This is a genomic window from Methylophilus sp. YYY-1 (assembly GCF_029132825.1).
GTDB classification, from domain to species: Bacteria; Pseudomonadota; Gammaproteobacteria; order Burkholderiales; family Methylophilaceae; genus Methylophilus; species Methylophilus glucosoxydans.
Genome location: NZ_WOVG01000004.1, coordinates 115,343 through 173,013, shown reverse-complemented (window position 1 = coordinate 173,013; position 57,671 = coordinate 115,343). Strand labels below are relative to the sequence as shown.

Annotated in this window: 52 protein-coding genes (2 of these 52 running past the window's edge); 29 read left to right on the top strand and 23 right to left on the bottom strand. The window is 51.8% G+C overall.

Going from position 1 to position 57,671, the window contains the following annotated elements:
• The 3 genes from GOC95_RS12355 to GOC95_RS12345 form a co-directional block, all read right to left on the bottom strand.
• Window positions 1-803 carry the 5' end (the start) of an ATP-binding protein gene (locus GOC95_RS12355; RefSeq protein WP_275357449.1) on the bottom strand. It extends 2,503 nt beyond the left edge of the window, so the window shows 803 of its 3,306 coding nt (coding positions 1-803); its start codon is at window positions 801-803; its stop codon lies beyond the left edge, outside the window.
• Window positions 793-1,719 carry a DUF4007 family protein gene (locus GOC95_RS12350; protein WP_275357447.1) on the bottom strand — a complete coding sequence of 309 codons (927 nt, stop codon included), beginning with the start codon at window positions 1,717-1,719 and terminating at the stop codon, window positions 793-795. The genes GOC95_RS12355 and GOC95_RS12350 overlap by 11 nt, the downstream gene beginning before the upstream one ends.
• A gap of 468 nt (window positions 1,720-2,187) precedes the next feature.
• Window positions 2,188-3,960, bottom strand: a complete 1,773-nt coding sequence (locus GOC95_RS12345; RefSeq protein WP_275357445.1) for a monovalent cation:proton antiporter-2 (CPA2) family protein — start codon at window positions 3,958-3,960, stop codon at window positions 2,188-2,190.
• Between the two features lie 162 nt (window positions 3,961-4,122).
• On the opposite strand from GOC95_RS12345, the gene GOC95_RS12340 reads away from it, so the two are divergent.
• Complete coding sequence (locus tag GOC95_RS12340; protein ID WP_194749653.1) at window positions 4,123-4,494, top strand: hypothetical protein; 372 nt, start codon at window positions 4,123-4,125, stop codon at window positions 4,492-4,494.
• Window positions 4,495-4,519: 25 nt separating this feature from the next.
• Here GOC95_RS12340 and GOC95_RS12335 read toward each other — a convergent pair whose 3' ends face one another.
• Window positions 4,520-5,251 carry an alpha/beta hydrolase fold domain-containing protein gene (locus GOC95_RS12335; protein ID WP_275357443.1) on the bottom strand — a complete coding sequence of 244 codons (732 nt, stop codon included), beginning with the start codon at window positions 5,249-5,251 and terminating at the stop codon, window positions 4,520-4,522.
• Window positions 5,252-5,314: 63 nt separating this feature from the next.
• Window positions 5,315-6,064, bottom strand: a complete 750-nt coding sequence (locus GOC95_RS12330; RefSeq protein WP_275357441.1) for a glucose 1-dehydrogenase — start codon at window positions 6,062-6,064, stop codon at window positions 5,315-5,317.
• A gap of 133 nt (window positions 6,065-6,197) precedes the next feature.
• Between GOC95_RS12330 and GOC95_RS12325 the strand changes: the two genes are divergently transcribed.
• From GOC95_RS12325 to GOC95_RS12310, 4 genes are all read left to right on the top strand, one after another.
• Window positions 6,198-7,118, top strand: a complete 921-nt coding sequence (locus GOC95_RS12325; protein ID WP_275357439.1) for a LysR family transcriptional regulator — start codon at window positions 6,198-6,200, stop codon at window positions 7,116-7,118.
• A gap of 302 nt (window positions 7,119-7,420) precedes the next feature.
• Window positions 7,421-8,524, top strand: coding sequence for a DNA cytosine methyltransferase (locus GOC95_RS12320; RefSeq protein ID WP_275357437.1), 1,104 nt, complete (start codon window positions 7,421-7,423; stop codon window positions 8,522-8,524).
• Between the two features lie 18 nt (window positions 8,525-8,542).
• Window positions 8,543-11,668, top strand: coding sequence for an N-6 DNA methylase (locus GOC95_RS12315; protein ID WP_275357436.1), 3,126 nt, complete (start codon window positions 8,543-8,545; stop codon window positions 11,666-11,668).
• Between the two features lie 237 nt (window positions 11,669-11,905).
• On the top strand, window positions 11,906-12,217 hold the full coding sequence (locus GOC95_RS12310; protein ID WP_275357433.1) for a thioredoxin family protein: 312 nt from the start codon (window positions 11,906-11,908) through the stop codon (window positions 12,215-12,217).
• 7 nt (window positions 12,218-12,224) lie between these two features.
• Here GOC95_RS12310 and GOC95_RS12305 read toward each other — a convergent pair whose 3' ends face one another.
• The 4 genes from GOC95_RS12305 to GOC95_RS12290 all read right to left on the bottom strand — a co-directional run bounded on the left by GOC95_RS12305 (window position 12,225) and on the right by GOC95_RS12290 (window position 15,430).
• Window positions 12,225-13,334 (bottom strand): catalase family protein, encoded by a 1,110-nt coding sequence (locus tag GOC95_RS12305; RefSeq protein ID WP_275357432.1) that lies wholly within the window; start codon window positions 13,332-13,334, stop codon window positions 12,225-12,227.
• A gap of 84 nt (window positions 13,335-13,418) precedes the next feature.
• Entirely contained in the window at window positions 13,419-13,571 is a 153-nt protein-coding gene (locus GOC95_RS12300) for a hypothetical protein (protein WP_275357430.1), read from the bottom strand.
• 265 nt (window positions 13,572-13,836) lie between these two features.
• Complete coding sequence (ycaC, locus tag GOC95_RS12295; RefSeq protein ID WP_275357428.1) at window positions 13,837-14,469, bottom strand: isochorismate family cysteine hydrolase YcaC; 633 nt, start codon at window positions 14,467-14,469, stop codon at window positions 13,837-13,839.
• Window positions 14,470-14,569: 100 nt separating this feature from the next.
• Complete coding sequence (locus tag GOC95_RS12290; protein ID WP_275357426.1) at window positions 14,570-15,430, bottom strand: pirin family protein; 861 nt, start codon at window positions 15,428-15,430, stop codon at window positions 14,570-14,572.
• Window positions 15,431-15,544: 114 nt separating this feature from the next.
• Between GOC95_RS12290 and GOC95_RS12285 the strand changes: the two genes are divergently transcribed.
• Window positions 15,545-16,435, top strand: coding sequence for a LysR family transcriptional regulator (locus tag GOC95_RS12285; protein ID WP_275357424.1), 891 nt, complete (start codon window positions 15,545-15,547; stop codon window positions 16,433-16,435).
• Window positions 16,436-16,706: 271 nt separating this feature from the next.
• Entirely contained in the window at window positions 16,707-18,683 is a 1,977-nt protein-coding gene (locus GOC95_RS12280) for a GGDEF domain-containing phosphodiesterase (protein WP_275357423.1), read from the top strand.
• On the opposite strand, the gene recG is transcribed toward GOC95_RS12280, so the two are convergent.
• From recG to GOC95_RS12235, 9 genes are all read right to left on the bottom strand, one after another.
• The gene (gene recG, locus GOC95_RS12275; protein ID WP_275357421.1) at window positions 18,680-20,743 is read right to left on the bottom strand and encodes an ATP-dependent DNA helicase RecG; all 2,064 of its coding nucleotides are present in this window, start codon (window positions 20,741-20,743) and stop codon (window positions 18,680-18,682) included. The two genes, GOC95_RS12280 and recG, sit on opposite strands and share 4 nt — an antisense overlap.
• A 15-nt stretch (window positions 20,744-20,758) precedes the next feature.
• On the bottom strand, window positions 20,759-22,975 hold the full coding sequence (locus tag GOC95_RS12270) for a bifunctional (p)ppGpp synthetase/guanosine-3',5'-bis(diphosphate) 3'-pyrophosphohydrolase (RefSeq protein ID WP_194749636.1): 2,217 nt from the start codon (window positions 22,973-22,975) through the stop codon (window positions 20,759-20,761).
• A gap of 6 nt (window positions 22,976-22,981) precedes the next feature.
• Window positions 22,982-23,197 carry a DNA-directed RNA polymerase subunit omega gene (rpoZ, locus tag GOC95_RS12265; RefSeq protein ID WP_194749635.1) on the bottom strand — a complete coding sequence of 72 codons (216 nt, stop codon included), beginning with the start codon at window positions 23,195-23,197 and terminating at the stop codon, window positions 22,982-22,984.
• Window positions 23,198-23,241: 44 nt separating this feature from the next.
• Window positions 23,242-23,853, bottom strand: coding sequence for a guanylate kinase (gmk, locus tag GOC95_RS12260; protein WP_275357620.1), 612 nt, complete (start codon window positions 23,851-23,853; stop codon window positions 23,242-23,244).
• Window positions 23,853-24,587 carry a proteasome-type protease gene (locus GOC95_RS12255; protein ID WP_194749634.1) on the bottom strand — a complete coding sequence of 245 codons (735 nt, stop codon included), beginning with the start codon at window positions 24,585-24,587 and terminating at the stop codon, window positions 23,853-23,855. Before GOC95_RS12255 ends, gmk begins: the two co-directional genes overlap by 1 nt.
• Window positions 24,588-24,639: 52 nt before the next feature.
• Window positions 24,640-25,476, bottom strand: a complete 837-nt coding sequence (locus tag GOC95_RS12250; protein WP_275357418.1) for a transglutaminase family protein — start codon at window positions 25,474-25,476, stop codon at window positions 24,640-24,642.
• Window positions 25,477-25,557: 81 nt separating this feature from the next.
• Window positions 25,558-26,502: an alpha-E domain-containing protein gene (locus tag GOC95_RS12245; RefSeq protein ID WP_275357416.1), complete on the bottom strand. Its 945-nt coding sequence runs from the start codon at window positions 26,500-26,502 to the stop codon at window positions 25,558-25,560.
• Entirely contained in the window at window positions 26,496-27,989 is a 1,494-nt protein-coding gene (locus GOC95_RS12240) for a circularly permuted type 2 ATP-grasp protein (protein WP_194749631.1), read from the bottom strand. Before GOC95_RS12240 ends, GOC95_RS12245 begins: the two co-directional genes overlap by 7 nt.
• A gap of 182 nt (window positions 27,990-28,171) precedes the next feature.
• Complete coding sequence (locus tag GOC95_RS12235) at window positions 28,172-29,065, bottom strand: YicC/YloC family endoribonuclease (protein ID WP_228518950.1); 894 nt, start codon at window positions 29,063-29,065, stop codon at window positions 28,172-28,174.
• A 145-nt stretch (window positions 29,066-29,210) separates the two neighbouring features.
• On the opposite strand from GOC95_RS12235, the gene GOC95_RS12230 reads away from it, so the two are divergent.
• The 9 genes from GOC95_RS12230 to GOC95_RS12190 all read left to right on the top strand — a co-directional run bounded on the left by GOC95_RS12230 (window position 29,211) and on the right by GOC95_RS12190 (window position 36,408).
• Window positions 29,211-30,146, top strand: a complete 936-nt coding sequence (locus tag GOC95_RS12230) for a serine/threonine-protein kinase (protein WP_275357412.1) — start codon at window positions 29,211-29,213, stop codon at window positions 30,144-30,146.
• Window positions 30,147-30,156: 10 nt separating this feature from the next.
• On the top strand, window positions 30,157-31,074 hold the full coding sequence (locus GOC95_RS12225; RefSeq protein WP_275357410.1) for a protein phosphatase 2C domain-containing protein: 918 nt from the start codon (window positions 30,157-30,159) through the stop codon (window positions 31,072-31,074).
• A 12-nt stretch (window positions 31,075-31,086) separates the two neighbouring features.
• A complete protein-coding gene (gene rph / locus GOC95_RS12220; protein ID WP_275357409.1) occupies window positions 31,087-31,806 on the top strand; it encodes a ribonuclease PH in 720 nt (239 codons plus the stop codon).
• 1 nt (window position 31,807) lies between these two features.
• The gene (gene rdgB / locus GOC95_RS12215) at window positions 31,808-32,431 is read left to right on the top strand and encodes an RdgB/HAM1 family non-canonical purine NTP pyrophosphatase (RefSeq protein ID WP_275357408.1); all 624 of its coding nucleotides are present in this window, start codon (window positions 31,808-31,810) and stop codon (window positions 32,429-32,431) included.
• 8 nt (window positions 32,432-32,439) lie between these two features.
• Window positions 32,440-32,655, top strand: coding sequence for a hypothetical protein (locus GOC95_RS12210; RefSeq protein ID WP_275357407.1), 216 nt, complete (start codon window positions 32,440-32,442; stop codon window positions 32,653-32,655).
• A 9-nt stretch (window positions 32,656-32,664) separates the two neighbouring features.
• Window positions 32,665-34,491: a DNA helicase RecQ gene (gene recQ / locus GOC95_RS12205; RefSeq protein WP_275357406.1), complete on the top strand. Its 1,827-nt coding sequence runs from the start codon at window positions 32,665-32,667 to the stop codon at window positions 34,489-34,491.
• A 155-nt stretch (window positions 34,492-34,646) separates the two neighbouring features.
• Complete coding sequence (locus GOC95_RS12200) at window positions 34,647-35,021, top strand: type II toxin-antitoxin system RelE/ParE family toxin (protein WP_275357404.1); 375 nt, start codon at window positions 34,647-34,649, stop codon at window positions 35,019-35,021.
• Entirely contained in the window at window positions 35,005-35,313 is a 309-nt protein-coding gene (locus GOC95_RS12195) for an XRE family transcriptional regulator (RefSeq protein WP_275357403.1), read from the top strand. The genes GOC95_RS12200 and GOC95_RS12195 overlap by 17 nt, the downstream gene beginning before the upstream one ends.
• A gap of 195 nt (window positions 35,314-35,508) precedes the next feature.
• Window positions 35,509-36,408, top strand: a complete 900-nt coding sequence (locus GOC95_RS12190; protein WP_275357401.1) for a hypothetical protein — start codon at window positions 35,509-35,511, stop codon at window positions 36,406-36,408.
• A gap of 39 nt (window positions 36,409-36,447) precedes the next feature.
• On the opposite strand, the gene GOC95_RS12185 is transcribed toward GOC95_RS12190, so the two are convergent.
• The gene (locus tag GOC95_RS12185) at window positions 36,448-37,023 is read right to left on the bottom strand and encodes an arylesterase (protein ID WP_275357399.1); all 576 of its coding nucleotides are present in this window, start codon (window positions 37,021-37,023) and stop codon (window positions 36,448-36,450) included.
• 65 nt (window positions 37,024-37,088) lie between these two features.
• Between GOC95_RS12185 and GOC95_RS12180 the strand changes: the two genes are divergently transcribed.
• From GOC95_RS12180 to hemW, 3 genes are read left to right on the top strand one after another with little or no spacing between them, the layout of a single operon-like run.
• Complete coding sequence (locus GOC95_RS12180; protein WP_275357397.1) at window positions 37,089-37,796, top strand: ABC transporter ATP-binding protein; 708 nt, start codon at window positions 37,089-37,091, stop codon at window positions 37,794-37,796.
• Window positions 37,796-40,312 (top strand): FtsX-like permease family protein, encoded by a 2,517-nt coding sequence (locus tag GOC95_RS12175; RefSeq protein ID WP_275357395.1) that lies wholly within the window; start codon window positions 37,796-37,798, stop codon window positions 40,310-40,312. Before GOC95_RS12180 ends, GOC95_RS12175 begins: the two co-directional genes overlap by 1 nt.
• A 38-nt stretch (window positions 40,313-40,350) precedes the next feature.
• Window positions 40,351-41,559, top strand: coding sequence for a radical SAM family heme chaperone HemW (gene hemW / locus GOC95_RS12170; protein ID WP_275357393.1), 1,209 nt, complete (start codon window positions 40,351-40,353; stop codon window positions 41,557-41,559).
• A gap of 707 nt (window positions 41,560-42,266) precedes the next feature.
• Here the strand turns inward: hemW and GOC95_RS12165 are convergent.
• Window positions 42,267-42,938 (bottom strand): hypothetical protein, encoded by a 672-nt coding sequence (locus GOC95_RS12165; RefSeq protein WP_275357391.1) that lies wholly within the window; start codon window positions 42,936-42,938, stop codon window positions 42,267-42,269.
• A gap of 62 nt (window positions 42,939-43,000) precedes the next feature.
• Window positions 43,001-44,419: an argininosuccinate lyase gene (argH, locus tag GOC95_RS12160; protein ID WP_275357389.1), complete on the bottom strand. Its 1,419-nt coding sequence runs from the start codon at window positions 44,417-44,419 to the stop codon at window positions 43,001-43,003.
• A 90-nt stretch (window positions 44,420-44,509) separates the two neighbouring features.
• Between argH and GOC95_RS12155 the strand changes: the two genes are divergently transcribed.
• On the top strand, window positions 44,510-45,529 hold the full coding sequence (locus tag GOC95_RS12155) for a histidine kinase (protein WP_275357387.1): 1,020 nt from the start codon (window positions 44,510-44,512) through the stop codon (window positions 45,527-45,529).
• Entirely contained in the window at window positions 45,522-46,268 is a 747-nt protein-coding gene (locus tag GOC95_RS12150; RefSeq protein WP_275357385.1) for a LytTR family DNA-binding domain-containing protein, read from the top strand. Before GOC95_RS12155 ends, GOC95_RS12150 begins: the two co-directional genes overlap by 8 nt.
• A 17-nt stretch (window positions 46,269-46,285) precedes the next feature.
• Here the strand turns inward: GOC95_RS12150 and GOC95_RS12145 are convergent, their stop codons facing one another.
• Window positions 46,286-46,957, bottom strand: coding sequence for a hypothetical protein (locus GOC95_RS12145; RefSeq protein ID WP_194749073.1), 672 nt, complete (start codon window positions 46,955-46,957; stop codon window positions 46,286-46,288).
• A gap of 201 nt (window positions 46,958-47,158) precedes the next feature.
• Between GOC95_RS12145 and hemC the strand changes: the two genes are divergently transcribed.
• Both hemC and GOC95_RS12135 read left to right on the top strand, forming a co-directional pair.
• Window positions 47,159-48,094, top strand: a complete 936-nt coding sequence (gene hemC / locus GOC95_RS12140; RefSeq protein WP_275357619.1) for a hydroxymethylbilane synthase — start codon at window positions 47,159-47,161, stop codon at window positions 48,092-48,094.
• On the top strand, window positions 48,091-48,846 hold the full coding sequence (locus GOC95_RS12135) for a uroporphyrinogen-III synthase (protein ID WP_275357383.1): 756 nt from the start codon (window positions 48,091-48,093) through the stop codon (window positions 48,844-48,846). Before hemC ends, GOC95_RS12135 begins: the two co-directional genes overlap by 4 nt.
• A gap of 3 nt (window positions 48,847-48,849) precedes the next feature.
• Here GOC95_RS12135 and GOC95_RS12130 read toward each other — a convergent pair whose 3' ends face one another.
• On the bottom strand, window positions 48,850-49,515 hold the full coding sequence (locus tag GOC95_RS12130) for a hypothetical protein (RefSeq protein ID WP_275357381.1): 666 nt from the start codon (window positions 49,513-49,515) through the stop codon (window positions 48,850-48,852).
• Between the two features lie 161 nt (window positions 49,516-49,676).
• Between GOC95_RS12130 and GOC95_RS12125 the strand changes: the two genes are divergently transcribed.
• From GOC95_RS12125 to GOC95_RS12100, 6 genes are all read left to right on the top strand, one after another.
• The gene (locus tag GOC95_RS12125) at window positions 49,677-49,982 is read left to right on the top strand and encodes a winged helix-turn-helix domain-containing protein (RefSeq protein WP_194749070.1); all 306 of its coding nucleotides are present in this window, start codon (window positions 49,677-49,679) and stop codon (window positions 49,980-49,982) included.
• A gap of 17 nt (window positions 49,983-49,999) precedes the next feature.
• Window positions 50,000-52,135, top strand: coding sequence for a bifunctional acyl-ACP--phospholipid O-acyltransferase/long-chain-fatty-acid--ACP ligase (gene aas / locus GOC95_RS12120; protein WP_275357379.1), 2,136 nt, complete (start codon window positions 50,000-50,002; stop codon window positions 52,133-52,135).
• On the top strand, window positions 52,132-53,454 hold the full coding sequence (locus GOC95_RS12115) for an MFS transporter (protein ID WP_275357377.1): 1,323 nt from the start codon (window positions 52,132-52,134) through the stop codon (window positions 53,452-53,454). Before aas ends, GOC95_RS12115 begins: the two co-directional genes overlap by 4 nt.
• A gap of 1 nt (window position 53,455) precedes the next feature.
• Window positions 53,456-55,063 carry a hypothetical protein gene (locus tag GOC95_RS12110; protein ID WP_275357376.1) on the top strand — a complete coding sequence of 536 codons (1,608 nt, stop codon included), beginning with the start codon at window positions 53,456-53,458 and terminating at the stop codon, window positions 55,061-55,063.
• Window positions 55,064-55,256: 193 nt separating this feature from the next.
• Window positions 55,257-55,625: a hypothetical protein gene (locus tag GOC95_RS12105; RefSeq protein WP_194749066.1), complete on the top strand. Its 369-nt coding sequence runs from the start codon at window positions 55,257-55,259 to the stop codon at window positions 55,623-55,625.
• 91 nt (window positions 55,626-55,716) lie between these two features.
• A protein-coding gene (locus GOC95_RS12100) for an LTA synthase family protein (RefSeq protein ID WP_275357375.1) crosses the window boundary here: on the top strand, window positions 55,717-57,671 show its 5' portion. It continues 34 nt past the right edge of the window; the window shows 1,955 of its 1,989 coding nt (coding positions 1-1,955); it begins with the start codon at window positions 55,717-55,719; its stop codon lies beyond the right edge, outside the window.

The window sequence follows — 57,671 nt, the reverse complement described above, 5'->3', positions numbered from 1 at the left end:
TTAGTCCATGAGTGATCAATCTCAGAGTTGATCGCATTTGCCAACAGATCAACCACTTCATCAGTAGTAGTTATTAGTGCTATGTCTGAGAATCGGCCTTGAATTTTCGCCCAATCATCGCGAACACCACTGTTTAATTTATGAGCGTATTGCCTAAAAGCCTGATGAAGTATGCCAATAACTATTAGTTTGGAGTCGACCCGATTTGCACACTCTGCTAAATCCTGGAAGAAATGAATATCATCTCCACCCATGGCTGAGAATTCTAGGAACTTGCCCATTTCATCAATAATGAGCAAAAGGCCGTCGGGAGCATTCGACTTAGACTCAGTAATCAGTGCATTTATTAACTCGCTTGAAGTTACATGTTCTTCATCAACTATTATGCGACCGCATGACGCATTCAACGCTTTCGCAATTTCTACTATTACACTAGTGCGACGCCCAGAAATTGGCAAAATTTTCCATCCATTATGGACTGGAAATGCATTGTCAAAATGCTGAATGCTATCCACCTTAAGACGTGTTCGTGCATAGTTTCGGATTAGATCATCTGACACTAACGTCGATGCAAAGCAGATTGCTAACGAAGACTTCCCACCACCAAATGGGCCCGTTAGCGTGAATGCTTGCTGCTTTGACTCAGCTACCTGTCTAGATATATTATCTAGCACCATCCTCGCAGTGTTATGGCAAATATATCCATTTAGCGAATCCATGCGACCTAAATCAGTCTCGATGCGTATAGAACGTTGGTATTGGCGAGCAATCTCGACTTTAGATTTTAAGGTTTCAGTCATCATATGAGTCCAAGAATGCTTTTTGGGCTAACTCAACCGTATAGTGGTTTACATTAGTCACTTGTTTGATACCTGCCAAATCTGTCCAACCAAGTTGACCATTTGTAATTTCTTCGAGTGAATATAATCGTTCAGCGATGGAATCCTCATCCATTTTGAACACCCTGCCGGGTGAATTGATACCATGGGCTATAGCTTCAAATGATAACGTAGCTACTTCATCAAAGTTAGATGTCCAAAACTCCATTAACGCCAACAGGAACATTCCATCTGAAAGAGTAGGCTTCAAAGTACGCCTGATGGAAAATGATCCATTGCCCTCATTTATTACCAAGCCTAACTCAGCTAGCATTGGTTCTGCCAATTCCTCAATATTTCCGTCAACTTTGGGACAATATCCTCTCAAGCATGTATCAACATCTCGCTTAAGCGTGACTTCAGATACTTTGCTTTTATATTTCTCCGAGAAAGTAACCAAATGTTTGACCAAATCATTGGAGTTAAACATTGGGGCGTTCAGATTGTTAAAAATCCACCAAATCGTCGTGGACCGATGTTTACCGGGATGATGGCCGGCTAAACGCCAATGAGCGAGCCAAAGTGTATTAGGGTGTTCACAATAAGGATCTTTTCCACTAGAACTAAGAATCGATGACCACAAAAGAGAAACAGTAAATGAGTCGACCTCTTTTCCCTCTAACAGCAACCCACAAGCCATGGCCCAATGCTTGATCGAGCTGACCATATTTTTACCCACACCAAAAACACCTATAGCTTCTTCGCGAGTAAACTCAGATTTCAAAACTTTATTTTCGGCACTTCGATCAAATACTTTTTTCAACCACATTTGCCTTAGTGGAAAAGTCTCGTGACCGGAAAAATGGGGGTCATACCCTGCTTTTGCATCAAAAGAATTCATTTCAGAATCATACTGGATAAACAAGCCAGTTTGTATCTTTTGAGAACTGGTTGATATATCCAGTAACCAAAACAAGCTCTAAAATTTAATATTAATTATATAAATTTGACTTGTTATAATTAATGTTGATGCTATTTAAATTTATCCTTAAAGGGTTATTTAAAACAATGCCCTAGGTATAAAAACAGTGGGTAGTCCAAAAATCGGCTGAACAGTGTTTAAAAAATTAGTAGTGATTCAGTGCTCTTGTGCGATGCGAGAAAATGTAGGATTAAAAAAGTTAATTTGAGAATTAGCAAAGAATTTTCTCAATACACTTTATTAAACTACTGATTATGCGTCCATCAAATGAAAGCTTCAAAAAGAACCTACAAGCGCATCAGTGTTTCACTAAAAAGGCTCCTGAGGGAGCCTTTTTTATTTGTCATAAATTTATGAAGCGCTGCAGTAAAGCCGCCAGTTTTAAGCTTAGGTTTTATCTATCAGACTGCTTTCTGATTCAAGCAGGGCTTTAAGATCCTCACGCCCTTGCGCCATGACGGTCGACAAGGCTTTTCTGTCATGGCGGATTTTGAGCGTGGTTTCCAGTTGTTCTACATCATGTTTTTCAAATTGCTGGATGATTCGATTTGCTGCTTTGGCTGTTTCACCAATGACCAATAAGGCTTGTCTGGCGGCTTCGAGTGAGGAGTAAAACGTTTCGCGGATGGGTTGCAAATCCAGCTCGCGCAAATCAAACGCATCGGTTCGGCTTCTGGCTCTGACCACAATATTGACTTGTGGCCAGCGCTCCTTGACCAGGCGGGCCATTTCTAGTGTGGCATGGGTGTCATTCAAAGCAATGACCAGCAATTTGGCAGAGCCTATGCCAGCTTCTTCAAGCACATCCAGTCGTGACGCATCACCGTAGTAGCATCGCCAGCCAAACTGGCGGGTTAAATCAACCTGGTTGGGGTCGTTATCAATCAGGGTGGCGCTGATGCCTTTGGCTAACAGTACACGGCCGACAATCTGGCCAAAGCGGCCAAACCCGGCAATGATGACGTTATTATTTTCAGGGATGGCATCGCGTGGACGTTCTCCGAATTGCAGGGTTAAAAAGCGGTCATACAATAACAGCAGCAGCGGGGTGATGAGCATAGATACGGCGACGATGGCATTGAGGGTGTTATAGCTGTCACGAGACAAGGATTCCTGGCTTAAGGCCAAGCCAAAAATCACAAACGCAAACTCGCCAATTTGTGAAATAGACAGGCCCAATAACAGTTTGTCGCGTAACGAGTACTTGAAGACCTGACCAAGTCCCATCAATACGACCATTTTTATCGCCACAATGAGCAGGGCAAAGCCAAAAATCAATCCAGGCTGTTGCGTGACCAGTGAGATATCTACGGTCATACCGACCGAAATGAAAAACAGCCCCAACAGCAGACCTTTGACTGGTTCAATATCCAGCCTGAGTTCATAGCGGTACTCAGAGCCTGCCAGCAACACGCCTGCCAGAAAGGTACCGAGGGCCATCGACAAGCCGACCGATTGCATGGCCAGGGAGACCCCGATCACCAGTAACAATGAAAAAGCGACGAACATTTCGCGCAAGCCGGTTTGGGCAATCACGCGCATGACCGGGGGCAACAGCGTGCGGCTGGCAAAAATAATGGCAACAATCACGGCAATGGCCTTGCCTACCGCCATCACATCAAACCCGGTGCTGGCGTGATGCGGGGCAATCAAGGCCAGGATCATAAACAGCGGGATCACTGATAAATCCTGAAACAGCAGGGTGGCAAAGGCCGCTTGTCCGCCCGGCGTGTGTAACTGCTTTTTCTCAATCAGTGCTGTCAATCCAATGGCGGTCGATGACATCGCCACGCCCATGCCGATAATCAGCGCCTCCTGCCATGAAAAGTGCATTAAGTAGGCGATGCTGCCAACCACGGCGATGGTCAGTGTTACCTGCAAGCCACCCAGGCCAAACAACAGCTTGCGCAACTCCCATACTTTTTGCGATTCCAGCTCCAGACCAATTAAAAACAACATCAATACCACGCCAAACTCGGCAAAATGCAGCACTTGCTCCGGGTCGGCAATCAACTTCAAGGCATAAGGGCCCAGCAAAATCCCGGCAATCAGATAACCCAGCACCGAACCCAGGCCGAGCCGCTTGAACAATGGCACCAGAATAATGGCGAAAGACAGGTAAATGGCCGCTTGCACCAGAAAGTCAGAAGTGGAATGCATGATGCCCTTAAGAGAAATAAAGATTGAAATAACGGCTGCTAAAAATACTTTGCCAGATAAATCTGACATAACTATCAGATTGCTACCAATATATTACTGACAAACGCTTGTTTAAAGTGTCTATCAGCCATTCATAAACGCCATTTTAAAGAATTAACCGCTATGCAGACGCCTAAAGAATTTGCTGATCAGATTTTTGATGTATTAAGTTTTTCGATTGACTTAGCCTGCCATGAAAAAGAGTGGTTTAACGTCAGCCGCGATGCCCTCGCGTTTGGCTTTAACCAAACAGATGTCTCCAGTGATTTTGCCTACGCCCAGCGCTTTGACCTGGAAGTCTCCCCCGACATTTTCATCAGCCTGCATTACCGCTCGTTTGACCCCTCCGGCCCTTTCCGCCGCCTGCCTGGTGTCAGCAAGTTTGAGCTCACCCTGTCTGTTCAAGACAAAATGCAGCGCTTTCATCAAAACAGCTTTGATGAACCGCTCACGGCTAACGACCCCTCGGCTTGGGATGAGCTCTCCTACGCATAACGCCGTTTAAGACGGCCTTTGCCTTTTAGAGAGTCATCCACTGCCGGATCAGCGGCGCATGTTGCGCCCAACCTTTCTCGCTTACACACCAGTGTTGTACTTGCCCGCCCGCCAATAATAATTTTTTCGCATAGGCGGCTGCTTCATCCACAAGCGGATGGCCTTGTTCGCTAATGATGAGCGCATTAACCAGCCCCGCCAGTCGGCATGACTGGACAGGCGAAACATAAGGATGCCAGGCCAAACTGGGGCAGGGCGCATAGTCAGCCCATGCCGCCCGGCAGGGACTCTCGGTCAGGCTAGCGAGCGACGGCGAGGTTTGCAAGGCATCCAGCATGGGGTTAATCAAGACTTGCCCTTGCAGTTGCGCAGGTGCACGCAGCCCGCGGTCTCTGTAAAGCAGGGCGGTGACGGCAGCCAGATTGCCGCCCGCGCGCTCGCCACCTACAAATAGCAGCTTCGCATTTGCCCCTAATACTTTTGCATGTTCACTGAGCCACTGCAAGGCCTGGTAGGCGACTTCTATACACTGTGGAAACTGCACACCCGGCGCCAGCGGATAATCTACACATACCACGACACAGCTGTCTGAGAGGGCTTCAGCCAGTGCATGCGCGCTCTCAATCTGGCCCTGATTAAACAGGCCATCATGAAAATACAGCAGTGCTGGCCCTCGCTTTTGGCGGTGGTGGCGGCCAAACACCTGCAGTTTGATACTGTGGCCGGTGGCTGCATATTCAAAGGCGGTGGTCCACATGGTGTAGGGTTGATGCAATCGCTAAGGCAGGCACTGCGCTGCGTGCCTGCATTTGGGCATCCACTAGCGCAAACCGCCCCCCACCAGCAATTGCTCACCCGTCAGCCAATAAGCATCTTCAGAGGCCAGAAACACTGCGACAGAGGCAATATCATTCGGTTGCCCACTGCGCCCCAGTGGCGTCTGTGCCACATAGGCGGACTCCATTTCTGAACCGATCACCCCGGCGGTATGCGTGCCTTCTGTTTCCACCAGGCCAGGGTTCAAGGCGTTTACGCGAATCTTGCGTGGTCCCAACTCTCTGGCCAGCACGCCGGTGATGGCATCCACTGCGCCTTTGGTACCGGTATACACGGCACTCACAGGGGGTGTTAAACGGCTCACTACCGAACCAATATTGATAATGCTGCCACCCTCAGGCAAGTGTTTGACCGCGGCTTGCGAGGTCAGTAACAGGCCCAGCACATTAATGTTGAATTGCTTGTGAAAATGGTCAGGCGTGATTTCTTCAAGGGGGGCAAATTCATACACCCCGGAGTTGTTGACCAAAATATCCAGCTTACCAAAGTGAGTGATCGCTGCGTCTACCAGCGCGTGTGCATCAGCCACCTCACTCACATTGCCGCCCACCGCCACCGCCTTGCCACCCGCTTGTGTAATCTCGGCCACTACTTTGTCAGCCCCAGCCTTGCTCGATAAATAATTCACCACCACCGCTGCACCCTCGCGGGCAAAGCGTTTGGCAATTTCTGCCCCTATGCCTTTAGAGGCCCCAGTGACTACAGCGACTTTTCCTTCCAGTTTCTTGCTCATCTTGATGCTCCTCAATTAATAAAGTGGTTTAAAACTGGTGACCACTATAAATAAATAAAAACCCCAGATAAATCACCTAAAAATGCAATCACTGTGCTAATTTATTGGACAATCAAGTCAAACAAGGACGGATATGGACCGTTTTGACACCATGTTGGCCTTTACTAGGGTGGTCGAGCTAGAGAGCTTCACCAAAGCCGCCATGTCGCTCAACCTGCCCAAAACCACGGTCTCGGCCCAGGTGCTGGCGCTGGAAAAACGCTTGCGCGTCAAACTACTGCACCGGACTACCAGACGCATCAGCGTGACTACGGATGGCGCTGCCTATTATGAGCGCGCTATCCGGTTATTAAACGAGCTCGAAGAAACCGAAGCCGCACTCACGCAGTCCACCGCCAGCGCAAAAGGGCGCTTGCGCGTAGACGTGCCCACGCCTTTAGGCCGGTTAGTAATTATTCCGGCCCTGGCCGAGTTTTTTAAACGCTATCCCGAGATCCAGCTGGAAATCGGCTGTGACGACAGGCCAATTGATTTACTGGAGGAGGGCGTCGATTGCGTGATCCGTGTCGGCAATCCGCAAGACGCCAGCCTGGTTGCCAGGCGCGTAGGCACCATGCAGTTTTTACTGGTCGCCGCCCCGCAATACCTCAACACTTATGGCAGGCCTATGTACCCTGAGGCGTTGCAACACCACCAGGGCGTACACTTTTTTTCCTCCAAAACCGGAAAAATCCGCCCCTTTATGCTCACGCATGCAGGCACCGAGCAAGAAATCCCCGCCATGCGTAAACTCGCCATCAACAATGGTGATGCTATCGTCGCCGCTGCGCTGGCAGGGTTAGGTATCAGCCAGCTGCCCGCATTCATGGTGCAAGGGTATTTAACTGAGGGTAAATTAGAAAAGGTCTTGGCCGATTTTCCGGCCGGGAGTTTGCCGATTAACGCACTCTATCCACAAAATCGTCACCTCTCATCCAAAGTGCGGGCATTTATCGAGTGGGTGGCAGAGTTGTTTGAAGGGTGTCGTTTACTGCAAAAACACAATTACGGCTAATTAAGTGCAGTCGAAAATTAGTCATGTCGACTTAAATGTTACCTAGTGATCAAAAATCGAAAGATGGATTAAGGGGATGCTTGTATTCAATTATTTAGCGAATATTTGCATTCTAGAGTTGTTTATCATAGTAATGTAAAATGCTTAGCTAATTCATAAGCTCATATGGTATCCATGGAGCTAAGAAAAACGCCATGGCTGGGGTGGATACAAATGCATGGTTCTCACCTCGATCAACTTCTCCCGCAAGACACCGATGTTAGAACCGATGTTAGTTATGTGCAAAAAAGAAGCGAGAGACTGTGAGCAATATATTTGAAAAAAACGCTGAAGAGATCAGAGTATTATCTTTGTTCTCGGGTTGCGGTGGGATGGATTTTGGCGTTGAGGCGGCAGGTGGTCACGTTATTTTTTCTAATGACATACTTGCTGACGCCTGCAAAACCTTAAGTAAGTATTTTCCAGATACTGATATTCGTAATGCGGACATTTCTGGTATCCAAACATTTCCTACAGCTGATATTGTAGTTGGGGGCTATCCTTGCCAGTCCTTTTCAATGGCAGGTAATCGTGATCCTAAAAAGGATGAGCGTACAAACCTATACAAGCAGTTTTTGCGAGTGGTGAGCATAGTTCGTCCAAATTATTTCGTTGCTGAGAATGTTTCTGGCTTGCAACAACTAAGCAGTGGTACTTTCTTGAAGGAACAACTAGAGGCATACAACAATGCTGGTTACAATGTTACTTATCAGGTTTTAAATGCAAAAGATTATGGTGTGCCTCAATCACGAAAGCGGCTTTTTATCGTAGGAATTAAAAAGGAGTTGAATCAGGTATTTCAATTTCCTAAACCAACACACGGCAAAAGTACTAAGTCCACAGGCGAACTTAAACCTTACGCTTCGCATGGTGAAGCAATTAAGGATTTACCTCTTTGGCCGGAAGGAGAGTTTTACGAACGCCCGCACGATCCTGAGGGTCATTTTTCTTGGTATTACATGTCCAGAAACCGGAAAGCTAAATGGGCTGATCCTGCATTTACTGTAGTTGCTAATTGGCGGCACATTACTTTACATCCCGCCAGTCCAATGATGACGCTTACTTGGTCGAATCTCACCGATGGGTGGAAGCAGCGTTGGGATTTCTCCGATCAATACGAACACCTTGAGGCTAACCCAGAACGGAAGAAACTTGATAAACCACGCAGATTGTCTTGGCGTGAATGTGCTTTGATTCAAACATTTGACTCTCAATTTACGCCAGTCGGTGAAACAGAATCCAAGTTCACTCAAATAGGAAATGCCGTTCCGCCAAAGCTTGCGGAAGTATTGTTTTCTCATTTATTTTCCGGTGCTGGTCTTGTGGTAGTGGATAAACAGATACCACTTCATCTAACTCGAAAGTAATTGGCTGATAGGTTTCACATGGATAGGATTTCTGTGAGCGAAGTTACTACATCGACTTTAACGAGCTTAGCCTTACATGCTGCTGAAATTTCCAACAATGAAGCGCAACTGCGGCATGCTTTGGAAAACGCGTTAGAACAGGCATGTTTGGAGCTATCTATTCCATGGACACCATTTCAGCTTGAGAGAGCTTTAAAAAAGCAAGGCCAGCCTACGAAGTTTGCCGATGTGGCACACGGTGCAGTTGTAATAGAATATGAACCTCCAAAGTCTTTCAGTGGGCGGTCAGGTCGTGTAGCTAATCATGCTCGTGTTCAAGCAGAAGAATATGCTGAGTTGATTTCAGCGGAAGAGGGGCGTGCTCTTCAAGAATATGTGTTAGTTGCTTGGGACGGCTCTCACATAACGTTTGGTCAATTCAATAATGCTAAGGCTATCTGGGAGGATGTTGTCGATTTCGACAAAATTTCTGCAAATCGCTTACTTGCCGCACTAGCAAACAATGGTCGTCCACTCGTTCATCCGCAATTGTTACAGGCGCTTGTAGGGCCTGACTCTGAATCTGGAATTCAACTGATTCCAGAGTTATACGCAAGTATTTGCAAAGCAGAGGCATCCTTAGCCACCACTAAAACCAAAATGCTTTTTTCTGAGTGGCGCAGGTTATTTAGTCAAGTCGTGGGGTTTCAGCCCGAGCATATGAAAAAGCTGCTTGAACGGCAGGAAATTTCGCACGATCAACCTTATACAAACAATCCTGCGGCCTACTTATTTGCGTTAAATACATACATTGCAATTATTGCTAAGGTTGTGGCTGCGTGTGCGTTACCAAAAGTCAGCCAAAATGTTTTGGAGTTGAGTGTCCCTGTAGTAGATCGACTTCGTGCTGTTGAAACAGGCGAGCTTTTCGAACATGCGGGTATCCTGAACATGCTTAGCGGGGATTTCTTCTCTTGGTATTTGGATGACTGTGACTGGTCACGTTATGAGCCGCATTTAAGTGCTATGTTGGGTAAACTGAGTGGGGTAGATTTTACAGTTTCCAAAAAGCATGCTGATACCACAAGGGATTTGTTTAAAGGGATCTACGAACGGTTTATACCTAGAGAGATTAGACATGCTCTAGGCGAATTTTATACGCCAGATTGGCTAGCAGAACACGGAATGAATTTGCTGGAGTGGCAACCGACTGATCCATTGACTGATCCGACTTGTGGATCCGGCACTTTTTTGCTTGAAGCCATTCGACGCAGGCGTATGCTAAATGGTAACGCTACAGCGCAATCTTTGCTTGCGGGTATCAATGGTATCGATCTAAATCCTCTTGCTGTACTAGCTGCTAAGGGTTCTATAGCAGTTTTCTTATCCCCTCATTTGGATCCAGCAAATCCCATACGGTTGCCGGTTTATTTAGCGGATGCAGTTTATCCTTCGACTGTCGACCTGTTCTCGAACTACAGTCATATTTTGCATACGGAAATGGGACCCAAAGAGTTTTCTATACCGGAGCAGATGATTGAACATCCAGATTTCTTTCGAATTTTCTCGAAGATTCGAATGCTCATTGATGCTGATTATCCTACATCTAAAATCTGTGATTCGATCATTCTTGATTTACAAGCGATGGGCCTTGACTCAGCAGATATTTCAGTTGTTAATGCGACAGTTGCAAACTTAGTTCAACTCCACGAGCAAGGATGGAACGGTATCTGGTGCTCAATCCTGGCTGACCGATTTGCAGCTGGAGCAATTCCAAAATCATCGCATATCTGTGGGAATCCTCCATGGGTTAAGTGGAGCAATCTTCCAAAGGATTATGCACAGTCGATACGGCAGCATTGTCGAGATCTAGGTGTTTTTAGTAGTGACAATTGGGTTGGTGGTATTGAGTCTGATATTTCAACCGTAATCACCTATCAGGCCGTTAGACATTATTTAGCTCATGAAGGACGTTTGGGCTTCTTTCTTCCTGGATCGGTTTTTACCACTGAGTCAAGTGCTGGTTTCAGGCGCTTTTCGATTGAAAACGGTAATTTGCTTTGTCGGGTTTTGCTGGTAGAGGACTATCAGGATATTAAACCTTTTGATGGCGTGAGTAACCATCCAACTTTCTTGCTACTGCAAAGAAACGCGCCCACCTTATTTCCAGTTCCATACCATTTATGGACTAAAGATGAAGGTAATACCAACCAACGTTCCTATTCATCTGCAAATCAGTTTTGTCATATCGCTAAACGTGTCGATGGAATTGCAATACCTGTGCCAGGTGGAGATGGTACGCGACCATGGCTAGTAGGCTCTAAAGAGGAACAGGCAGTGTTCTCTAAGGTTTTCTCAACAGGTACATTGCCTGAATATAAAGCACGCAAAGGAGTTACTACAGATCGGAATGGCATTTTCTGGGTACATTCGAAAGAGGCGGTTGGAGTTGACTTGGTAACAATACAGAATGCCGCAGATATCGGCAGAACGAAAGGCATTCCACAAATCACCGCATTAGTTGAATCTGAACATTTATTTCCGTTATTGCGCGGTCGTGGTGTTGCACCATTTAATGCGGTCCCTGAGGAGGATTTACGTATACTTATTCCACAGAGAGGCATGCATGGCGACCCACAGCTAGCAATTAAAAGTCCTTATACTTTCAAGTTCCTCAACCGCTTCAAGGGTGAACTCGAGAAGCGTTCAAGTCTGAAAAGATTTCAAAAGGGACAGGAATTTTATTCACTTTGGAGTACAGGCTCTTACACATTTTCTCCATTTAAGGTGCTTTGGCGAGAAATGGGCAACACTTTCGCTGCGGCTTATATTGGAAGTGTTACCCTACAGCACGTAGGTGAAAAGGTAGTCATACCTGATCACAAGCTTTATTTTATTCCAGTGGAAACTGAGTCTGAAGCTGCTTATTTGACAGGGTTTCTCAATGCACCAATTATTTCTCAGGCTGTATCCGCTTATGCTGCTCAGCTGAGTCTGGGAGCTAGCGTTGCTGAGTACCTCAATATTCCTAAATTCAATGCCGCTAATAAATTGATGTCAGCAATCGCTGATATTGCGCGTTTGCTGACAAGCTCCAGGGGCGTAGTCATGCCTATTGATTTAGAGCAACTAGACTTGAAAGTGCGAGAGTTACTAGTAATTTAAGCTAAAAATTTATTTTCTAGACTTTAGGTTGAATCCGATATTGCAAGGTCAATAATCGTGACTGAACGTAAATTAGGTGGTTGTAAGGCTGTTTAAACCACAACTCCTCTTAACTGGCGAACTCCCTCAACAAAAGTCACATTAAAACTTAAGATCGAAAAGGCCGCTATTTGGCTAATAAAATATACAATTGGACGAATTTGTAATATACAAATAGACGAGACGTTTTATAACCAAATGAAAAATCCCGAACTCAGCCGCGAAGAAGTGAATGCCTTGGCTGGCGCTACGCTGCTAGAGTTTGGTGCCAGCTGGTGCGGCTATTGCCAGGCCGCACAATCCACTATCCACACTGAACTTACGCAGTTTCATCATATCCGCCACATTAAAATTGAAGATGGCAAAGGCCGCCGGTTAGGTCGATCGTTTCACGTGAAACTGTGGCCGACGCTGATTTTTATAAAAGAGGGCATGGAAGTGACGCGCTTAGTCAGGGACATACAACCGGCTGAATTAAAGTCTGCACTTTTAAGGCTCAGTGATCGCTGACGTGCCATTAACACACATCATCAAGATGTGTCGGCTCGCACGTGTGGCCGTGGTCATTGGATGCACGCATGTTTTTTGCCATTTCGTAGCTCATTTTTCTGAGGCGGGTGACTGAGCCTAGTGGGCGGTGGGCGGCCAGGCCATGCCAGGGTGAGAACAGCATGCCTTCATCCACCACATGCGAACGGTATGGACTCCAGGCAATTTGGGGTTTGGCGGTGATGCGGGCGACTGGGATATAAGGGGAGCGCTCTTCTGGCCAGATGATGGTGGCGTCTTCGATGGGCATGGTTTGGAGATCGGTGCAGAGTTGTACGCGTAGCTCCCAAACGGCGGTGCGCTTGATAAAAAAATCGACGATGGATTTTCTGAGGCCGTCGGAGGCGAACAGGTCTATGGGTTTGTTGCTGAGGGCGATGAGGTCGGGGGCGATGGGAACAACCGCGATTTTAGCCATGTAGTCACCGTACATGATCGGGTCCTGGCTGATGTAGGTTTCACCGAGCAAGTTGGTTTCTTGCGACTGGTAGAGGTGGTTAAGCTGCGATTGCTGGCCATATTTGAGCGACTCGACCAAATGTGCGGTAGAACGGAACAATTGCGCGAGGAAATGCCGGAATTCTGTACTGGTGTTGGGCGAACACGCTAAATGTTTGAGGTTGTTTAAAAACACCTGCACGCTGGAGGATAAAAAACTGGCGCCGTTTACAAATAAAAAATTTTGCGTGATGGCGTCTTCACTGCCTGGCAGGCGCTCGCCTTCTACACCTACCACCTTCAGCGCGAGGCTGCGGGGCGTACCGGGTTTGTCGTGCAGGATGTCACCAGGGACAGTGGAAAAGCGCATAATCAGCGGCAGGGTTTGCGGGCGTGAAAACAGGCCTTGTGCATAGGCAGGCGGCAGTTGGTTATAAATTTGCATTTCGGCTGTGAGCAGGCCGTGGCTTTTCAGGTGCACACTGCGTGCAGAATGGGTGGCGGCCTGGCTGCTGATTTCTGAAAGCTTGTGCAGAGTTTGCTGCAGGTGCTGCTGGCGGGTGCGTTCGGTGGTGGCTACCACCTCGTAATCGGGCTGGTAACTTAGGGGCGAGACTACAAATTGATCTGTTTGCTGCATCACAACCCCCTTTTGCAATTGGGTTTATCGGATCAGTGCCAAGCACATTGATTTCTAGAGGGCGGGGTACGTCCCACTCTGGTATTACTCTTTGGTCTCACCGGCTTCTTTGCGTTGTTTATTCACAATACGTGCAGCGACTTCTTCTTCGAGGCCAGGATAGCGGTGATCCTTTTTAAATTCCTCTTTGAGTTTTTCATATTCACGTTCCCGTTTCGGGCTGGAACCTCTGGGCATGTCACACCTCCTTTTGCGTGAGTGCAAACGGCAGCCGTTATGGCTGCCGTATTGTCTTGTTATCAAACTGAAGTCGAAAATTCATTCAACCTTCATTTTCAAACGCGACAATTGCAGATTACGCGGGTAACTGGCGGTAGGGCATCCGGTTCAGGCTTAAGCGACTGTAGGAAGTGCTTTATGCCACGGGTTGCCAGTCATAAACTTTTGAACGCATTTAGGCTAAAAAAATCCTTAAACCGGGATTCTTTACGCTTGCAAAGCCTTAAGAGTTGGCGGCAGACAAAGCATGGTAAGACGTCATCAAGTTGCGGTAATCTGGAATATGGTTGGCACAAAGGGCACCCAGGCCTTCAATATCGTGGCGCCAGTCGCGCTGCAGTTCACAGGCCACGCCAAACCAGGTCATCATGTGTACCCCGGCGGCTTGCATGCGTAGCCAGGCGGCATCGCGGGTAAGGGCGTTAAAGGTGCCTGAGGCATCGGCGACCACAAATACTTCAAAACCGGCTTCAATGGCTGAGAGTGCGACAAAAGCGACACAAACCTCGGTGACGACGCCAGCAATAATGAGCTGCTTTTTACCTGTCGCCTTGATGGCCTGTACAAAGTCCGGGTTATCCCAGGCATTAATCTGGCCGGGGCGAGCGATGTAGGGCGCATCGGGGAACAGTGTCTTGAGCTCTGGCATAAGCGGGCCGTTGGGGCCGGTTTCAAAGCTGGTGGTTAAGATGGTGGGCAGGTTAAAAAATTTGGCGGCATCGGCCAATGCAAGCACATTGTTTTTAAAGCGGTCTGGCTCGATATCGCGTACCAGTGATAATAAGCCAGCTTGGTGGTCTACCAACAATACGGCAGCGTTGTCACGGTCCAGACGGGTGTAGGGTGTATTTTTCATAATGTAATCCTCTCGAGATGTGGTTGGCTGGGTCACCGCCGTCAGTACTGCTGGTTGACGGCGGTGCCTGCTGTTTTAATGTGATCAAGATGCCTGGCCCTTAAGCGGTGGCAAAACGGCCCTGGTTGTAGTCATTAATGGCCTGGTCGATTTCCTCCCAGCTATTCATGACAAAAGGACCATGCCCGATCACCGGCTCATTGAGCGGCTCACCATTGAGCAATAGCAACGTGGTGTCTTGCTGGGCCTGCAATACCAGTTCAGTCCCTTCACGCTGCATCACGGCCAGTTCACTAGGGCGGATGGTATGCACTTCACCGGTTTTCACTGCGCCATGCAATACAAAAATGGCGGTGGTGTGGCCTTCTGGCAAGGTGAAGGTGGTGCGCGTGCCTGCATTGAGGCGTACATCCCACACATTCATTGCCGTGAAGGTCTTGGCCGGGCCTGGGTTGCCGTCATATGCACCGGCAATGACACGTACCTTGCCTGCCTCTTGCGGCAGAGTGACCTCAGGAATCTTGGCATGGGTAATGCCTTGATAGCCTGGCGCGGTCATTTTGTCCTTGGCAGGCAGGTTGACCCATAACTGGATCATTTCAAACGGACCGCCTGTGCGTGCATAGTCATCGCCGTGATACTCCTCGTGAATAATGCCTGAGCCCGCGGTCATCCACTGGACTTCACCTGGGCCAATGGTGCCGCCCGCGTTGGTGGAGTCATGGTGCGAGACTTGGCCATCGTAGACGATGGTGACCGTCTCAAAGCCACGGTGCGGGTGTTGGCCGACGCCGCGTCTATGTGCTGTTGGCTCAAAGCTAGTGGGGCCTGCATAGTCCATCAGCAAAAAGGGTGAAATATCACTGGCGATATCGCGGTAAGAAAAAATGCTTTGTACCGGAAAGCCGTCACCGACCCAGTGGTTGCCGTTACTGCGTTTGATAAATGCCAGTTTTTTCATGGTTTGCTCCTTGCTTAGGGGTGTGCGTGATTGCATGGATCACACTATAGACAGATGACAATCGGGTGACTAGATGGTTAAATGTGAAATTACTTTTCATTTAATTGAATAATCATGGACTTTAACGAAGCGGCGGTGTTTGTCAGGGTGGTGCAGGCCGGCAGCTTTAGCGCGGCCGCCCGTCAACTGGGATTACCGACGTCGACAGTGAGCACGCGGGTGGCAAGACTGGAGCGGCGGCTGGGTGTGACCTTGCTGCAACGCACCACGCGCCGTTTGCACCTGACCGAGGCGGGCAGCCTGTATTTTGAACATGCTTCGACCGGGCTGGGGTATTTAATGGAGGCAGAGGCCGCACTTGATGAGGCCAGGCAACAGCCGCAAGGGACATTGAAAATGACGGCTCCGGCGGATTTGGGCGATGCGCTGTTGGGACATTTGCTAGCCGAAACGCAGGCGCGGTATCCGGCATTGTCACTGGAGCTGTGGTTGACCGAGCGGTATGTCGATTTGGTCGCAGAAGGCGTGGACGTAGCGATCCGCATGGGGGAGTTACGCGACTCCAGCCTGATTGCCAAATCGCTGGGAACCATACAATGGGCATTATTTGCCAGCCCGGCTTATTTGCAGCAGGCCGCGCCTATCAACTCTCCGGTCGAGCTGGCACAGCATCCCTGTGTGCAGTTTACGCCCATGGGGCGGCATCATTGGGAGTTGCAGCGGGGCACCAATGAGATCCGGGTGCCCTTGCCGGGTCAGGTGTTGGTCAATAATATCGGTGTTGTCAAAACCATGGCCGAGAGCGGGCAGGGGGTGGCTTTATTGCCAACCTTTATTTGTCAGGCGGCGGTGCGGCAGGGTGGCTTGCAACGTCTGTTGCCAGAGTGGCGTGGCCAAGCTGATGCGGTGCACCTTGTGTATCCTAAGCAGCGCTTTATGCCACCCAAGCTACGCGGGTTTATTGACCTGGCAGTGACTGCCCTGAAGCCATTGTTTGTGGCCTAGCCGGACACGAATTCTAAAGACTGCCTCCCGCAATCCCTTGAGGGGACTCACTTTATTTCTATAGGCGCTGTAGATGCCCCCGTGACCCGGGGCGACTGAAGTTACGCTTGCATCACTGACATTTCTTAGTATTTTTTTGCCATTCTTCAGCTAAAAATCGTGGCTTGGCTGCTGTCATTTTGCGTTTTTTGGCGCATGATACCAAGATAAGCAATTAAAGTATCAGCCGCTTTTAACCGTTGTTAAGACATTAACAATTATAGGCAGGGGGATGCGTGCGTTGAACAACACCACGGCAGAATCATCAGCGCTACACATTGAAATTGTGGATATGCTGTATGGCAATAACCGCAGGTCATTACTGGCTGCGTTTATTGTCATGGCTGCGTTGCTGCTCGTGCAACGGCATTTGATCGCCTCACCGATTCTGCTGATTTGGAGCGTACTTTTTCTGCTGGCCTATGGCGCACGTGCCTTTTTAACCTACCAATATGCCAAAGACCCGGTGCGTGAGGCACACACCCGGCAATGGTTGCAGTGGTTTCGCGCCACCTCTCTGTTTTGCGGCATCGCCTGGGGTCTTGCGGGGATCCTGCTGTTTCCCGAGAGCGATACCGAACATCAGGCCTTTTTAATCTTTGCGCTGGTGGGGGTCTGCGGGGCAGGCATCGTCATCTATTCGGTGGATACCACGACGAGTAATCTGTTCACGGGTGGGATTTTGTTGTTCATGATTCCACGCTTTGTGCTACATGGCACACAGTTGTCGCTGGCGCTGGCGGTGCTATTTATAGTCTATGTGATTTATGTGACGGTGGCCGGCCGCAGCCTGGCCAGCAGTTTGCGTGACAATATCATGCTACGCATTGCCTCTAACCTGGACAATAAAAAAGTCCACCAATTGGCCTATTATGATTTTTTAACCGGGCTGCCTAACCGCCGTCTGTTAACGGATAGGCTCAACCAGTCATTTGCCCGCTGTGCACGGCACAAAAGTTATGGCGCGGTCATCTGCCTGGACCTGAATAATTTCAAGGGCTTGAACGACAGCAAAGGCCATCAGGCTGGCGATGAATTGCTACAGCAGGTGGCGGCGCGCTTATCCTTGAGCTTGCGCAAACGCGATACGATTGCACGCATGGGCGGCGACGAATTTATTGCCGTGCTGGATGATCTCTCTAAGGATAAGGCAGAGGCGGTGGTTGCCGCGCATCGGGCGGCCGAGAATATGATGGCGGTATTTTCTGCGCCGTTTGAGCTGCAAGACAGTTTGTACCGCACCTCGCCCAGTATTGGTATTTGCCTGTTTATGGGGGATCACTTCGACGAAGCCGAGGTGTTGCGTCGTTCAGATATTGCCATGTATCAGGCCAAAAAATCGGATAAGCTCAACAGTATCCAGATGTATGACGAGACGCTCCATCCCGCAATCGAGCAACGTGCGTCGCTTGAGAATGAGCTGGCATTTGCCTTGCAGGCGAATCAACTGTTGTTGTATTACCAGGTGCAGGTGAATGCGGATCAGCAACCCATTGGTGCCGAAGTCTTGTTACGCTGGCAACATCCGACACTGGGCATGATTCCGCCCGACCAGTTTATCCCGATTGCAGAGGAGACGGGCGACATTGTGCCCATCGGGCATTGGGTGCTGGCCCAGGCCTGCCAGCAACTCAAGCATTGGGCAGATTCTGCACACACGGCTGGACTTAAACTATCCGTCAATGTCAGTGCCAAGCAGTTTAGTCAGCCCGACTTTGTGTGGCAGGTGACAGAGATTGTGCTGGCCAGTGGCTGTGATGCGCGCCACCTGTGCCTGGAGTTGACCGAGAGTCTGATCGTAAAAAACATTGATGAGGTAATTGGCAAGATCAAGGCACTTAAGGCGCTGGGCATCACCTTCTCGCTGGATGATTTTGGCATAGGCCAGTCTTCACTGTCGGTATTGAGACGCTTGCCGCTGGATGAACTCAAGATCGACCGCAGTTTTATTAAAGATATTGCGCATAACAACTACGATTCATTCATTGTGCAAACCATCATCAATATGGGCAAAAATCTGAGTCACTCTGTGATTGCCGAAGGCGTGGAGTTACAGCAGCAGATGACCATGTTGCAGCATATGGGCTGCCAGCGTTTTCAGGGCTATTTGTTTAGCAAACCGGTGCCACTGGCTGAGTTTGAAGCCTGCTTGCAGGCGATTCTGACGCAGCCTGAGGCTTTGGCCAGATTGCAGACTGGCCTCTATTAAACCTTGATCCACTCTTCCGCCTGACTTAGCCAGCGTTGCAAATGTGCGCTCACCGCTGCAGGGTCTGTCTGCAGCAGTTTTTCGGCCACGGGCTTCGCCGCGTCAAGCAGGTGCTCGTCCCGTTCCAGGTCGGCAATTTTGAGCATGGGCACGCCGCTCTGACGCGTGCCTAGCAGCTCGCCAGGGCCGCGAATATGCAAGTCGGCTTGCGCAATGGCAAAGCCATCATTGCTCTCATAAATCACTTTCAGCCGTTGGCGGCCAATTTGTGAGCATTGCTGTTTGCTATATAGCAGGATGCAGGTACTTTTTGCAGCGCCGCGGCCGACGCGTCCACGTAACTGGTGCAACTGACTCAGGCCCATGCGTTCGGCGTGTTCAATCACCATTAAACTCGCATTCGGTACATCCACGCCGACCTCAATCACGGTGGTGGCCACCAGCAACTGAATCTCATTGCCCGCAAACGCCTGCATGACGGCCTGCTTCTCTACCGGTTTCATGCGGCCATGCACCAGCCCGACCTTAAGCGTTGGAAACACCTTCTGCATATAGGCAAACGTGTCATTAGCGGTTTGCAATTGCAAGGCCTCAGACTCTTCAATTAGCGGACACACCCAGTAGGCTTGATGTCCTTGCGTGCAGGCCTCATAGACGCGCTGCAAAATCTCTTCACGTCTGTCATCCGCCACCAGTTTGGTGACGATAGGGGTCCGGCCCGGCGGTAGTTCGTCTATCACCGACACATCGAGGTCGGCGTAGTAGCTCATGGACAAGGTGCGCGGAATCGGCGTGGCTGACATCATGAGCTGGTGCGGTTCCAGCGCCGTGGCTTGTCCGCTGGTCGCGCCTTTTTTTCTAAGGGCCAGCCGCTGGCCGACACCAAAGCGGTGCTGCTCATCCACAATCGCCAACCCCAGTTGCTTGAACTGCACTTCGTCCTGAAACAGCGCATGTGTACCTACGGCTAACATGGCTTCACCATTGGCAATCATTGACAGTGACTGCTCACGTTCCCTTTTCGGCTGGCTACCTGTCAGCCAGGCCAGTGTGATGCCCAAGGGCTGTAACCAGCTACTGAGTTTCTTGTAATGTTGTTCGGCCAGGATTTCCGTGGGCGCCATCATCGCCACTTGCCAGCCGTGTTCGATCAGTTGTAGCGCGGCCAGGCAAGCGACGATAGTTTTGCCACTGCCAACATCGCCTTGCAGCAAGCGCTGCATGGGGTAGGGCTGGCTCAGGTCCTGGCGGATTTCTTGCACCACTTTTTGCTGCGCTGCGGTGAGCTCAAACGGCAGCATGGCGAGCAGGCGGTCAGCCAGCGCATGGGTGTCTGCAATCGCGGGGGCCGTGGCGCGTTTGCGCCGGGCATAATGCTGGCGCATGGATAACTGTTGCGCCAGCAACTCGTCATAAGCCAGGCGTTGCCAGGCCGGATGGCTGCGGTCTTCCAGGCTGGAAAGCGGGCTGTCTGGCGAGGGTTGGTGCAGCAAGTGCACGCTGCTGGCAAAGTCTGGCAGGGCCAGGGAGGCATATACCCAGGCGGGCAGAGTTTCGGTTAACAATGCAGGCTGCAATACCAGATTGACCGCTTTGCGCAGGCTATTCTGGCTCAAGCCTGCGGTGGTGGGGTAGACGGGCGTCAGTGCCTGATTGACGGGGGTTTCTTCACTGACTTTGCGTTGGGTGGGGTGCACCATTTCATAGCCAAAAAAGCCGCCACGCACTTCACCAAACACCCGCAAGCGCTGGCCTGGTTGCATGAGGGCGATCTGGCTGGGATAAAAATGTAAAAAGCGCAAATGCAGGATGCCGGTGTCATCTTGCAGGCTGACATTGAGGGCTTTGCGCGGTTTGTAGCTGACCTCCTGATGCACCACCACACCTTCAACCTGCGTTTGTTCACCAAGACGCAAATCGCGGATGGCGGTAATGCGTGTTTCATCCAGATAACGCAAGGGCAAGTGCAGCAGTAAGGCTTCGGCCGAGGTAATCCCCAGTTTACCCAACTGGCTGCGCAGGGCAGGCGACAGACCTTTGATTTCGCTCAAGGGACGCATGCGGTCGAGTCAGGCTTACTGGATGCGCTGCTCCACCTGGTTGCCTTTGACGCGGTTGATACGCACGATCTGCTGGATCTTGCGCAGGTTGCGGATCAAGGTGGCCAGATGCACGCGGTTGTGGACCTGCAAGGTAAAGTTGACGTTGGAGTACTGGCTGCCGTCGCTGGTCTCCACGCTCACATTGTCAATGTTGGCTTCTGCATTGGAAATGGTGGCTGCAATCTTGGCCAGCATGCCGCGCTCATCCACCACCGTGATGCGCAAGTTGACGCTGAACAGTTTTTTCGGATCCGCATCCCATTCCACATCCAGCCATTTTTCCGGATCCAGCCGGAATTTACGGATGGCGGGGCAATCATGCGTATGAATGACCAGGCCTTTATCTTTATTGATAAAGCCCAGAATCGGGTCGCCAGGAATCGGGCGGCAGCAGGGCGCAAACTGAACCGCCATCCCCTCGGAGCCGCGGATGGTAATCGTATCGAGTACTTTCCCGGTTTTATCTTCGGTTTCGGCTGGATGGGCCAGCAACTGGTGCGCTACCATCAGGCTGTTACGTTTGCCGAGGCCGATATCGGTCAGAATGGCCTGGCGCGTTTTGCTGCCATAGTCATTCATGACTTTTTGCCATTGTTTGTCGCTAATGTCGCCAGGCTCGATATGCATTGCGCGTAACGCCACATTAAGCATACGCTCGCCCAGTTGTGCCGACTCTTCCACCTTGACCGTTTTCAGGTAATGGCGGATATGCGAGCGCGCCTTGCCCGTCACCACATAATTGAGCCAGGCCGGATTGGGTTTGGCCAGCGGGGCAGTAATGATTTCCACATGGTCGCCATTGCGCATTTCACTGCGTAGCGGTGCCAGCTCGTTATTGATCTTGACCGCGACACAGCTATTGCCCACATCAGAGTGGACGGCATAGGCAAAATCCACCGCCGTCGAGCCACGTGGCAAGGCCATGATGTTGCCTTTGGGCGTAAACACATAGACCTCGTCCGGGAACAGGTCGACCTTGAAGTTCTCCAGAAACTCGTGGCTATCGTCGCTTTCGGTCTGGATTTCTACCAAGCGTTGCAGCCACTGGTGGGTTTGTTGTTGCAGCTTGGTCAGGTGGGCATCGGTGGTTTTATACAGCCAGTGCGCGGCCACCCCGGCATCGGCAATGTTGTGCATCTCCTGGCTGCGGATTTGCACCTCAATCGGCGTGCCAAACGGACCAAACAGGGTGGTATGCAACGATTGATAACCGTTGGCCTTGGGGATCGCAATATAGTCCTTGAAGCGGCCGGGAATAGGTTTGTAAAGCGCATGCAGCGCCCCTAACGCCAGATAGCAGGCGGCGTTGTCCTTGACGATGACGCGAAAACCGTAAATGTCGTTAATTTGCGACAATTTCATCGACTTTTCGCTCATCTTTTTGTAAATACTGAACAGATGCTTTTCGCGGCCCTGTACATCGTACTCAATGCCGTATTGCAATAGCTGGTTCTGGATGGCCTCCAGGATTTTGCTGATCACTTCTTTACGGTTACCGCGTGCCAGCCGGATGGCTTTGTCGATCACGTGGTAGCGGTTGGGGTATAAATACTTGAGGCTCAGGTCTTCCAGCTCATGGTAAATCGGGTTCAGGCCCAGCCGGTTGGCAATGGGCGCATAAATATCCAGCGTTTCACGGGCGATGCGCTTTTGCTTTTCTGGCCGCATGGCGTCCAGTGTTTGCATGTTATGCAGCCGGTCAGCCAGCTTGACCAGGATCACGCGTACATCCTGGCTCATGGCCAGCAGCATTTTTCGGAAGTTTTCCGCTTGTGCCTGCATGGCAGTTTGCAACTCGACCTTATCCAGCTTGGTCAGGCCGTCTACCAGGTCAGCCACTTGTTTGCCAAAGCGCTCGGCAATAGCGGCACTGTCGACTTCGGTATCCTCGACCACATCATGCAGCAATGCGGCCAGCAGGGTAGGCAGATCCAGGTGCAGTTTAGCCAGAATACAGGTCACCGCCACCGGGTGCGAGATATACGGTTCACCGGTTTTGCGGGTTTGTCCCGCATGCGCCTGGTCGGCATAGCGATACGCTTGCCAGACCAGTTGCACTTCTTCTTCGTTGAGATATTTGCGGATCAGCTGGGTAAGGGGGGAATCCTCACGGTCAGCGGGGAGCAAGTCCGCTTCGCTCAGCGGCGGTTTGGACTTGCGATGGGCATGGTCGCCTTGGGTGTGGGGCATGGCTGCTTAAGCGTGGCCCTTTTTCTCTAAGATCTCTACACCGATTTTACCGGCAGCAATTTCACGCAAGGCAATCACGGTCGGTTTGTCTTTTTGTGAATAACCACTGACGAGTGGATCGGAACCGTTGGCCAATTGTCTGGCGCGATAAGCCGCGACCAGCGTCAGTTGAAAACGGTTAGGGATGTTGTCCAAACAATCATCGACAGTAATACGTGCCATAAAAACCTCTATCTGTGTGAACCTGAAGTGCGGCGTGCGCCGGCTTAGGTAAGGGATTGAATCAATGACGCGTTGCAGGCTACCTGGCGGTTTAACTGCAAGCGCTGGGCGCGAACAATCGCCATCAGATCCTGCAAGGCCACGTCAAAATTATCATTAATTGTAACATAATCAAACTCATGCACGTGACGCATCTCCTCACGCGCGGCGGACAGCCGTTGTGCAATCACGGCTTCACTGTCCTGGCCGCGGCTGTTGAGGCGGTGCGCCAGTGCTTCGATGGAAGGCGGCAGAATAAAAATAGAGGTCGCGTTGGGGAATAAGGTTCTAATCTGTTGTGCGCCTTGCCAGTCGATTTCGAGGATCACATCGCGGCCGGCAGCCAGGGCGCCTTCGACTTCGCTTTGCGCGGTGCCATAGCGGGCGCTGTGCACATGTGCGCTTTCCAGAAAACCGCCGGCGTCTAGAATCTCCAGAAATGCGGGCTCTGAAACAAAATGATAGTGGATGCCGTCTTCTTCACCCGGACGCGGTGCACGCGTGGTGTGCGAAACAGACAGTTTCAGGATCGGGTCTTGCGCCAGCATGGCGCGCACCAGGCTGGTTTTACCGGCGCCAGAGGCGGCAGAGATAATAAATAAATGGCCGTGACTCATCATGCACACCATTCAGGGTCAGGCAAGGAAGAGAACACGGCTTTCAGGCCCTCGCTCCAGCCTTTACGGATGCTGGCATAACAAGGGTCATCTTCTGTCAGGCGTTGCCGTTTGCCGGCGCTTAAAGTATCAGTTCGGTATATCATCAAATCAATCGGTAAGGCCACAGAAATATTGCTGCGGATGGTGGAGTCAAAAGAAATCAGCACGCATTTTACCGCATCTGTGACATTGGTTTGATGTTTGATCACACGATCAATGATCGGCTTGCCGTATTTGGTTTCGCCGATTTGCAGGTAAGGCGTATCCGGGGTCGCTTCGATAAAATTACCGGCGGCATACACATTAAACAGGCGTGGCTTTTCGCCCTTGATTTGCCCTGCGACCAGTACGCTGGCACTAAAGTCTATGCCGTGCTCCTTGAGTGCTTTGCCGTCACGCTGATGCACGCTGCGCATGGCTGCACCCACCACGCTGGCGGCTTCAAACATCGAGTGCACATTGTGCAGGTTGGCATGGCCTTCTGCCGACTTGAGTTGTTCGCGGCACAGGTTGACCACGGATTGCGTGATCGCCAGATTGCCTGCGGTCAGCAGCACAATCATACGTTCGCCCGGCACTTCAAACACATGCATCTTGGGTGCAATCGCCACCTGGTCCACCCCGGCATTGGTGCGCGTGTCTGAGGCCAATACCAGACCTTGTTCAAGCAGGATTCCTACACAGTAAGTCATCTCAAGTCAGTCATTTATCAAGTTAACAAATATCATAGCATGCGAGTACTTGCTATTGCTGGGCGGCTTGTGCCTGCTCACTTAATTGCTGTAAGTGTGCCTGCCGTTGCGCTTCGCTCAGCGCTGTCTGGCGGTTGACGCTCACCATGCTGGCCATGCCTTCCTGGCCGCCACCCATACGTGAGCCAGTCACCGGACTGGCACTGCGGTAGTCGAGACCGACCGCCAGTTTTACATGGGTTTCATCCACCGGAATACCATTCGAGACATCCAGCCCCAGCCATGTCTCTTTTTGCCAGACTTCTACCCAGGCATGGGTTTGCATCAGGCTGCCATCCTCGGTAAACAGGTAACCACTCACATAACGGGCAGGCCAGCCCAGGCTGCGGCAGCAGGCGATAAAAGCATGCGCATGGTCCTGGCAGACGCCCTTGCCCAGCTCAAAGGCGAGTGCAGCGGGGGTGTTCACCTCGGTGGCGCCCTTGCTGTATTGCATGCGGTCACGCAAGGCCTGCATCAGCGCTTGCGCGGGCGCATGGGCAAAGTCTTTGGCAAAGGCCATGATGGCATCATCGGGCTGGGTGAGGGGCGTGTCTCGCAAAAAAACAGTCACTGGCAAGGTTGCCGTATCTGCGCTGGTCGCGGCACCTGTGTCGACCTCACCGCTCACCGTGATCAATAAAGCCTGGTGCGGCTGGTCGACGACCAGCGTGTGCGCCAGGTTGCCAAACGCATCTGCAAACGGGGTCAGCTGCCCGGCCACCTTGATCTCCCAATGTCTGACTTGCTGGCGCGGGTCCGTGCGGGGTGTCAGGCGCAGTTGCTGTATGGTGTATGGCACCATTTCGCTGTACACATATTGGGTTTGATGTTCGATGGTTAACCGCATGTCGCTTCCCAAATAAAAAAGCGCAGTGCTGTCTTAGAGCAATCTGCGCATGAGGGGTTCATGGCAATCGTGTGTCAGGCGTCAGGCCGTGGCGCTTAAAAAATTACGTTGTATTTCCTCGCCCAGTTTGCGGTTGGCCAGAATAAATTCATCCAGAAAATGGTGTACGCCATCTTTTAAAATGTCCAGCATGCGGCCGTAATGCAGTCTGGCATGCATCTGGCCAGCCAGCCGCTCGGCTTCGGTGTGGCGGCTGCCAGCGACCTGGCGCAAAATCGGCATGATCTCGGCGTAACAGGCATGCAGAGACCGCGGCATGTCTTCACGCAGAATCAATAATTCAGACACCTTGGTCGGTTCAATGGCATCGCGGTAGACTTTTTGGTAAGCCTGAAATGCCGAGACCGAGCGCAACACCGCACTCCATTCGTAATAATCCACCGCGCCGTCATTGGCTTCTTGCATGGGCATCAAGTACTCATACTTCACATCCAGCAGGCGGGCAGTATTGTCTGCGCGTTCCATAAACGTGCCCAGGCGCACAAAGCTAAAGGCCTCGTCACGCAACATGGTGCCAAAACAGACACCACGGAACAGGTGCGAACGGCTTTTCACCCATTCGCAAAATTCGCTCAAACCGGATTGGGTCAGGTCCTGTTTGATATATTGTCCAAACTCAATCCACAGCGTGTTCATGTTTTCCCAGGTCTCGGTGGTCATGGCCACACGCACGGCACGGGCGTTTTCACGCGCACTACGCAATGAGCTGTAAATGCTGGACGGGTTCTGGCTATCCATGACCAGATGCTTGATGACGTTGGCGGCCGACAGCTCTTTGTAATTGCTGTCATAAATGTCGCGGATCCCGGCAATTTCAAGCACGGCATCCCAAAGTTCCGCTTCGTTGCTGCTGTCTGACGGCAACAGCGACATGTTATAAGTCACGTCCAGCACACGGGCCACGTTTTCAGCACGCTCGATATAACGTGCCATCCAATATAAATGATCTGCGGTACGGCTTAACATATGACGGCCTCTTGCGTTGCTTGTTGGGCAGCCATTTGCGACTGCACGGTTTCTGCACTGACATCGTCCCGCTCCAGCACCCAGGTATCCTTGGTGCCGCCCCCTTGCGAGGAGTTCACCACCAGTGACCCTTCTTTGAGCGCTACCCGCGACAGGCCACCCGGCACCACACTGACCGTTTTGCCAGACAGCACAAATGGCCGTAAATCCACATGACGCGGCGCAATGCCCTGGTCGACCAGCGTCGGGCAGGTTGACAGTGCCAGCGTCGGCTGCGCGATGTAGTTAGCGGGTTTGGAGACGATGCGTAAACGGAATTCTTCAATTTCCTGCTTGCTGGCTGTGGGGCCCACCAGCATGCCGTAGCCGCCTGAGCCCTGCACTTCCTTGACGACCAGCTCGGGCAGATGATCCAGCACATAGGCCAGATCATCTTCCTTGCTGAGTTGATACGTAGGCACGTTCTGCAAGATGGGGGATTCACCCAAGTAGAACTTGATCATCTCCGGCACGTAAATATACGTCGCCTTGTCATCGGCCACGCCGGTGCCTACAGCGTTGGCCAATGTGACGCCACCATTGCGGTAAACGGAGAGCAGACCTGGCACGCCCAACAGGGAATCGGGCTTGAACACCAGAGGGTCGAGGAAGTCGTCGTCAATGCGGCGGTAGATCACGTCCACCCTTTGCGGGCCTTGCGTGGTGCGCATATAGACGGCGTTATTACGGACAAACAAATCCTGGCCTTCCACCAGTTCTATGCCCATTTGCTGGGCGAGGAAGGCATGTTCAAAGTAAGCGCTGTTGTAAGCGCCAGGTGAGAGCAATACCACGGTCGGGTCAGTGACGCCGGTCTGGGCGACCGAGCGCAGGTTGTTCAGCAGTACACTGGGGTAATGCTCCACCGGGGCAATCGGGTATTTTTTAAACAAATCCGGGAACAGCCGCATCATCATCTTGCGGTCTTCGAGCATGTAAGACACGCCGGAAGGGGTACGTAGGTTGTCTTCAAGCACGTAAAACTGCGACTCGCTGGTGCGGACCAGGTCTATCCCTGCCACATGCGCATACACCTGGTTAGGCACAGTCACACCCACCATTTCCGGGCGGTATTGCGAATTGGTCAGGATGCTGTGCGGGACAATGCCGGCCTTGATGATTTCCTGATCATGATAAATATCATGCAGAAACATATTGAGGGCGCGTACGCGCTGGACGGCACCTTTGGACAAATGCGCCCATTCACTGGCCGAAATCATGCGTGGAATCACATCAAACGGAATCAGGCGCTCGGCACCATCTTCTTCACCATACACGTTAAACGTGATGCCGACGCGGCGGAACAGGACTTCTGCTTCTGCGCGTTTGGCCGCCAGTTGCTGGGTAGGCACATTCGCCAACCAGCGGTTATAGGCCTGGTAAATCGCCCTTACATTGCCCCCATAGCCCTGCATTTCATCAAAAAACTGTTTGGCCGTTTGCGTCATCGTGCTGGACCTTTGCCTTACTTGTAAAATTCATTTAAACAAGAGCAAGCCGTGTGCCAGCCTGTAAAACCCATTTAAATCATGAGTTTATGTTTTATATGAGCGGGTTTCAGAAAGAAAGCGCACCTAAATGGTGCACTCTCGAATCACGGTTTTGGTGCAAACCATGTGTTAAATAGGGCTTATTCAATATTCTGAATCTGTTCACGCATCTGTTCGATCAACACTTTCAGTTGCATAGAGACTTGTGTCGTTTCAATCGCCACCGATTTGGAGCCCAGTGTGTTGGCTTCCCGGTTCATTTCCTGCATCAAAAAGTCCAGCTTTTTGCCCATGGTGCCGCCAGCCGTGAGGATGCGGTCCATTTCAACAATGTGGGCATTGAGCCGCGCCAGCTCTTCATCGACATCAATCCGTTGGGCATAGAGCACGATTTCCTGACGTACGCGGTCATCCTCTGCCTGCATGGCTTCACGCAGTTTGGTGGTCAGTTTATCCTGATATTGGCTGATCAGGGCAGGTAACAGTGGTTTGACGATACTGATCTGCTCACGGACGCCTTGCAGACGGTCGAGCAGCACTTGCTTGAGTTTTTCACCTTCGCGCTGGCGGGCGGCAATCAGTTCATCAATGGCCTGCGACAAGCCATTGAGCAGGCTCTGCGCCATGGCCTCGGTATCGATGCTCTCCGTTTGGCAAACACCGGGCAGCTTGAGCACTTCAACCAGATTGACGGGTTGCGCCTGCGGAAAATGTTGCTGTAAAGCCGCCAGGGTTTGCGCGATCTGCCCGACCATCTCAGGATTGAGCGTCAGGTTAGCCACCGCGGCATCGCTTTTGAGATTGATGCGGCATTCCACCTTGCCACGTCCCAGGCGGGACTGCAGCAATTCACGTACTTGCGCCTCAAACTGGCGCAAGTTGTCATCGATTTTGACATTGAGCTCAAGATAACGGTGGTTGACTGCACGCAGCTCAATCAGCAGCAGCCCGCCAGTAAAGCGGCTTTCAGTGGCCGCAAAGCCGGTCATGCTCAACATCGGTTGGCTAGCGGGGGAATTTTTTATCGTCATCATCTGGCTCCTGGCAAACTCACTGATTGTATCAAATGCGGTATCGTTATGCGAAAATGGTACAAACAAGGCGGCGCGCAGAAGAAATCACAGCCTCTGCTGATGCCATGCCCTTAATAAAAGCCATGATTGTGACGTTAAAGCGCTAGTGAAGCTCGCTCATAAATACGATTTTGCCTTGCCGGTAGGCACTGTGCTGCATGACTACACCATTACCAAGGTGCTGAGTCTGGGCGGGTTCAGCTTCGTCTATCTGGCGCAAGATGCGCAGAAAACCACGGTTGCTATCAAGGAATACATGCCGGTGACCTTGGCCGAGCGCGAGGGCGATACGCATATCCGCTCTAATGGCAAAAATGAAGCCGCCTACAAACATGGCATGAAGTGCTTTTTTGAAGAAGGTCTGGCGCTGGCCAATATCGAGCACAAAAACATCGTGCGCGTGAAAAACTTCTTCCGCGCCAACAGCACCGTCTATATGGTCATGAAATATGAGCGTGGCAAATCGCTGCAAGACTACATCATGGCCTTAGCGCAGCCCGTGCCCGAGAATTTTCTGATCCGCATGTTCGTTGAGTTGCTCAACGGGTTGCGTGAGGTGCACTCACGCAAATTGCTGCACCTTGATATCAAACCGGCCAATATCTATATCCGCCTGGATGGCTCGCCAGTGCTGCTGGACTTCGGTTCGGCGCGCCAGGCTTTGTCCGAGGTGACGCTGGCGCCCACTTACACGCCTGGCTATGCCCCGCCTGAGCAATATATAGACCGCAAACACCTGGGCCCCTGGAGCGATATTTACAGCATAGGCGCCAGTATGTATGCCTGTCTGCACCGGGCCTCGCCGATCGCGGCCAACCAGCGCCTCAAGCACGATACGCTGGTGCCGGCCGTGGAGTTGGGGCAACAGATCTACTCTGAAAAATTGCTGGCGATTATTGATGAGTGCATGCAGCTGGACTACATGCTCAGACCGCAAAGTGTGTTTTCATTGCAGAAAAAAATGATCGGCATCCATGTGGCTGAAGATCCGCGTGGCTCGCTGGTGGATAAAATTATTAAAGTGTTGACCAAGCCACTATGAAATTCATCCTATGAAATTCACCATTGCACAAGGCAGTCGCCAAGGGCCGCGACCCTATAATCAGGACCGGCTGGCTTACTCTTACCATCGGCATGCCATTTTTATGGTGTTGGCAGACGGCATGGGCGGGCACCAGCATGGCGATGTGGCGGCCGAAATCGCGGTCAAAACCATGATCGATGCCTTTCAGCGCGAATCAAAGCCCATGATTGCGCAACCCGCGCAATTTTTGCGCGAGCAGATTGCACAGGTGCATGAGGTGATCGAAAACGTCCGACTGCAAAAGCGTCTGCAAGAGTCCCCGCGGACCACCATCGTCGTGGCTTTGATTCAACACAACAAACTGTTTTGCGCCCATGTCGGCGATTCCCGCGCCTACCTCTACCGCAACGGCCTGGTCGAGTTTCAAACCCAAGATCATTCTGTGGTGCAATCCTTGTTGCGCGAGGGTAAAATCCGCGCTGACGAGGTTAACCATCACCCGCACCGCAATAAAATTTATAATTGCGTCGGCGGGGATCGTGAACCTCAGGTCGAGCTGACCGCGCCGATTCCGTTGCGGGAGGGCGATGTGGTGTTGCTGTGCTCGGATGGCGTCTGGAACGTGGTTTCCGAGATCAGTATGGCGCAACACATGCTGGCGGCGGATATTCATGATGGTGTCACGCGCTTGCTCGACGATGCCGATGCCGCCAGTATTACCGTTGGTGATAACATGAGCGCCATTGCGCTGCAGTGGGGCGAACGCATTGTCACCCCGCTGACGATTTCAACGCTGGATTTACCGCTAGACGTCACCACCACCATGATGAATGAGAGCCCGGTCACGCCCAGTCCGTATGCGTTAGACCTGACTGACGAAGAAATCGAAAAGGCGATTGCCGAGATACAAGAAGCGCTGGGCAGAACCCGGCAATTGATTAAATAAGAGAAAGTAACCATGACCAGACCCAGCCAGCGCGCCAACGACCAGTTGCGTGCCATCGAAATCATTCGCCATTACACCAAGCATGCAGAAGGCTCAGTACTGGTTAAATTTGGCGATACCCAGGTGATTTGCACTGCCAGCGTAGAAGAAAAAGTACCAGGCTTTTTAAAAGGTAAAGGCCAGGGTTGGGTAACGGCAGAATACGGCATGCTGCCACGTTCTACCGGTTCCCGCATGGACCGCGAGGCCGCGCGCGGCAAGCAAACTGGCCGCACGCAAGAGATTCAGCGCCTGATCGGCCGCAGTCTGCGCGCCATCATCGACCTCGAAAAACTCGGTGAACGCACCATTCACTTTGACTGTGACGTGATTCAGGCAGATGGCGGTACCCGCACCGCCAGCATCACCGGCGCCTATGTCGCCATGGTCGATGCGGTGTCTACCTTGCTGCAAAAAGGCCTCTTGACCGAAACACCGATCAAAGATTCTGTGGCCGCCATTTCCGTCGGCGTTTACCAAGGCACACCCGTGCTGGATTTGGACTATATCGAAGACTCTGACTGCGATACAGACATGAACGTGGTCATGACCGGCAACGGTGGCTTTGTCGAGATTCAGGGCACCGCCGAAGGCGAGCCCTTTGCCCGCGAAACCATGAACCAGATGCTGGACCTTGCCGCCAAGGGCATCAGCGAAATTGCCGTGATTCAGCAAACCGCACTGGCCGCTTAATATGGCCTTGCCGTTTGAAAAACTGGTCATTGCCTCTGGCAACAAAGGCAAACTCCGTGAAATTGCACATTTGCTGGCACCACTCAATCTCGCAGTGCTGCCACAATCCGAGTTTAATGTGCCAGAGAGCCCCGAGCCGTATGGCACCTTTATTGAAAACGCTCTGGCCAAGGCGCGCCATGCCAGCCAACACACTGGCTTACCCGCGTTGGCAGATGATTCCGGCCTGTGCGTGGATGCATTGCAAGGCGCACCAGGCGTGATTTCTGCACGCTATGCCGGGCCACAGCCAGCCAAAAGCCTGCTCACACAAGACGAGCGCAATAACGATAAATTGCTCACAGCCATGGAACGCATCGCCAACCGCCGTGCCTATTTTTACAGCGTGGTTGTGCTGGTGCGCCATCCGCAAGATCCGCAACCGATCATTGCCGATGGCCTATGGCGCGGTGAAATCCTGCGTGAGTTCCGCGGTACCGAAGGCTTTGGCTACGACCCACTGTTTCTGGATACGCAGACGGGCAAAACCGTGGCAGAATTACCGCTTGAGATCAAAAGTCAGTTGAGTCACCGCGGTCAAGCGATGGCCAAACTGCTGCAACAACTGAAAACACTGGGTGAGTAAACAAGACCATGAGTAATGAATGGCCAAAATGGGTACGCGATGACGGTTCGGTGGTGTCCTGCACCGAAAAGGTCAAAGTCATGGCCGAAAATTTTGACGAGCTGAAACAAATTGCCCAGGACGCGCTGGAAGATGGCTTGCTGATGGAGGTCAGCGAAGCGCAGATGCGTAAAGCGTTGCACGAGCTTGTCGACGCCTTAGTTAATCCTTATAACAAGATTTAGGCCTGCCAAATGGCAAGCCTCTCACCGCAACACATCCTCCAAGACGTTTTCGGTTACAACCAGTTTCGTCACCAGCAACAAGCCATCGTAGAACATGTCATCAGCGGGCAGGATGCGCTGGTGCTCATGCCCACCGGCGGCGGTAAATCGCTTTGCTACCAGATTCCTGCGCTGGCACGTGATGGTCTGGCAATAGTTGTCTCGCCGTTGATTGCCCTGATGCAAGATCAGGTCGAAGCCCTGCAACAACTGGGCGTCAATGCCGCATTTCTGAATTCGAGTTTAAGCGCAGAAGATAATGCCCGCATCACCCGCCAGGTGATCAGCGGTGAAATCAAATTACTCTACGTCGCCCCCGAGCGGCTGATGGTCGGCAGCTTTTTGAGCCTGCTCGATGAAGTGCAGCAGCACACCGGCCTCGCCCTGTTTGCAATTGATGAAGCACATTGCGTCTCGCAATGGGGGCATGATTTCCGGCCCGAATATCGCCAGCTCACCGTACTGCACAATCGCTTTCCCGATGTGCCCCGTATCGCGCTCACCGCAACGGCCGATGCACCAACACGTGCTGAAATTATCAGCCAATTGAATCTGGAAAACGCCCGCCAGTTCGTTTCCAGTTTTGATAGGCCAAATATCCGCTACCACGTCGGCATAAAAAACAATGCCCGCCAGCAATTGCAGGCATTTTTAGAGCGCGAACACGCGAACGATGCAGGGATTATTTACTGTTTATCGCGCAAAAAAGTCGAAGAAACCGCCGCCTGGCTGGTTGAAAAAGGCTGGTCAGCGTTGCCTTATCATGCCGGGTTGCCTGCGCAATTACGTGAGTTGCATCAACGGCGTTTTTTGCGAGAAGAGGGCATCATTATGGTGGCAACCATCGCATTCGGCATGGGCATCGATAAACCCAATGTCCGCTTTGTCGCACATTTAGATTTGCCAAAAAGCATGGAAGGCTACTACCAGGAAACCGGACGCGCCGGGCGCGATGGCCTGCAAGCAAATGCCTGGATGGTCTACGGCATGGGCGATGTCGTCTCCATGCGGCAAATGCTCGATAGCGGCGAAGCCTCAGAAGAACGCAAACGGCTGGAGCGCTTAAAACTGGATGCCTTGCTAGGCTACTGCGAATCCACCGCCTGCCGTCACCAAAGTATTCTGCGTTATTTTGGCGAGAGCCACCCAGGTGCCTGCGGCCAATGCGATAACTGCCTGCACCCGGTCGAAACCTGGCAAGCCACCCAGGTCGCGCAAATGGCGCTTTCCTGTGTCTACCGCACCGGTCAAAGATTCGGCGTCGGCCATCTAATTGATGTGCTGATAGGCAAAGTCACGCCACAAGTCGAGCGCTTTGGTCACGAGAAAGTCAGCACCTTTGGCATCGGTAAAACACTCAATCAAAACCAGTGGAGCGGTGTTTATCGCCAGCTGATTGCGGCCGGGTTACTGGAAGCAGACATGGCTGCCTATGGCGGCTTGAAACTCACTGAAGCTGCAAGGCCAGTATTAAAAGGCGAGCAAGAAGTCTGGTTACGCCGCGATGCCGAACCCGAAAAACGCATGAGCAAAGCTGAACGTAGCGCCCGCGCCAAAGAAGCCTTTGAAGGTGCCAATGATGACCCACTCTGGCAAGCGCTTAAAGCCAAGCGGCTGGAACTGGCAAGAGAACAGGGTGTACCGCCTTATGTGATTTTTCACGATAGTACGCTGTTGGAGATTCATAACCGCAAACCACAGACACTGGATGAAATGGGGCAGATTAGCGGGATAGGGCAGGCGAAGTTGCAGAAATATGGAGATGCTTTTTTGCAGGTGCTTGAAGAAATGGCTTAAATCTAAAAAACGCATGCGCGTTAAAACTTCCATTGCACAAGGCGTAACAATCAACAATACTTTTTAGCTCATCATTTTGTTAACATATTTTAATAATTTAATTTAAGATATGAACACAAAATATTCCATTGACGGAATGTTTTAGGGGGGCTACGATGGCATGGTTGGTTGAATATACTGATGAGTTCGAAGCTTGGTGGCATTCTCTGAATGAAGATGAGCAAGTATCTATTGCCGCTTCTGTTGGGTTGCTGGAATCGTTGGGCACCCAGTTACCTTTTCCACATTCATCAGCAATTAACCAGTCACGGCATGGCCACATGCGTGAATTGAGAACACAGCACGATGGCCGTCCATTTAGGACGTTATATGCATTTGATCCTCGCAGAGCAGTTATTTTGCTGATTGGCGGCGATAAAACGGGTGATGATCGATGGTATGAAAAATACATTCCTATTGCTGATGGACTCTATGATGAACATATCAAGGCATTGATAAAGGAAGGATTGATAGATGGCAAAAAACTTTAGTGCACTTAAAGCCGCGCTCTCGCCAGAAGCGCAATCCAAAGTGACTCAAAAAACGGAGCAAATGCTGCAAGAAATGCCTTTGCACGAGTTACGCCAGGCACGTGGGTTGTCGCAAAAAATGATGGCAGAAGCACTGCATATTCAGCAACCTGCTGTGGCAAAAATTGAAAAACGCACCGACATGTATTTATCAACCCTACGCAGCCATATCCAGGCCATGGGCGGGGAGTTGGAAATTGTGGCGAGATTTCCAGAGGGCTCAGTCAAGATTCAGAATTTTTCAGATTTGTGATTGGCGCGGCTATAGGGTTGGTTTAGCTTAAAAATGTTGTTTTATCAGACCTAACCCTATAGCCTTTGAATTTATTGATTACTTAAGAAGAGCTAAGGGCAAGAATTCCTCTCTGCATGACATTAAGCGGCCTAAAACTCGAATCTTAACAACTAAACAAACTTGGGTGATTTATAGCATTAAAAGTAGATTGACATGACTCTATTAAGACAAATTCAAAATGCTGCAATTGACAGATCTGTAGATTTACCTACATTGCTAAGAAAATGCAAAGTACTCGCGGCGAGGTTAGATAGCTCTGAGTTTAAGCAGTGGATTGAGTTTGAGCTATCAGGATATAGTGTTAAAGAGTCGCTGCCTGATTATCGTATCTTAAGCGTTAATTCAAAAGGTCACTTCAGTGGCGCATTCGGTTCAGGATTACGTAATGCCGATATACCGCTTTCAACTGTGCCAAAAGAGTTGCGTGAAGTTTTAAGCCACTCGTACCTAATGAAGCCTATTGCATCAATAGAAGCTTTGTTAAAGGATACGGATTCTAGCGTTTTTCATGAGCCATGGAATCCAGATATTGTGGCCCGTTTTGGGCAAGGCATTTATCAAAATATGAATTGCCTGCAAGCATGGAAAGTAATACCTGCAGTTGCAATAGTAGCCATTGTTGACACTGTGAGAACAAGAGTTTTGAATTTTGTACTAGAGATAGAGAGTCAAAATCCCAATGCTGGTGAGGCCGAGCCAAATTCTAATCCTGTGCCTGTGGATAAAGTTCACCAGATATTTAATACCTACATTACTGGTAATGTGCAAAATCTGGCGCCTGGAAGTAGTCATGTTACTCAAACTGCAAAATATATAGAAAAGAGTGATGAGGAGTTCTTCTCTAAGTTACTTAAGGCCATTCAAGATACACCTTTGGATCCAAGAGTAACTGAATCACTTGAAAAAGTTGTTGCTGAATTGGAGTCTACAAAAGGCACTTCAACCTTTACGAAGCACTATCAAACATTCATGAGTATTCTTGCCGATCATATGCAAGTGCTTGGACCAGCAATGGCACCATTATTACCAGTTTTATCTTCGATGCTTTCTTGACTTCACTAAAGGATTGTTAGCAAAGTCGAGGTGTATTGATTATCTAGACTTTGCTAATAGACTTCTCAAAGTCGGCCAAACATTCTCCAATATCTTGCGTTGCGCATTCACATTAGGATGTAACCCATCCTCCAGCACCAGATCGCTATGCCCGCTGATGCCATCCAGAAAAAACGGGATAAAAGGCGTTTTATATTTTTCTGATAAATCCAGGTAAACCGCCTTAAAACCATTGGTGTATTTCGGGCCATAATTCGGTGGAATAAACATCCCTAGCAAGACCACCTGCGCATTGATCTGCTTGCTGGCGTGAATCATCTTTTCAAGGTTACTCTTCATTGCATCCAGTGGTAAGCCGCGCAGGCCATCATTGGCGCCTAGTTCTATCACGACGATACTGGGTTTAAACTGTTGAAGTGCCGCAGGTAATCTGCTGAGTCCGCCAGCGGTGGTTTCACCGCTAACACTGGCGTTGGCAACTTCGTAGGGCAATTGGTTGTCTTTTAAACGTTGCGCGACCAGATTCACCCAGCCTTGCTCTTTAGGGATGCCATAGGCGGCGGATAGGCTGTCTCCAAATACCAGTATTGTTTGTTTGGAAGTTGTCTCTGCCATGGCCAAGTGGCTAAACAACAAAGCAGGTAACACGATCAATAAATGAAGAAATCGGAACATCATTAATGCAAAGCCCTTATGCCGTTGAAGCGGTATCGTTAAGTAAATCGGTTGTCAGCAATGATACAACACTCCCCATTTTGGCTGGTTTGAATCTGGCCGTGCCCCAGGGGGAGCGGCTGGCAATTATTGGCAGCTCGGGGTCGGGTAAATCGACATTGCTGGGATTACTGGCTGGATTGGACACGGCAACCAGCGGAAAAGTCCTGATTGCCGGTGAAGATATCGGCCAGATGGATGAAGATGGCCGTGCGGCGATGCGTGCCAGATACATGGGATTTGTCTTTCAATCATTCCAATTGCTGGGTTCACTGACCGCGTTGGAAAACGTGATGCTGCCATTGCAGCTGGCGGGCCAGCGGGATGCGCAGGCGACTGCCACCGCTGCTCTCGACAGTGTAGGTCTGGCAGCACGGGCCACGCATTACCCAAAACAGTTGTCAGGCGGTGAGCAGCAGCGGGTGGCGATTGCCAGGGCATTTGCTGCCAAGCCGTCTATTTTATTCGCCGATGAGCCAACCGGTAACCTGGATGTGGCGACCGGTGAGGCGATTATCAAATTGTTGTTCGATTTAAACGCCAAGAGCGGCACCACGCTGGTGCTGGTCACGCATGATATGAATCTGGCAAGGCGTTGCCAGCGCGTGTTGAATTTGCAGGGTGGCGTGCTCAGTGAGATTACGATAGCCGACACGCAGGCAGGGGCGCATTAATGTTCGCCTTCTCCATCGCCTGGCGTCAGTGCCGCAGCCTGTGGTCTTCGGGTGAAATCCGCGTATTGCTGTTTGCGCTAATCCTGGCGGTGACGGCAACCACCTCAGTCAGCTTTTTCACGGACCGTATCAAAGCCAGCATGCAAACCCAGGGCAATGTGCTGCTTGGGGCGGAGCTGGTGGTGAATTCAGACCATGTTCTCCCGGAAAAGTATCTTGCCGAGGCACAGCGCCGCCAGTACCAGACCACGCAAGCGCTGGAGTTCTCCAGCATGGTGCTGAAAGGCGAAAGTAGCGAGCTGGCCGAGATCAAGGCGGTGGAAACCGGTTTTCCGCTGCGTGGTCATTTGACCATCAGCAAGCAGTCAACGACCACAGCGAAAGCTGAACCATTTTCTGCAACTATCCCAGCACGTGGAACGGTGTGGATGGAGCCGAGACTGGCGCAAAAACTCGCATTGAAGATAGGCGATGAGGTCAGCGTAGGTGAAAGTCAGTTTACCCTCGCGGCATTGGTATTGCAGGAGCCGTCGCGTGGCGGAGATATGTTTAGCATTGCGCCGCGCCTGTTTATGAATAGCGCCGATGTGCCTGCGACCGGCTTGGTCCAGTTTGGTAGCCGGGTGAAATACCAGTTGCTGGTCGCCGCCAATACCGATGGCGCAGCGGTGAATCAGGCTATGGAAGATTACGCCGATTGGCTGAAGCCGCAACTAGCCCGAGGTGAGCGCGTAGATGATATCCGCAGCGCCCGCCCGGAAATGCGCAGTGCGCTAAACAAGGCGCAACAGTTTCTCGGCATTGCCTCCATGGTCGGCGTGATTCTGGCGATGGTGGCGATGTTACTGGCTAGCATCCCCTATGTGCAAAAAAGCCTGGATGCCTATGCGTTGATGCGCTGTTTTGGCGCGACCAAAAAGCTGATTACGCAGATTTTGCTCTACCAGACCTTGCTGTTGGCATTGGTGGGTAGCGTGATCGGGTGTGTGCTGGGCTTTGCCGCGCAATATGGCTTGGCGATACTTGCTGGCCGCCTGTTTCTCGAAACGTTGCCAGCCCCGGGCTGGATGCCGGTCTTGTTGGGTTTCGCCACTGGCTTTGCTACTTTGCTGACGGTGGTGTGGCCGCAATTACAGCGTTTACGGGCGGTGCCTGCACTGCGTATTTTGCGTCAGGATTTAGAAGGCAATGTGCGCAGCCATGGTCTGATGTTTTTACCCGCATTGCTGGTATTGGCCGGGCTGGTGTTCTGGCATGCGGGGGATATCAAGCTGGCCGGGATTGTATTGGCTGCGTTATTTGGATTGGTCGTGGTGGCTGGTTTGCTGGCTTATGCGGGCATGCGTTTCGTGCAGACGTTCAGCGTGCGAAATTTCGGTGTGATCAAGCTCGGTTTCATGGGCTTAAGGCGCCGACCGATGTTGACCATCGCCCAGGTGGTTGGCTTAAGCATGGGCCTGATGGCGATCTTGCTGCTGGCATTTGTGCGTAATGACCTGCTGAAAAACTGGCAGACCTCGTTACCCGCAGATGCGCCTAACCGTTTTGTCATCAATATCCAGGCCGACCAGATTCCCGGCATCAATGCGCTATTAAGTGCGCATGCTATTCAGCATGCGGATATTTTTCCCATGGTGCGCGCAAGGCTGATCTCAGTAAACGGTAAGCCACTTAATATTGAAGCGTACAAAGATGACCGCGCCAAGCGCCTGGCCGAGCGGGAGTTCAACCTATCGTGGGCTGCACAAATGCAGGCCGATAACGAACTGGTGGCAGGGCAGTGGTGGCGTGCTGAGGATGCTGGTAAACCGCTGTTGTCGTTAGAGCAAGGGTTGGCTGAAACACTCAATTTAAAACTGGGCGATAAATTGTCTTACGATGTGGCCGGCACCCAGCTAGAGCTCACCATCACCAGTTTGCGCAAGGTGGAGTGGAACAGCATGCATGTGAATTTTTTTGCGGTGACGCCACCGAAAGTGCTGGATCATTATGCTGCCAATTACCTCACCAGCTTTCACCTGCCAGCGGGCAAAGAAGACGCCCTGAACCAGCTGGTCAAAACATTCCCCAATTTAACCATCATCAATGTGGCGGCGGTGCTGGAGCAGATTCAAAGCCTGATCAGCAAAATGAGCTATGCGATTGAATTTGTGTTTGGTTTTAGCCTGCTGGCTGGCCTGGCCGTGCTGTATGCCGCGCTGATGGCAACCCGCGAAGAGCGCGTGCGCGAAAGCACCTTGATGCGGGTGCTTGGCGCTTCAAGAAAGCAGGTGGTGCTGGCCATGCTGGTGGAGTTCTTATGTATCGGCGTACTCGCCAGCGTTGTCGCCAATATTTTCACCAATATTGCGGCCTATTATCTGGCGACGGGGGTGCTGGAGATGGACTATCAGTTCAACGCCTGGCTGACCATGCAGGCCTTGCTGGCGGCGATGGTGTTGGTGCCCTTGTCTGCCTGGCTGGTGGCGCGCAACCAGTTTAACCAGCCACCCAGAGCCTTGTTGCAAAGTGTTTAAGTCCCTGTGCCTGGATGGATACAGGTTAAAATACGCGCATGATTCCGATTTATCCTGCCAATAGCCTGAAAGATGCACCGCTACAAGGCGACATCACGCTGAGCGGCCTCACCAATCCGCCGCCACTTTCGTTGTATATCCATATCCCGTGGTGCGTGCGCAAATGTCCTTATTGCGACTTTAATTCGCACGAAGCACGGCAGGAAATCCCTGAAGCCGCGTATGTGGATGCCTTGATTGCCGACCTCGAACAAGCCACGCCACTGGTGTGGGGCCGCAAAATCCGCAGCGTGTTTTTTGGCGGCGGCACGCCCAGCATTTTCTCTGCCGAGTCGATTGATAAAATCCTCAGCCATGTGCGCATGCTGACACCGCTGGAATATGGCGCCGAAGTGACGCTGGAAGCTAATCCCGGCACAGTGGATATCGCCAATTTCAAGGGTTACCGTGATGCCGGTGTGAACCGCATTTCTTTGGGCATACAAAGTTTCCAACCGCAATACCTCAAAGCGCTGGGCCGTATCCATGACCGTGAACAGGCGCTGGCTGCAGCCGAACTGGCGCTAAATACCTTTGAAAAAGTGAACCTGGATGTCATGTATGCATTGCCTGAGCAAAGCCTGGAGGATGCATTGCAAGATGCCGAAACCGCCTGCCAGATCAAACCTGCACATTTGTCTTTTTATCACCTGACGCTGGAACCCAACACACCGTTTCACCGCACGCCACCGAGCTTGCCCGACGACGACACCAGCGCCACCATGCAGGAAGAAATCGAGAAGGTACTTGCCAGCCATGGGTATCAGCAGTATGAAACATCGGGGTTTGCTCAGCCGGGCCAGCAATGCCAGCACAACCTGAATTACTGGACGTTTGGAGATTATCTGGGCATCGGTGCCGGGGCGCATTCCAAGCTGAGTTTTCACGACAAGATTATTCGTCAGAGCCGGCATAAGCACCCGAAAAAGTATCTCGAATCGGTAGCAACAGGGCAGGTGATGGACACGGAGTGGGTAATCGGCCGCGACGATCTGGCGTTTGAATTTATGATGAATGCCTTGCGCCTGGTGGACGGGGTAGAGGCAGCGTTGTTTCAGCAGCGGACGGGATTGCCGTTGCGGAGTATTCAGGCGACTTTGCAGGCAGCGCAGCAACAGGGGTTGCTCGTCGAGGAGAGCGGCGTGATTGCACCGACATTCAAAGGGCAACGGTTTTTGAATGAGTTATTAGGGATGTTTTTACCCTAATCAGTTTTTGCTGATTAGGTGAAGTGGTAGGGTGGGCATATATGCCCACGCGTGTGATCGGTGATTGGTTGTCACGCTCTCTGTCGCCCCTCGGCGAGTCACTTTTCTTTGCTTGCACAAAGATAAAGTAACCAAAAGAAAGTGCACCCTAGCTTACGCTTGTTTCCTGCGTTGCTCACCAAAACAAGCGGTCACGAAACTCGACCTGGCAGCTCACAGAGTACGTGAGCTGCTGCGGGACTCGAACAGTCGCTCCCTTTATTCTTGTTTTGGTTGCGCTACTCGGCGCGTCAGATAGGGGCCCATGAAACCACACGCCTTCATCTATGCGAAACTTTTTACATCGCAGCCCGCTCGATCACCGTGAAAAAATGGTTTGTAGTTTCAGTTTTGAAATAGAAAAGTAACCTAGCGCTCTGAATTCAACGTGCCCGACTAACGTTTCATCGTGGTGGGTTTAAACGGGCCCCTATCTGACGCGCCGAGTAGCGCAATCAGCGTGGGAGCTGTCGGCCATTGCCTGTTTGAGTTCCACAACAAGCCACGAAGTGTGTGGCTTGTCAGGGCGAGTTTCAATGGCCGCCCACGCTGATGAGCAACGCAGGAAACAAGCGTAAGCTAGGGTGTCTTGTTCTTTGCCTTCTTTCTTATGGACAAGCATAAGAAAGAACGGTCGCCTAAAGGCGAAAAAGAATGTAATGCAAAGGTTACCGCTTAGGCCGTCGCTCTTCCAAAACACCCCAAACCAAACTCAACACCAGCAACAAGAGCGCACTCAATACAATCACCGCCAATTGCGGTGTTTGATAAAGCTTGTTGAGCGGGGTGTTAGCAATCGCTGTTGCATTAGCCTGGTAGGTGTCTACCACATGCGTTTTAACGGCCATGACACGGCGCGTTAAATGATCCACCGAGAAGGAATAGCCTTTAAGTGCCGGTAATTCTGGCAGGTGCACGGTTGGCAGCGATAGCTGAGGTAAATGCCAACCCGAACGGTGTTGTGCGCCTTGCGAGAGTTGCACACTCATTACCAGGCCGGGTGTGACAAAGGTTTGCGGGTCGACTTCATCGGCTTTTTTGATGCGGTGGGTGATGGTATGCAGGGTTTGCGCATTGGGTACGGCGATTAATTGCGCAGACTTGGCCGCTTGGTCGGCCTTAAGCAGGATGCCGCGGCTGCGGCTCAGTGTGAGTGATTGCTGCACAAAGCGTTGCTGGAGGACTGGGCTTTGCGGGTAGAGTTTCGCGGCGAGACTGTTGACGCTTTCACCGGGCAGCAAGGGCCAGAGCATGGATTGCTCTTGCTTGGGATTGGCGATGCCAAACGCGGCCTGCACGGGATGGTTAAATAGCCGGAGCATCACGCCGATGACAATCATCAAGCCCGCCATCATCACCAAGTATGATCTGAGATTCCATTGGTGAGGGTGGCGGAGGATCATCAGTGCCCTAACTGTACTCTGGCTTGCGCAATGGCGCGGCGCACTTGTTCTGGGGCGGTGCCGCCAGTGTGATTGCGGCTGGCGACAGAACCTTCGAGGGTCAGCACTTCAAACACGTCGTCGCTGATGGTGCTGCTAAATGCTTGTAACTCAGCCAGGCTGAATTCGGCCAGGTCGCGGCCAGACTCCACACCCGCTTTGACGGCATGGGCGACGACTTCGTGCGCATCGCGGAACGGCATGCCTTTTTTCACCAGGTAATCGGCGAGGTCGGTGGCGGTGGCAAAACCTTCCAGCGCCGCCTGGCGCATATTGTCGGCCTTGACGGTAATGCCACGCAGCATGTCGGCATAAATCTGCAAGGTCACCAGCAGCGTGTCAGCCACATCAAACAGCGGTTCTTTGTCTTCCTGGTTGTCTTTGTTGTAGGCCAGTGGCTGGCCTTTCATCAGAGTCAGCAGCCCGATTAAATGGCCATAGACGCGGCCGGTTTTGCCGCGCACCAGTTCTGGCACATCCGGGTTTTTCTTCTGCGGCATGATAGACGAGCCGGTACAGAAGCGGTCGGCAATATCAATAAAGCCGAAACGTGGACTCATCCATAGAATCAGCTCTTCGGAGAAGCGCGACAAGTGCATCATGAGCAACGAGGCAGCGGCATTAAATTCAATGGCAAAGTCGCGGTCAGACACGGCATCGAGCGAGTTCTGGCATACGCTGTCAAACCCCAGCAGTTCAGCCACCAGCTCGCGCTTGATCGGGTAGCTGGTGCCCGCCAGTGCGGCAGCGCCCAAGGGCAGGCGGTTGATCCGCTTGCGGGCATCGGCAAAGCGCTCGGCATCGCGGTTGAGCATTTCAAAATAGGCCATCAGGTGGTGGCCAAAGGTCACCGGTTGCGCGACTTGCAGATGGGTAAAGCCAGGCATGATGGTGGCAGCGTTCTGTTCGGCCAAATCTAGCAATGATGTTTGCAGGGCGCGGATACCGGCAATCGCGTCATCGACCACGCTACGCAACCACAGCCGCACATCGGTGGCAACTTGGTCATTGCGTGAACGGCCGGTGTGCAGGCGTTTGCCAGCATCGCCGATTTTCTCGGTCAGGCGTTTTTCGATATTCAGGTGTACGTCTTCAAGATCGAGCAGCCATTCAAATTGGCCTGCTTCAATCTCCGCCAGAATTTCGCCCAGGCCGCGTTTGATCTCTTCTACATCTTGCGCCGAAATGATGCCTTGCGCGCCGAGCATGGTGGCGTGGGCAATCGAGCCTTCAATATCAAACCTGGCCAGACGTTTGTCAAAATCGACCGAGGCTGTATAACGTTTAACCAGTTCGGCGACCGGCTCATTGAAGCGGCCGGACCAGGCTTGGTCTTTTTGATGCAAAGAAGACTGGGTTGTCGGTTTGGGTGCGGTCAAAACAAATTCTTTCTGCCAATAAGGCTGGCTTGCGCGCGAGGCGCTGAATACTTATGATGCTGGAGCCACATTATAAATGAACATCACGCTGTGCGTAAAACTAGCCGCATTCCCAATTTCCGCAATCTAGGCATACACTTACGTGTGCTGTTGCTGCATCTGTGTTTGCTGGCGTTGCTGGTGGTCTACGATGGACAGCCGGACGCAAGTATTAGCGCCTGGTTAAACGCACTGACGCAGATCAGTAGCCAGTGGCTGCCGCCATTGTTGCTGGTGATGGGGGCGCTGACCCTGGCTTATCCGTGGATGAGCCGCTGGGCGTATCGCCCGGCCCTGGCAGGGATCGTGCTGCTGGCGGTTGGCCTGACCGCATTGGCCACGGAAGGCTACCATGTCTGGATTATGCCTTTGCGTGCCGCGCAATGGTGTCAGGTGCTGTCGCTCTCTGCTGCCGATGTCCTCCTGTGCCTGTATTACCTCGATCTGCTGCAGCGGGCGTATTCGCCTGCCATCGCCGAGGCACGGTTGCAGGCCTTGCAGGCGCGCATTCGCCCGCATTTTTTGTTTAATAGCCTGAATGCAGCTTTGTCATTGATCCGCAGCCAGCCGCAGCGTGCTGAAACGGCGCTGGAGGATATGGCTGAACTATTCCGCGTGCTGATGGCGGATAACCGTGACCTGGTGCCGTTGTCGCAAGAAATTGCCTTGTGTCACCAATACCTCAATATCGAAAAACTGCGTCTGGATGAACGGCTGCAATGTGACTGGCAATTGTCTGAGCTGCCGCCGGAGATGATGATTCCGCCGCTGATTTTGCAGCCTTTGCTTGAGAATGCCATTTATCACGGCATTGAGCCGCAGCCGCAAGGCGGCGTGGTGCATATTGAGATCAAACCCAGCGGCAAAAGCTTGCTGTTAAGGATAAGCAACCCACTCCCCCCGCCAAGCAACCGGGCGAGTGGCAATAAAATGGCGCTCAAGAACATTCGTGAACGCCTGCGCTTGCATTACGATCTCGAGGCGCAGTTGCGTCAGTACGAAGCGGATCAACGTTATATCGTTGAAATCGTCATCCCGACCCGGCCTTTGTCCGAGGTGGTGCATGGCTAGCCAGCGTCTGTTGATTGTAGACGATGAGCCCTTGGCCAGGCAGCGCTTGCGCGACCTGGTGGGGGATATCGGTGGTTATGAGATTGTTGGTGAGGCAGCCAATGGCGTGGAGGCATTATCGCTGTTGCAGCAACACGCAGCCGAGATTGTGCTGGTGGATATCCGCATGCCCGTGATGGATGGCATTGAGCTGGCCCAGCATTTGCGTGGCCTGGCAACGCCGCCCAAACTGATTTTTACCACGGCTTATGACCATTATGCGCTGCAAGCCTTTGATCTCAATGCGATTGATTATTTGCTGAAACCGATTCGAAGTGAGCGCCTGGCAACGGCCTTGGCCAAAGCGCAGCCTTTGCCAGCGGCGCAGTCACAAGCATTGCAGCCTTTGCAGCAAACCCATGATCATTTAAGCATCCACGAACGTGGCAAAATCATGTTGGTACCCATCGCCGAGGTGCTTTATTTGCGCGCTGAGCTTAAATACATTACCGTGCGCACGCGCGAAAAAAGTTATTTACTCGAGGGCTCGCTCACACAGCTGGAGCAAAGTTATCCCGATCTGTTCATCCGTATACACCGCAACGCACTGGTGGCACGCGCAGCCATCAGCGGCTTTGAAAAACAACGCATGACCGAGGGCGATGAGGCGGGCGAGGCAGCCTGGGTGGTCTTGCTTAAGGGTATTCCCGAGACCCTGATGGTCAGCCGCCGTCACCAGCACATCATTAAGGCCACTTAAGTAGTGGCCCTATGCCGCTATTTTTTCTTCTGTTGCGCCTGGTCTATCACTTTTGCGGCCCAATCACGGCCACCCAGACCAAAGGCGATGGCTAGCGCTAAAAACACCGCGCCAAACACAATCACAAATAATGAATGTATCAGCTGCATGCCGATGCCTAATTGCTCCAGTGCGATGAAAATCGCCAGGATCTGGATGCAATACTCGGCCGAAGTGCTGATTACCAGTGCCTGATCAAATTTGATGCTGTGCAGCCAGGCAAACACCAGGCGATTGATAAAGCGGGCAAATAGCGTCCCAAAGATCACGACCAAAATCGCCACAATGATGTGTGGCAGATAGCTGGCCAGTTCTTTTAACAGGGCGGCCACTTCACTCAGGCCCAGCGAATTGGCACCGGTAATGACAAACAGCAGAATCACCAGCCAATACACTACCTGGCTGATAATGCCGCTCAGGCTCACTTTGTAATTGGCGCTACGCATAAAGGCTTCCAGGCCTGACTTTTGCGCAAAGGTATCAAAATGCGAGAGTTCCAGAATACGCTTTACGCCCAACCGGACTGCTTTGGCTACCAGCCAGCCAAAAAACAGGATCACCATGGCCGCCAGTAATTTGGGCACAAAATGTACGAGTTCGATCCAGAATTGATTGAGAGAAGAAAGAAAAATTTCGATTTGGTACTGCATGAGTAGTCCTCCTCTTTATGTTTAAAAGCATGACTTTTATCGCCACTTGAGGTGTTTGCCGAATGCTCAGCATAACTCAATCCGACTCCCTTGTGGCTCAAAGGTTCATCTCCGCTGCTTGCGCGGCTATCTGGACATGCCGTGTTAAAATGCGCAGCTTAATCCAGCTAACTTCATCACAGGTTATTCATTTTGAGCACACTGAACTCTCCCGCCAAGTTGGTCATTGCCTCCCGCGAAAGCGCACTTGCCATGTGGCAGGCCAAGCACATCCAGGCCAGATTACAGGCCTTGTATCCACAATGCGACGTCAGTATTTTGGGCATGACGACCATGGGCGATCAAATTCTGGATTCGCCGTTATCGAGAATTGGCGGTAAAGGCCTGTTTGTCAAAGAGCTTGAAAACGCGCTGGCAGATGGCCGTGCCGATTTGGCTGTGCACAGCATGAAAGATGTGCCCATGCACTTGCCAGAGGGCTTTACGCTGGTGGCAACGGGCGAGCGCGAGGATCCGCGCGATGCGTTTGTGTCCAATGATTATGCCCGTCTGGAAGACCTGCCCGCTGGCAGTGTGGTGGGGACCTCCAGTTTGCGCAGGCAAAGCCAGTTACAGGCGCGTTTCCCCACACTCAAGATTGAATCCTTGCGCGGTAACCTGCAAACCCGGTTACGCAAGCTGGACGAAGGCCAATATGCCGCGATTATTCTGGCCGCGGCTGGATTGATCCGTCTCGAATTGGGTCATCGCATCCGCCAGTTTATTTCTCCGCAAGAGAGCATTCCGGCAGTGGGCCAGGGCGCATTGGGCATTGAGATCAATGCCGCGCGGACAGACTTGAAAACGATTCTGGCACCGCTTAATCACCCCGACACCGAGCTTTGCGTGCTGGCCGAGCGTGGCTTTAGCCGTGCATTGGCGGGGAGTTGCACGGTGCCGCTGGGCGCTTATGCCACCAAGCAAAATGACACCATCACCATGCAGGGATTTGTCGCCAGCGTGGATGGCCAACAAATGCTGAAAGAGACCGTCACGGGATCCGCAGCAGAAGCTGAAAAACTGGGTCAGCAACTGGCCTTGCAACTGGTGGCGCGTGGTGCCGACAAGATTTTGGCAAGCTTGGACGGCGTGAAATGACCTTGCCTTTGGCCGGACGCTGGATTGCCGTCACGCGCCCCCCCGAGCAAGCGACCAAGCTAACGGCCGCCATCGAGGCCGCCGGCGGTGCGGTGATCTCGTTTCCGCTGCTGGATATTCAGGCGTTGCCTGATCTCAGTGGCTTTGATCAAGCCATCACGCCCTTGGCCCAGTTTGACTGGGTCATTTTTATCAGCAGCAATGCCGTGCAGCATGGCATGCCTTTGCTTCAGCAAGCAGGCGTTCCGCCCAGCCTCAAGTTTGCCGCGATTGGCCCGACCACGGCCGCCAGTTTGCAGGCGTTTGGCATTACGCAGGTGCTGACCCCGCAAGACAGGTTTGATAGTGAGTCTCTATTGGCACTGGAGCCATTGCAGGTGATGCAAGGGCAGCGTGTGTTGATTGTGCGCGGGGTGGGCGGACGCGAAGTACTGGCCGAGACCTTGAAACAGCGCGGGGCGGAGGTCGTGTTTGGTGAATGTTACCGCCGCGTCAATCCGCAAAGCAGTGCACAAGTGCTGGCGCAGGCTTATGATGAAGGCAAATTGCAGGGTATCGTCGTGACTAGCAGTGAGGCTTTGCGCTTTTTGCTCGACCTGGCGCAGGATGCAGCCTGGCTGCAAGCCACGCCTTTGTTTGTTAACCATGCCCGTATTGCCGAGCAGGCAAGTGCGGCGGGTTTGACGGTTTACTGCAGTGGCGTTTCCGGGGATAGCGCCATGCTGAATTTGTTGCAACGTCAGCTTTCGTAGTCGTCAAAGCAGCCTGCGTCTAAACGCCAGCAACCCCAAACCCAGCCACAGCATCGCCGCTCGATTTGCCTCTGGCACAGCCGAAACAGAAGCCGTGAGCGGGATGTTGATCAGGGGTGACGAAATTTGACTCGATGAGATTTGAATAGCGCCGCCTGGTTTGATCACGACTTGCCCTCCAACTGCAATCACGCCTGAGGGCGCACTTGTGTGTGTGGTTGGCATATTGAAGTGCACGGTGCCACCGGCATTGAATGACGGGTCAAAAGCTTGCCAATGAATGATGGGGGTTGTCGGGAAGAGACTGTTGTTACCTGCATTGATCACAATTTGCCCACCACCGCTGCCATCGTTTTGAACGGCGTTAATATTCACGTTATTTGCGATCTGGATGCCACCTTGGAATGTCGAAAGCGAAATTTCTTGTGCATTCAATGTAAGGTTTTCAAGCAGCAAATCCCCCTCTGCACGAATGAAGATGCTATCGTCAGAGTCTATCCAGCCGCCATTCAAGGTCAAGTTACCTGCACAGCTGAGCGAGGCGCCAGCGAGTGATGAAATCGACAACGCACCACTGCAGCTAGTGCTGGCAAGGTTGATCACTGCATTGGCATGCGCCGCTACAGGCAGTGCTGCCATCAATGAAAAAAGTGCGGCGTATCGTCCCATTTTTATTCCCTGAATTATTTATGTTTAAATGTTTTAACATAGTGTAACGGCCTCTGTTTTGCGGTAAATGATGATTTAATGAAACCCGGATTAGGGCGGGGACTAAATATTTTGCGGTCAGCGCTTGACAAAATAAACTAAATAACTAATTATTTAGTTATATGAAAACAGTCACTCACATTCCAGAAGCCTGGACAGACATCTCGGCCCTCTTTGAGGCGCTGGGGGATGCGCACAGGCAACGGATTTTGCTATCGTTTGAAAAAAACGAGCGGTTGACCATCCTGCAGATTGTGGAAAGCTCTCAATTAAGCCGCACAGCCGTCACCCACCATCTCAAGGTGCTGGAGCGTGGTGGCGCGTTACAGAGTGAAAAAATCGGGCGCGAAGTCTTTTTCTGGGTCAATAAAGCGTTCATGCAACAAGCACTGGAAAATGTGCTGGACTATATAAAAAACGAAATATAAAAGGTTAGGAAGTGAATATGCTAGTCAGTTTATTAAGGGGTATCTGTCGTTTATTGTTCAGGGTGCGTGTTACCGGCCTCGAAAATGTGCCAAACGAAGACCGTTTGTTGATTATTGCCAACCACGAATCTTTTCTGGACGGCCTGTTGCTTGGCCTGTTTCTGCCCAAGCGGGCCACTTTTGTCGTGCATACCGGGGTGTTAAAGCACTTCTTCTTCCGGCTATGGCTCAAGATGACACCGCATTTGTCGGTGGACCCTGCCAGCCCGCTGGCGATGAAAAAAGTCATTCAGCGGCTGAATGCCGGTGAAAACGTGGTGATTTTTCCTGAAGGCCGTATCACGCTGACGGGGGCCTTGATGAAGGTGTATGACGGCCCTGGTTTTGTCGCGGCAAAAACCGGCGTCAAGATTTTGCCCGTGAGGGTAGAGGGGGCGGCGCAGTCATATTTTGGCCGCTTGTCAGATGCACATCCACGCAAGCTGTTGCCTAAAGTCACCTTGACCATTTTACCGCCCACCCAGATTCAGATTGAGCCGCACGGTCATCACGCGCCGTTGACGGCCAAGCAGCGCCGCCGCATAGCTGGTGAAGCCATGCGCAATATCATGCAGCACATGCTGTTCAAGACGCAGCGCAGCACCACGCTGTTTGAAGCCATGCTGGATGCCATGGATAAATATGGTGCCAAAACGCGCATCATCGAAGACATGAACCAGGTCGAAGAGACGTATCAGGAAGTGCTCAAACGCAGCCTGGCGCTGGGCCGCATTGCCACCAAAGTCAGTCAGCGTGATGAGGCGGTTGGTGTGCTGATGCCGAATATTACCAATACACTGGCCTTGGTATTGGGTATGACCGCGTTTAGACGTGTCCCGGCCATGCTCAATTACACCGCAGGGGCAGAGGGCATGCGTAACGCTTGTATTGCCGCCAATGTCCGCACCATTATCAGTTCGCGCAAGTTTATTGAAGCCGCCAAGCTTCAAGACACCATCGCCAAAATGCGTGATCTGAATATTGTGTATCTTGAAGACTTGCGTGCCCAGTTTGGCATGCTGGATCGCGCATGGCTCATGGGCTATGCCTTGCATTATCCGCGTGCCGCCATGGAGCCCGCGACAGAAAACGACACCGCAGTCATCCTGTTTACTTCTGGTTCCGAGGGCAAGCCCAAAGGCGTGGTGCATAACCATAAAAGTATTGTGGCGAATACGCACCAGATTCTGGCCATGCTGGATTTCAATCCTACTGATAAATTCATGATGGCATTGCCACTGTTTCATGCCTTTGGCTTTACCGGCACCTTGTTGCCTTTCCTGAATGGCATCCCGATTTTGCTGTTCCCGTCGCCCTTGCAATATAAATTGATCCCGGAAGTGATTTATGACAAGGGCTGCACCGTGTTTTTCTCTACCAGCACCTTTCTGGGCAATTATGCGAAGTTTGCGCACCCCTATGATTTTTACAAGTTGCGCGTAGTGTTTGCCGGGGCTGAAAAACTCAATGAAGAAGTGCGCAAAATCTATCACGAAAAATTTGGTATCCGCATCCTCGAAGGTTATGGCACGACCGAATGTGCCCCAGTACTCGCGGCCAATACGCCCATGGCGAACCGCCATGGCACGGTAGGCCAGTTTTTCCCGGGGATCGAATACCGTTTGCAGCCGGTGCCAGGCATCGACAAAGGCGGCTTGCTCTATGTCAAGGGCGACAACATCATGCAGGGCTACTATTTGTATGACCAGCCTGGCGTCCTGGTTTCGCCCAAGGATGGCTGGTATGAAACCGGCGATGTGGTAGAGGTCGATACCGAGGGGTTTATCCACATCAAGGGCCGGGTGAAACGCTTTGCCAAAGTGGCCGGTGAAATGGTCTCGCTCGAAGTCGTCGAGAAAATCGCCCATACCGCCGCACCCGAGCATCAGCATGCCGCGACGACAGTCGCCGATGCCAGCCGTGGCGAGAATATCGTACTGTTCACCACCGATGCCAGACTCAAGCGTGAGGATTTGCAGATTGTGGCGAAAAACCTTGGCTCCCCAGAAATCGCCATTGCCCGGAAATTGGTGGTGGTGGAGCAGATTCCGGTATTGGGTACGGGTAAAACTGACTACGTGACTCTCAAACAAATGGCGGAAAAAGCAGCATGAAGAGTCCTTTCCAATTACTAAGCCAGCAACGATTTGGCCCTTTTTTCTGGACGCAGGGTCTGGGGGCGTTTAATGACAATGTGTTTAAAACCGCATTGATTACGCAGGTGGCGTTTAATACCGCCAGCCTGACCACCCTGGATGGCAAGATGCTGGCAACTTTGTTGCCCGGCCTGTTTATTCTGCCGTTTTTCCTGTTTTCGGCGTCGGCCGGGCAATTGGCGGATAAATACGAAAAGTCGCAGTTGATCCGCTGGGTAAAACTATTGGAGATTGGCATCATGCTGTTTGCAGGCATCGGTTTTTTAAGCCGCAGCCTGGTCATGTTGGCACTGGCCCTGTTTTTAATGGGGGTACATTCAACTTTGTTTGGTCCGGTGAAATACTCCTACCTGCCGCAACATTTGCAAGTGAACGAGTTGACTGCGGGCAATGGCCTGGTCGAAATGGGCAGTTTTGTCGCCATTTTGCTGGGGCAGGTATTGGGGGCGTGGTTAGGCAGTTTGGAGCAACATGCCTTGTTCACCAGCTTGAGTGTGTTGTTGATTGCGATTTCCGGCTATCACTTGAGCCGCAGCATTCCGCTTTCACCGCCACCGGTGCCCGAGATCCAGGTGAACTGGAACCCCGTGACCGAGACCATCAAGAACGTGCGGACCTTTTGGGCGCAGCAAACGTTGTGGGTCGCGATTGTTGCGATCTCCTGGTTCTGGTTTTTTGGCGCGACCTTGCTGGCGCAATTTCCAAACCTGGCCAAGCATGTATTGCAGGGCACGGAGCGTGACTTTATCAGTCTGTTATCGATCTTTTCGGTGGGGGTAGGCGTCGGTTCTGTCTGGTGTGAAAAGCTCTCCAAAGGCAAACAGGAGCTAGGCTTAGTCATGCTGGGGGCGGCTGGCATGTCTGTGTTTGCCTGGGATTTTGCCCAGGTGACTGGTGATATCCAACAACAGTTATTGGCACATCCGGGCCTGACTTTGCATCGCTTGCCTGGCTGGAGCGATGAGCGCATGTTGCTGGATGTGGCCTTGCTCGGCATTTGTGGCGGTTTGTATATTGTGCCCTTGTACGTGTTGCTACAGAGTCGCGCGCAACCAGGCTATCAATCCCGTGTGATTGCGTCTAACAACATCATGAATGCACTGTTTATGGTGCTCTCTGCTGGATTCTCGGTCATGCTGTTTGGTATGGGCGTCAGCATCCCGCAGTTGTTTGGTATCACGGCCATGCTCAATGTGCTGGTGGCAATTTATTTGTGCTGGCGCCAGCCGGAATATTGGGTCAGTGTGTGCAATTACTTGCGTGTTTGGGGGCGATAGCATGCGGCGTATGGTTGGGGTCGGATTTGGATTCGGCATCGGCTTGATGTCGTCGTTTGTTCATGCGGAGTCCGAAGTGGATAAATTAGGACCCTATGCCAACACGCAATTTCAAACGATGCAGGGGGCTTGCCAGCACTGCCAGACGTTGCCGCAAACCTTATGGTATTTCCGCCATGAGACGTTTTCTGTCCCGGCTGATGGCGAGCCAGTAACACGCATCGACACCCAGATGCGTGGAGTCGAGGATAGTGCGGCACTCAATCCTGTGGCTTTACCGTCACTGGTCTGGACCGGCGCAACTCAACGCTGGTCAGAAATGACGTTAACCGCTGCAGGCAGTTCGGTCTCAACCGCAACAGGCGAGCGCTTCCATTTTAAATTGGTGCCCAAACTTGCCAGTAACCGATCTTACTGGAATGCGGATACGAGTGCTTATTTAAGCCAGTCCAAACTGTGGATACGCGGTGAGTTAGAGGGCGAGACCTTGACGGCGCGCACCGTATGGCCACATGCGTTTAAGCTTGATTTAACCGCTGACCCGCAACCGTTGCAAAAGGATGAAACCTTGCAATCCTTGGTACAGTTTGCCAACGGGGGTGCCCGCAGCCCTTATCAAAGCCGGCTGTTATGGGAGAAGTCGCCAGGCCTGGCGCAACAGTCGTCAGGCAAAACAGCCGTCGGTATTTTGCTCAATGGTGCCCAGGGCGATGATGATGAGGCCCATGGCGGTCACTTTGCCCTGGCTACCGGGATCGTGGGTGCGCAAGGCGAATATGCAAACTGGCTGGTTAATAACTACTATAACCTGGCCATCAATAGTGAGAAAGGCGTCATTGCCGGGGTCACGCCTTTTGATAAATACATGGGCGATCTCAATAGTGGGCAAGCATTTTACCGGCCATCCTACATGCTGGTCGCGGTGTTCAGCCAGCCGACGATTCCCCTGCAAGTCCAAGCATTGAATAACCGGGTCATGCAGCATTTTTACCACAATGACTTTGTCTATGATCACGCCAGGGATAACTGTGCTGGTATCAGCATAGATACTTTACGCCAACTGGGCTGGCAAGTGCCCCAGCGAGGAGTCGAGAGCCTGCTCAAGGCCACTGCCGCTTACTGGTATGTGGCTGCCACGCAGCAGAGTCTGCAAAAAGGCCGTGCCATTTATGATTACCTGAATACTGAAATGACTCGGCTGTTTCCTGCCGTGGCATTTGACGCCATCGGGCATGACCTGCTCAATATGGCTCAAACTGGTGACCGGTCCACATTAACTTCACCTCGTATGGCGCCTCTGGCCGATCAGCTTGAAGCGATTTACTTTGTACGTATTCCGCAAATTCCATCCAGCCGTGAGTTTGGTCTCGCGCCTGTATATAGCTTTGCCCAGTATCTGCAACAAGCGCCAGCGGATCGCAGCCAATGGAAAGTGATTCCAGTGACGCCAAACCGGTTGCCGGCGTCTTTAAAAGAGGGGCTTGCGCGTCAGCCGCAAGCTGTGAGTCTGATTCCATTGCCTGCAATCCTATGTTTGCTTAGTGTGATCGGGGTCTTGGTGCTGTTGGGCATGCAGATGGTGATATGGCTAAAACACAGAAAACGTTAAGTCATCAAAGGGCAGATGGCCTGGCTAATGCGTGTATAGGCCATTGGCCTGGCTGGCGAACTTGAATTCCCGGCCGAGTGGACGCGGGCTCTCTGGATCTGCATACTCAAGCACACCGGACGGTTTGCAACTTTTAACGCCTCTGTTGTCACACTTATCATTAAAACAAGCCATTCATTCAGAGGAGTGTGACATGCAAGTTGCGATGAACCGCAAGCTGATACTAACCGCCATCATTTGTTTATTGCTGTATCAGGTAGGGACCTGGATTACGATCGTTGCCGGGGCTATCTGGGGTGCCGGGGCTGCCATTATTGTGGCGCTGGTCACATTTTTTTGTGCGCGTTTGGCCAAACGCGGGGCAAGCAGCACCGTCTGGTTTCTGATTCCCACGCTGTTATTCACGGTCGTACCTTTGTTGGCTAAAGGCTGGAGCCTGTTCACCAGCCAGACCGGCATGGTGGATATGCTGGTGGATTTGGTGCCTTTGCTGGTGGGCTTTGTGATCCCGGTCGCTTTGCTGTCGATGGTCTACCTCGATTTACGTAAAAAATCCTTTTAATCGCACATCTGCAGGCGGATGCTTGCCGGTAGGGCCATAAACGAGATAACCCGTTATAATTCCAAGCTTGATTCAAACAGATTAAGCCTTTATGCAACCTATCTATTTCGGCACGCCTCGCCCGTCTTCAAAACTGTGGAGATTTGCCCACTGGTTTGGCCCTTATGCACCGCTGATTGTCATGTTTATCAGTGGGCTGGTCTTGCTTTCTCTCACTCGCCTGGGGCTGGTGATCTGGAAGTGGGAGCGTGTACAGGCGACCGGTGAACTTTGTCAGATCTTGCTGCAGGGCGTGCGTGTGGATGTCATTCAGCTTGGTTTGCTGGCCTTGATCCCGGTGTTAGTGTCGCCGGTGCTGGCGACCCGAGGCCTGTTCAAGGTTTGGCGACGATTTACCTTTTGGTGGGTGTTGCTGTCATTGGTGCTGTTGGTGTTTTTAGAAGCGGCCACGCCAGGATTTATTCTTGAGTATGATGTCCGCCCCAACCGCATCTTTGTCGAATATCTCAAGTATCCGCATGAAGTGTTTGGCATGTTGTGGCAAGGCTTTAAAGTCGAACTGTTTTTTGGCTTGGCCATGAGCTTGGTGGCGGTTGCACTGGTTGCGCGGTTATTGAAACCCTGGCGTCAAGCCGAGCCTAAATGGAATAATCTGGTGGTATGGCTGGTCTGGCCATTATTGCTGGTGTTGACGATTTTCGGCATCCGCTCTAGCCTGGGCCACCGCCCGGCTAATCCGGCCTTGTTTGCCATTACCCAGGACAGCATGGTCAACAGCCTGATTTTGAACTCAAGCTATTCGGTATTTTATGCCGCCTACAGTTTGCAGCATGAGGCAAAATCCAGTGCCATTTACGGCAAACTGCCGCGCGAAAAAATCTTTGCCTTAACCGGTGCGCAAGATACCGATATCCCGACCCTGACCACGCTGACACCTAGTGTGAAGCGAGACAAACCATTGAACCTGGTGATTTTGCTGCAAGAGAGTCTGGGCGCAGGCTTTGTCGAGTCTCTGGGCGGCAAGCCGGTCACGCCAAATCTGGAAAAGCTCAAAGCTGAGGGCATCTGGTTTACGCATCTATATGCGACCGGGACGCGCTCGGTGCGCGGGATTGAGGCGGTCGTTACCGGTTTTCAGCCGACGCCGTCAGACAGTACCGTCAAGCTGGACTTGAGCCAGAAGAACTTTTTCACGCTGGCTTCGCTATTGTCCAAACGTGGTTACCTGACCGAGTTTATTTACGGGGGGGAATCCCATTTTGACAATATGCGCAGTTTTTTCATGGGCAATGGTTTTCAGCAGATCACGGACCAACCGGATTTCATCAATCCGGTGTTTGTTGCCAGCTGGGGGGCTTCAGACGAAGATTTGCTCAACAAAACGCATGAGCAGCTGATGGCACACCACGCCAGCGGCAAGCCGTTTTTTACACTTGCGTTCAGCTCGTCTAACCACGCACCCTTTGAGTTCCCGGATGGGCGTATCAAGCTGTATGAGCAGCCCAAGGCGACTGACAACAATGCAGTGAAATATGCTGACTATGCGATCGGCGAGTTCTTTAAAAAGGCCAAAGCCAGCCCTTATTGGAACGATACCGTGTTTTTGATTGTGGCCGATCATGACATTCGCGTGCGCGGCGATTCGCTAGTGCCGATCGAACACTTTCATATTCCGGCGTTGATTCTGGGCGGGGCAGTGCAGCCCAAAACGGTTGAAGCGATTGCCAGCCAGATTGACCTGCCGGTGACCGTGTTGTCACTGATGGGCATAGACGCCAAGCATCCGATGACCGGGCATGATTTGTCCAATGTGAGCGCTGACTATCATGGTCGCGCCATGATGCAGTACAACTATAACTTTGGCTGGATGCAGCAAACTGGCCCAACGGTCGCAGATAACGAAGTGGTGGTATTGCGCGAGGGCAAGGCGCCTGCCTTTGGTCACTACAATCCACTCAGTAAGCAGTTGCAGAATACCGCACCGCCAGCGGATGCCGCGGCATTGGCTGAACGCGCCCTGGCTAACAGCCTGTTGCCTGCCTTGTT

Excerpts from the sequence above, each read along its gene's own strand:
- GOC95_RS12310 (WP_275357433.1), top strand. The coding sequence starts at position 11,906 with ATGAAAAATCCCGAACTCAGCCGCGAAGAAGTGAATGCCTTGGCTGGC.
- GOC95_RS12210 (WP_275357407.1), top strand. The coding sequence starts at position 32,440 with ATGAGTAATGAATGGCCAAAATGGGTACGCGATGACGGTTCGGTGGTG.
- GOC95_RS12300 (WP_275357430.1), bottom strand. The coding sequence starts at position 13,571 with ATGCCCAGAGGTTCCAGCCCGAAACGGGAACGTGAATATGAAAAACTC.
- GOC95_RS12180 (WP_275357397.1), top strand. The coding sequence starts at position 37,089 with ATGCAAAGCCCTTATGCCGTTGAAGCGGTATCGTTAAGTAAATCGGTT.
- GOC95_RS12240 (WP_194749631.1), bottom strand. The coding sequence starts at position 27,989 with ATGACGCAAACGGCCAAACAGTTTTTTGATGAAATGCAGGGCTATGGG.
- GOC95_RS12190 (WP_275357401.1), top strand. The coding sequence starts at position 35,509 with ATGACTCTATTAAGACAAATTCAAAATGCTGCAATTGACAGATCTGTA.
- ycaC (WP_275357428.1), bottom strand. The coding sequence starts at position 14,469 with ATGAAAAATACACCCTACACCCGTCTGGACCGTGACAACGCTGCCGTA.
- GOC95_RS12315 (WP_275357436.1), top strand. The coding sequence starts at position 8,543 with ATGGATAGGATTTCTGTGAGCGAAGTTACTACATCGACTTTAACGAGC.
- GOC95_RS12345 (WP_275357445.1), bottom strand. The coding sequence starts at position 3,960 with ATGCATTCCACTTCTGACTTTCTGGTGCAAGCGGCCATTTACCTGTCT.
- GOC95_RS12225 (WP_275357410.1), top strand. The coding sequence starts at position 30,157 with ATGAAATTCACCATTGCACAAGGCAGTCGCCAAGGGCCGCGACCCTAT.
- GOC95_RS12200 (WP_275357404.1), top strand. The coding sequence starts at position 34,647 with ATGGCATGGTTGGTTGAATATACTGATGAGTTCGAAGCTTGGTGGCAT.
- GOC95_RS12290 (WP_275357426.1), bottom strand. The coding sequence starts at position 15,430 with ATGAAAAAACTGGCATTTATCAAACGCAGTAACGGCAACCACTGGGTC.
- GOC95_RS12165 (WP_275357391.1), bottom strand. The coding sequence starts at position 42,938 with ATGATTGTCATCGGCGTGATGCTCCGGCTATTTAACCATCCCGTGCAG.
- GOC95_RS12125 (WP_194749070.1), top strand. The coding sequence starts at position 49,677 with ATGAAAACAGTCACTCACATTCCAGAAGCCTGGACAGACATCTCGGCC.
- rdgB (WP_275357408.1), top strand. The coding sequence starts at position 31,808 with ATGGCCTTGCCGTTTGAAAAACTGGTCATTGCCTCTGGCAACAAAGGC.
- GOC95_RS12130 (WP_275357381.1), bottom strand. The coding sequence starts at position 49,515 with ATGGGACGATACGCCGCACTTTTTTCATTGATGGCAGCACTGCCTGTA.
- GOC95_RS12255 (WP_194749634.1), bottom strand. The coding sequence starts at position 24,587 with ATGACTTACTGTGTAGGAATCCTGCTTGAACAAGGTCTGGTATTGGCC.
- recQ (WP_275357406.1), top strand. The coding sequence starts at position 32,665 with ATGGCAAGCCTCTCACCGCAACACATCCTCCAAGACGTTTTCGGTTAC.
- aas (WP_275357379.1), top strand. The coding sequence starts at position 50,000 with ATGCTAGTCAGTTTATTAAGGGGTATCTGTCGTTTATTGTTCAGGGTG.
- rpoZ (WP_194749635.1), bottom strand. The coding sequence starts at position 23,197 with ATGGCACGTATTACTGTCGATGATTGTTTGGACAACATCCCTAACCGT.
- GOC95_RS12195 (WP_275357403.1), top strand. The coding sequence starts at position 35,005 with ATGGCAAAAAACTTTAGTGCACTTAAAGCCGCGCTCTCGCCAGAAGCG.
- GOC95_RS12325 (WP_275357439.1), top strand. The coding sequence starts at position 6,198 with ATGGACCGTTTTGACACCATGTTGGCCTTTACTAGGGTGGTCGAGCTA.
- GOC95_RS12330 (WP_275357441.1), bottom strand. The coding sequence starts at position 6,064 with ATGAGCAAGAAACTGGAAGGAAAAGTCGCTGTAGTCACTGGGGCCTCT.
- GOC95_RS12115 (WP_275357377.1), top strand. The coding sequence starts at position 52,132 with ATGAAGAGTCCTTTCCAATTACTAAGCCAGCAACGATTTGGCCCTTTT.
- GOC95_RS12285 (WP_275357424.1), top strand. The coding sequence starts at position 15,545 with ATGGACTTTAACGAAGCGGCGGTGTTTGTCAGGGTGGTGCAGGCCGGC.
- GOC95_RS12235 (WP_228518950.1), bottom strand. The coding sequence starts at position 29,065 with ATGATGACGATAAAAAATTCCCCCGCTAGCCAACCGATGTTGAGCATG.
- GOC95_RS12245 (WP_275357416.1), bottom strand. The coding sequence starts at position 26,502 with ATGTTAAGCCGTACCGCAGATCATTTATATTGGATGGCACGTTATATC.
- rph (WP_275357409.1), top strand. The coding sequence starts at position 31,087 with ATGACCAGACCCAGCCAGCGCGCCAACGACCAGTTGCGTGCCATCGAA.
- GOC95_RS12250 (WP_275357418.1), bottom strand. The coding sequence starts at position 25,476 with ATGCGGTTAACCATCGAACATCAAACCCAATATGTGTACAGCGAAATG.
- GOC95_RS12270 (WP_194749636.1), bottom strand. The coding sequence starts at position 22,975 with ATGCCCCACACCCAAGGCGACCATGCCCATCGCAAGTCCAAACCGCCG.
- GOC95_RS12185 (WP_275357399.1), bottom strand. The coding sequence starts at position 37,023 with ATGGCAGAGACAACTTCCAAACAAACAATACTGGTATTTGGAGACAGC.
- GOC95_RS12305 (WP_275357432.1), bottom strand. The coding sequence starts at position 13,334 with ATGCAGCAAACAGATCAATTTGTAGTCTCGCCCCTAAGTTACCAGCCC.
- GOC95_RS12150 (WP_275357385.1), top strand. The coding sequence starts at position 45,522 with ATGGCTAGCCAGCGTCTGTTGATTGTAGACGATGAGCCCTTGGCCAGG.
- GOC95_RS12175 (WP_275357395.1), top strand. The coding sequence starts at position 37,796 with ATGTTCGCCTTCTCCATCGCCTGGCGTCAGTGCCGCAGCCTGTGGTCT.
- GOC95_RS12105 (WP_194749066.1), top strand. The coding sequence starts at position 55,257 with ATGCAAGTTGCGATGAACCGCAAGCTGATACTAACCGCCATCATTTGT.
- GOC95_RS12280 (WP_275357423.1), top strand. The coding sequence starts at position 16,707 with ATGCGTGCGTTGAACAACACCACGGCAGAATCATCAGCGCTACACATT.
- recG (WP_275357421.1), bottom strand. The coding sequence starts at position 20,743 with ATGCGTCCCTTGAGCGAAATCAAAGGTCTGTCGCCTGCCCTGCGCAGC.
- GOC95_RS12335 (WP_275357443.1), bottom strand. The coding sequence starts at position 5,251 with ATGTGGACCACCGCCTTTGAATATGCAGCCACCGGCCACAGTATCAAA.
- gmk (WP_275357620.1), bottom strand. The coding sequence starts at position 23,853 with ATGAGTCACGGCCATTTATTTATTATCTCTGCCGCCTCTGGCGCCGGT.
- GOC95_RS12145 (WP_194749073.1), bottom strand. The coding sequence starts at position 46,957 with ATGCAGTACCAAATCGAAATTTTTCTTTCTTCTCTCAATCAATTCTGG.
- GOC95_RS12350 (WP_275357447.1), bottom strand. The coding sequence starts at position 1,719 with ATGAATTCTTTTGATGCAAAAGCAGGGTATGACCCCCATTTTTCCGGT.
- GOC95_RS12135 (WP_275357383.1), top strand. The coding sequence starts at position 48,091 with ATGACCTTGCCTTTGGCCGGACGCTGGATTGCCGTCACGCGCCCCCCC.
- hemW (WP_275357393.1), top strand. The coding sequence starts at position 40,351 with ATGATTCCGATTTATCCTGCCAATAGCCTGAAAGATGCACCGCTACAA.
- GOC95_RS12110 (WP_275357376.1), top strand. The coding sequence starts at position 53,456 with ATGCGGCGTATGGTTGGGGTCGGATTTGGATTCGGCATCGGCTTGATG.
- GOC95_RS12340 (WP_194749653.1), top strand. The coding sequence starts at position 4,123 with ATGCAGACGCCTAAAGAATTTGCTGATCAGATTTTTGATGTATTAAGT.